Consider the following 57,671-nt stretch of genomic DNA (forward strand, 5'->3'; position numbering starts at 1 on the left):
CCGCGGTCGTCGAGGTGCCCGGACTTCCGCTGAGCGGCAACGGCAAGGTGGACCGCAAGGCGCTCCTCGGTCTGCTCGACACGCTGCGCGCCGCCGGGGAACCCGGGGCACCGGAGGCGGCGGGTGGGCGCGCACAGAGCCCCGCGTCGCCGGTCGAGGCCCGCCTGCTCGGCCTGTGGCAGGAGCTTCTGGGTCCGGCCGCGAGCGGCGTCACCGACGACTTCTTCGCGTTGGGCGGCAGCTCGCTGACCGCCGTACGGCTGTTCCGCGGGATCGAGGCGGCCTTCGGCCGGCGGCTTCCGCTGGCCTCGCTCTTCCAGAACCGGACCGTGCGCGCCCAGGCCGCGCTGCTCACCGCCTCGGACGGCGGAACGCGGGCCGACGACACGGGACCGCTGGTCGGCTTCGGCGGCAGCGGTGAGCAGCACGTGGTGTTCGTCCACCCGGTCGGTGGAGACGTCCTGTGCTACGAGGAGGCCGTGTCCGCCATGACGGCCGACCCGGACCTCGCCGCGCGGATCTCGCTGCACGGGCTGCGGGCCGCCGGGCTCCACGGCGCCGAGGAGCCTGCGGGCAGCCTCGACGCCATGGCGAAGCATTACGCGCAGACGCTCGTCGAGCGCCTTCCCGACGGTCCGCTGCACCTGGTGGGCTGGTCCCTGGGAGGCACCGTGGCCCTGCACACGGCGGTGCTCCTGGAGCAGGAGGGGCGGCCGGTGGCCTCCCTGACCACGATCGACTCCTTCGTCGGACGTCCGGACGGCTGCGCGCCCCCCGTCGAGGTGCGTCTGGCGGGGTTCTTCGGCGATCTGCTCGGCCGGAGCGACCTCGCCGCACACCTCCCTCGGACGGGCGCGGACATGTCCGACGAGGAGCGGCTGCTCGCGGCCCACGACTCCCTGTTCGCCCTCGGGCTGATCGAGCGCGCCCTCGAACCGGCCGAGCTGTCCCGGCTGTTCGCCGTGTACCGCAACAACTCGGAGATGCTGGAGCGCCATACGCCTGTCCCCTGGAACCCCGGCGCCACTGCCGGGGCACCGGCGGAGCCGTGGCTGTCGATCCGTGCCGGGCGGACCGCTCGCCACACCTTCCCGGGGCTGCTGCCTCTCGACGAGGTCGTGGCGGATCCCGGCCCCGTACACACCGTCGACGAGGACCACTTCTCGGTGGTACGCGGGCGGTCCGCTGCCCGGCTGGCCCGGCGGATGGGCGCGCTGTGCTCCGGGATCCCTGCCGCCGACCGCCCGAGAGGAGCCCGGGGATGAGGCCACTTTCCGTGGAGCGCACCCTGCTCGACGCCCACCTGCCCGGCTTCGACGAGTGGCTCGCCACTCTGGGGGTCCCCGGTGCCGAGGACCCGGACAGCGACGTGATCGGGGAGTTCCGCCGGGCCGGCGGCGGCAACCTGTTCGTCCCCCGGGACCTGGGGGGCGCCGGGCTCGGCTGCCGCGACGGCGTACGGCTCCAGCGTGCGATCGGCGCCCGGGCGCCGGCACTGGCCGTCGCGACGACCATGCACCACTACAAGGTCGCCTGGCTCGCCCGCTCGCTCGGCGCCGACGCCGACGGGGTGCTCCGGGAGATCGCGCGCGAGCGCCATCTCGTCGCGTCCTGCGGCGCCGAGGGACAGGTGGGCCGGAGCCTGTTCACGCCCGGCATCCAGGTCACCGCCGCCGACGGAGGGCTGACGGTGTCGGGCACCAAACGCCCGTGCTCCCTCACCCGCTCCATGGGCCTGCTCTCCATGACGGCGACCGCGCCGGCCGGTACCGGCCAGGAGGGCCGGCTGCTGGTGCTGGTCATCCCGGCGGACGGGCCCGGGATCACGCGTGAGCCGTTCTGGCGCAACCGTGTGCTGCGCGCCGCCCAGACCGACGCGGTGGTCCTCGACGGGGTGTACGTACCGGACTCGATGATCATCCCGGTCGGTGACCCAGCGCTCTCGCCCGGCCGCTTCACCTCCAACCTCCTCTGGTTCCAGCTGCTCGTCACCGCGTCCTACCTGGGCGTCGCCACCGGCCAGGTGGAGCGGCTGTACACCGCGAAGCGCGGCACCCCGGGCGACCGGGTGGCCGCTCTGGCCCCGTTGGAGACGGTGTGCGCCGCCCTGGAGGCGGTGGCCCGGGAGGTGGACGAGCAGCGGTGCGACGACGATCTGCTCGGCCGGGCCCTGCTCGTCCGCTACACCGCCCAGCGGGTCATCGCGGAGGCGACCGACCGGGCCCTGGAACTCGCGGGCGGTATGCCGTTCGTGACGAGTACGGAGGGTGTCGACACCCTGGCCGCGAGCCGGGGCCTCGCCTTCCACCCGCCGTCCGAGATCTCGGCGCGGGAGCCCCTGGACACCTGGCTCGGCGGCGGCGGCCTGAACCTGATGTGACCGCGCCCCCGGGCAACCCCACCTCGCAGACCGATCGACGCGCCCGTCGGGGCGCAGCACTTGGAGATTCGATGATCGTCCTAGGTCTTCACTTCGGCCACGACGCGGCCGTCTCCGTCCTCCGTGACGGGGCCGTCGTCTCCTACGTGCTGCGTGAGCGGCACACGCGGGTCAAGCACGCGGCCACCCTCGACGTGGCCACCGTGCGCCGCGCGCTCCACGACGCCGGGGTCCGGGCCGATGACCTGGACGCGGTCGCGGTCTGCTCCACCCAGGGGGTGGAGCTGATCGTCGACGACCCCACGGCGCTGTCCGTCACCTACGAGCCGAGCGACACGTTCGGCCGGCCGTGCACGCTGCTGGAGGAGGAGCCCGATGCGGCGGGACGGCGGGGCGGAGGAACCCTGCTCGACTTCCTCTACGACCCCGGTCTGTCGGCGACGTGGCTGGGCCGCTCCTACGCGCGCCTGTACCCCGAGCACGCGGCGCACGACCGGGCGGACGTGCCGGTCACGCCCTGGGTCGACGACTACGTGACCGTGCCGGAGTGGTCGGGTACCCGTGGTCTCACCGAGCTCGCGGCCACGCCCCTGACGCCCGAGGAGCGTCACCGGTACGGCTTCCACCTGCCGGTGCGGGTGACCATCGACGGGATCACGGTCCCCGGGTACGCGGTCCACCACCACCTCGCCCACGCGGGAAGCGTGTACTACGCCTCCGGCTTCTCGGAGGCCGCGGTGTTCACCCACGACGGCTACGCCGAGGGCGAGAGCTACCACAGCGGCATGTTCTATCTGGGCCAGGCGCAGGCGCTGTATCCGCTCGCCCCGCACCACCTGGGTCTGGGGGGCGTGTACGACAGGGTCGGCGCGGCACTGGGGCTGGGGCTGGTGGGACCGGCCGGGAAGCTGATGGGTCTGGCCGCCTACGGCCGCCCCCGCTTCTACTCGTCCCGCTTCCTGGGCAACCGCGCCGACCTGCGGGAGCGATTCCCGATGGACGTCACCACCGCCTGGCTGCGGCACTGCCGCCGGGAGGCGGAGCGCATGGGGTACGACCTCGCTCCGTACGGCGACCCGGAGCAGGCCACCGCCCCGGTGAACGCCGACATCGCGGCGAGCACCCAGAAGCTCTTCGAGGAGGTGCGGATGGAGGCGGTGCGTACGCTGCACGCCTCGTTGGGCGCGGCCGGGCTGACGGTGCCCGCGCTCTGCATGTCCGGCGGCACGGCGCTCAACTGCCCCTCGAACAGCCAGATCGCGAAGGACGGGCCTTTCCGGCGCGTCTTCGTCGAGCCGGCGTGTGACGACGGCGGCATCGCGATCGGCGCGGCACTCGCCGTCTACCACTCCATCCTCGACCACCCGGTCCCCGGCGCGGACGGTGAGGGGCGCTTCCCCACGCCGTACCTCGGCACGGCTCCCTCGGCGGACGACGTCGCGGCGGCGGTCGCCTCGGCGGGCGACCGGATCACGGTCGAGAGCCTCGGCAGCGGCGACGAGTTGGCGGAGCGTGTGGCGGACGACCTCGTCGCCAACCGCGTCGTGGCCTGGTTCGAGGGCGGCAGCGAGGCGGGTCCGCGGGCGCTCGGCCACCGATCGATCCTGGCCGATCCCCGTGACGCGGAGAACTGGCCGCGGGTGAACCGTGTCAAGAGCCGTGAGGGCTGGCGGCCGTTCGCACCCGCCGTGCTCGCCGAGCACGCGGCGGACTGGTTCGGGGACGTGCCGCTGCCCTCGCCGTACATGCTGTTCAACGCGACGGTCCGGCAGACGGGGATTCCCGCCGTGACCCATGTGGACGGCACCGCGCGGATCCAGACCGTGGACGCCTCGGCCGGCGGCTACCACGCGGCGATCTCCGCCTTCCACCGCCGGACAGGTGTGCCCGTGGTGATGAACACCTCCCTCAACGGCCCCGGTGAGCCGATCGTCGAGCGGCCCGAGGAGGCGTTGGACCTCTTCCTGAAGACCGAACTCGACGTGCTGTACCTGGCCGGACTCCGTATCACCCGCGCCTGAACTCCGACTTCGGGAGGAACGATGAAACTGACGATCTGCGATACCGCTCCGGCCGAATGGGCCGGCGAGGTGCTCGCCCTGGGCGTGTACGACGAAGGCGGGGCGCCGTCGGCCCAGCCGTGGCTGAGCGGTGTCGACGCCGCGCTCGGCGGCGCCGTCGCGCGGCTGCTCGCGCACGACTCCTTCGGCGCGTCCCTCGACGAACTGGTCACGGGGCCCGGTGTACCGGGCCGGTGCGAGCGGCTGGTGCTGGTCGGTCTGGGCCGCCCCGGCGAGGTGACGCCCCACACCGCACGGCGTGCGGGCGCCGCCCTGGCCCGGACCCTGACGACGGGCCCCAACCGGCGCGTGGCCGTGGCGCTCCCGTCCTGGCACGCCGGAGGGGAGGAGATCGTCGAGCACGTGGTGGAGGGCCTGAGTCTGGCCGTCCACTGCGGCCGGTGGAACGTGCTGACCGACCGGTTCCGGGCGGACTACGGCTCCGACCTGCCGAGGGAGCCCGAGAGCGTCGAACTGCTCGGCTGCGCGGCGCCGGAGCGGCTCCTGCGCCGCGCGGGGGTGTTCACGGACGCCGTCGTCCTGGCCCGGGAGCTGGTGGCCGCGCCGGCCAATCTGATCACCCCGGAACGGCTCGCCCGTGAGGCGGCGGCGCTCGCGGCCGCCGACGGCCGCTTCGACCTCGAGGTGTGGGACGAGGAGCAGTGTGCAGAGCAGGGGCTGACCGGCTTCGCCGCCGCGGCGGCGGGTGGCGCGGACCCGGCGCGTCTCATCCGGCTCAGCTACCGGCCCGCGGACCCGGCCGGTCCGCCCGTCGCCCTGATCGGTCTGGGCCTCACCCACGACGACCGGGGGGTGCTCAGGTCCGGCGGTGCGGTCCAGGGCGCGAAGAAGTACATGGCGGGGGCGGGAGCGGTGCTCGGCGCCGCGGCGGCGCTGTCCGCGCTCGGCGGCCGGACGGAGGTCCATCTACTGATCCCGGCCGTGGCGAAGGCCGCGGGGCCGGGCGCGATGCGGGTGGGAGACCTGGTGACGACGGCCTCCGGCGCCACGGTCGAGGTCAACCACGAGGACGCGCACGGCCGTCTCATGCTGGCGGACTCCCTGCACCTGGCGGCACGGCTGGGGGCGGCCCGTACCGTCAGCGTCTCCGCGCTCGGCCTGCCCGTCGCCGCGGCGCTCGGCCCGAAGGCGGCCGGCCTGTGGAGCACGCACGAGGAGCTCGCGGCGGACCTCGTCTCGGCCGGGCGCGCCGCCGGGGAACTGCTCTGGCGGCTCCCGCTCGTCGACGAGTACGACGACGAACTGTGGGCGCCCTTCGCCAACATGAGGTCCGCCGGGCCGGAGAGCGGCGACGCCGCCACGGCCGCCGCCTTCCTGCGCCGGTTCGCCCCGGCGGGCGGCTGGGCCCATCTGGAGATCACGGAACCGGCGTGGTCCCCCAGGATCGACGGCTACTACAACGCGGGTGCCACCGGGTACGGCTCCGGCACCCTGGCCCGCTGGCTCTGCCCCCGCTGAGCCGGTCCCATCGTCCGAGGATCACTCATGTACGCACCCCCGCTGTACCGTTCCGAGGAACTCGCCCAGCAGCACGCGCTGATCGAGGCCCACTCCTTCGGCATGCTCACCGCGACGGTGGACGGCCGGCCGCACGGCACCCACATCCCCTTCGTCCTCGACAAGGGCCCCGGGCACGGGCCCCACGGCCGGCTCCGTGCCCACCTGGCCGCGGCCAATCCGGTGGTGGCGGTCCTCGCGGAGGGGGCCGAGGTGATGGCCGCCTTCCTGGGCCCGCACGCGTACATCTGCCCGGACGACTACGCGACCGAGACGCACTTCCCCACGTGGAACTACGCGGCGGTGCACGTCTACGGACGGCCTCGCCTGATGGACGCGGAGGAGGAGCTGCGGCAGCTCGACGACCTGATCGCGGCGGAGGAGGCCCGGCGGCTGCCCAAGAAGCCCTGGACCCTCGACCGGGTGCCGCGGGAACTGGTCGAGCAGTTCCGCACGCGGATCGTCGCCTTCGAACTGCCCATCGACCGGATCGACGGCATCTTCAAGTTCGGCCAGAACAAGAAGGAGGAGGACGTCGCCGCGCAGATCGCCTCCTTCCGCGACCGCCCCTCCGACTCCTCGGCACGTGTCGCGGACCAGTTGTACGCGCACAACGCCGAACGGCTCGGGTGAGCCCGGCGCACCGGCACGGCCCGGGCGGCACGGCCCTCCCCCAGGTGGGCCGGCTACAGACGTGACGTGGCACAGGACGACAGACGTGAACAGAAAGGCTCTTCGATGACCGCAGCGCATCCCCTTCCGCCCCTCTCCGCCGGGACGCCTCACGAGGAGGTCCGCGAACGGATCTCGACGGTGTGGCGAGATCTCTTCGCGGAGCCCGGCCTGCGGATCGGGGACGAGGACAACTTCTTCGCCCTGGGCGCCTCGTCGCTTCTGGCCATGCGGATGGTCACGACCCTCTCGGAGGAGCTGGGCGTTCCCCTCTCCGTGCTCGCGGTGGTCGAGAACCCCACGCTCGGCGGCCTGACCCGCCATGTGCGGGAGCTCGCCGCGGCCGGCCAGGCCCGCGAGGTCGGCGAACTCTGACCCGTCTCCGCCGCGACTGACGGCCCGCATAGGTATGCGGGCCGTCAGAGCGATCGGGTCAGCCCCAGATCAGATCACCCAGGACGACGGGGCCTTCGGGCCCGCCCGTCACTGACGGAACCCGCACATCCCTGTCACGCCCCGTACACATATCCCTTTGCGAAGTACCCATTTGATCTCATTCCCCCACTTCATGGTCGGCACTCGAGCCCGACGCTTGCACGCCGAAGCAACGTGACGGTGAGTAGTCAACTCGCAACGCTGGTCGTCACGCCGGATTCATATTCAGCGATCCGTACATAATTCCGCAACAAAAAACGGCCTCGGCTCACATCGTGGACGGCACGGCAGGGGCCGGAGTGTCCGACTCCACGGCGGGCTGCTCCGTCGCGAACAGAGCCGGCTCGGCGGCCATGTACCGCTTGAGCCGCGTCATCAGCACCGTGAGCCCGGCGAACGCCGCTGCTCCCGCCACGGGGATGAGCACCACGAGCGGCACGGCGTGGCCCGCCACCGCCAGCAGCCCGCCGGCCAGGGGCAGCGACAGGAAGTTCAGCAGGGAGACCGCCGCGACCGTACGCCCGAACTCCTCGCTGGCCACGACCCGCAGCCGCAGCGTGCGGATGACGACGCTGAACACGCTGTCGCCCGCCATGAACACCGCGACCAGCGCGGCGAAGAAGAAGAACCCGGTGGTGGGGCCCAGCGCGATGAAGACGACACCCTGGACCACCGCGCTCGCGGCGGCCACCCCCAGGAAGCCGTAGCGGCGGATCAGCCGGGGCGCCGCGGTCAGCGTCACCATCGCCACCAGGCCGGCGACCGAGTACACCAGGCCCAGCGCGCCTTCGCTGCGGCCGTAGCGGTCTGCGAGGGCGGGAGCCGCACCCTGGATCAGGCCCAGCATGATGTTGATGCACATGGTGGCCAGGACGATGGTCCGGAGCACCGGGATGCGCACCACGTTGCGGACCCCGGTCACGGAGTCGCGCAGCAGCCGGCGTCCCGCGGACCCCCCGGACGCGGCCGGCCGGGGGCCGCCGGTGTGCGAACCCCGCGGCAGACTGAGGCTCAGCAGCAGGCTCACACCGAACAGGCCCGCGACCACCGCCACGATGGGCAGCGGGCCGGTCAGCAGCAGGGCCCCGCCGACGACGGGAGCGAGCAGCAGCGTCCCCTGCTCGATCCCGCTCAGCACGCTCTGCGCGCGGTGCATGTCCTTGGGTGCCACGAGTGTGCCCGCCAGCTTCTCGCCCGCCACGAGTACCTGCTCGCAGCAGATCCCGGCCAGCAGGGCGAAGACGATGACGACGGCGAAGGCCTGGCTCTCCAGGACCACGGCGAGCACGGTCGCGACGGCGCCGAGCGCCACCCTGACGAGGTCGTTGACCCAGTAGATGCGCTGCTCGGGAAAGCGGTCGGCGAGCAGGCCCGCGGCCGGCAGCGACAGCAGTCTGGGCACCCACTGGGCGGCGAGGACGATCCCGGACCAGGACAGCTCACCGGTGGCCTGGTAGGCGAGGACCGGGAGCAGGAACTGGATCAGCTGGTCGGTCATCCAGCCGACCGCGCGCAGGGCGTAGTAGCGGTGCACGGGGGTGAAGAGGCGTGAGGGGAGTGTGGTCATCGGGACTCCGTGAGGATGTGGATCTCGGAGAGGGGGAGGGACGGACATGTGTCCCTGCGGACGGGCACGATGCCCGCACCGGTCCGGTGTGGGCATCGTGAGGGGACAGGGCCGGAGCGGGGTGTCCGCCCGGCGGCGACTGCCTACGGGACGGGGACGACCGTCTCTCCGAGGCTCTGCCAGATCTCCCGGGCCTGCTCGGGTGAGTCGGCCGAGAACAGCGCGTACCCGATGCGGCCGCGGAAGTCGTGCAGGGGCGGGATCTCCTCCCCCGCGGCGATCACCAGCCCGGTCTCCGTCACCTCCGGGCGGGCGGCGATCTCGTCCCAGCCCTTCAGCTCGGAGTAGCTCGTCAGTCCCTCGGCCGTGAAGTAGCGGATCCCCGCGCACTTCGTCTGCCGCTCGCCGTCCGCCCGGAGTTCCTGCGGCGTCCTGCCCAGGTAGGCGGCGAGCATCACCCGGGACATCGAGGTCCCGGTGGCGAGCTGGACCAGCTCGGTGATCCGGTCGCCCGGCAGCCGGGCCGCTATCTCGATCAGTACGGGCTCGTCCTCGGGCAGCCGCAGCTCGCAGTGGAACGGGCCGGACGTGATGGACACGGCCTCGGTGACGCCACGCACGTACTCCGTCACGCGCTCCAGGACGTCCGCGGGGACGTCGGAGGGGACGATGTGCCCCAGTTCCACGAAGTACGGCTCGGGGCCGAGGAGTTTGCGGGTCACCGAGAGCACCACGACCTCACCGTCGTGGACGTAGCCGTCGGCACTGAACTCGGGCCCCGTCACGTACTCCTCGACGACCACCCGGGTGTCCATGGCGAAGCCCAGGTCCAGCCGGCGGTCGGCGGCCAGCTCCTCGAAGGCGGCGCGCAGTTCGCCGGCCGTGTCGGCCCGGCGGACGTGGATGCTGCCCGAGGACTCGACCGGCTTGATCACGCACGGAAAGCCGATGGTCTCGGCGGCACGTTCGATCTCCTCGGGCGTCCCCGCCCGGACGTGCCGCGGCACCCGCAGTCCGGCCGCGGCGGTCCGCTCCCGCATCAACGCCTTGTTGCGGACCGGGTCGATGGCTTCGAGCGGCAGACCGGGCAGCCCCAGGCGGTGCACCAGACGGGTCACCGCGGGTATGTAGAACTCCGCGCCCGGCACGATCGCGTCCACCGGGTGCTCCGCGTGGTACGCAAGGACCGCGTCCGCCAGCGCCTGCTCGTCGTTGGTGTCGACCGTGAGCAGGGTGCCCACGAACCCCGCTACGCCGGGCGGCAGAGTGCGGTCGTCCACCCCCGCGCTGGCGACGACCACTTCGAACCCGAGCAGGTACGCGTCCTCGACCGTTCTGGTGCCCGAGGAGACCGGCTCGACGATGAGGACCCTGGTGCGCCGTTCAGCGGAGCTGCGGAGGGAGTCTGGCATGTGACGTTCCTTCTCGTGTTGTGCCGTGGTCGGGTGGTGGCGGGGCGGAGCGGGTGGCCGGCCGGCCGGAGGCTTCCGGCCGGCCGGGGAGCGCGGTCAGACCAGGGCGCGGCCGTGGTCCGCGTAGCGGCGCCCCTCCGCCTTGCGCAGATCCGCCATCACGTTGATGCGGCGCAGCCAGCGGTCCGTCCCGTCGTAGCGGGCGGCGAACGGGCGGCGGCCGTGGACGGCCCGCTTGTTGTCGACGATCAGCATCTCGCCCGGGGCGAGCGCCACATCGCGCAGCTTCGCGTCGATGCCCTTGATGACCGCCTCCAGGGCGGCGGCGGCCTCCGGGTCGAGGTCACGCGGCATGAACGCGGGGTCGATGCAGATGAAGGGTGAGTCCGGGTTGCCGGAGAGCACCGAGGTGCGGCGGGGCTCCTCGTTCATCTCGGCGATCTTGCGGAATGCCTCCGTGACCCAGTCGCCCTCCTCGACACCGGTGGTGCCGGCGTTGAAGCCCGCGGTGTGCGACTCGTCCGGCAGGATCACGAACCGCTCCTGGAAGAGCACCTCGCGGGAGGCGTCGTCCAGTTCGACGTCCTGGATCGGCGCGAACGTCGTCGGGACCTTGTCGTGGTTACGCAGCCCGATCAGCATGATCCAGTCCGCGCGCAGCGGGTGGAACGCGTCCTCGTTGTGCCACTCCAGGTTGACCGTGGAGCTGGAGCCCAGCTGCTCGTTCTCGTGCCCGGCGATCGGGAAGAGGTCGAGGACCATGCGGCCACGCTGCTGGGTGAGGTAGGAGACCGGGTCCCCGAGGAGGGAGCCGAGGAGCAGCAGCGACGCGGCGGCCCGCCTGGCCTCCCGGCTGTCCGGGACGTCCGTGTAGCTGAGCGGGGTGGGGCCGGCCTCGGCCTCGTCGATCGGCAGGTTCGAGATCACGAATCCGCCGAACGGGCGGCCGGTGAGGCGGAACTGGCTGACGGTCGCCCGCAGCCGCGCCGGAAGCTCGTGCGAGAGGAGGGAGAGCTGACCGAGCCGCTGCTCCAGCGGCAGGTCGGTCTCGGTGTCCAGCACGTGGTCCGCGATGTCCTGCACGTGCGTCCGCTCGGTGTCCGTGAGCTCCAGGCACGGCACGTTGTCGGCGGCGCGCGGAGTCAGCTCGGGAGCCGTGGGCACGGTCAATTTCGGCACGGTGACGATCCTTGTCGTGAAGAGGTCTGAAGCGCTGGCGCGGACCGCTCCGTACGGCCGTGAGGGCCCGCGGCAGAGGCGAAGAGCGACGGCGGCGCGCCCCTGTCGGTCCGCGATGGGCAGGGGCGTCTCCCGCTCCCGTGCGGACGGTGCCCGGCACGGGACCCCGCCCTCGTATACGAGAGGACTCCCCTGCCCGGAAGTCTGGAGGACCCCGATCGGTCCAGTCCAACACTCTCCGTGTCCGTGTGCGGACAAGTCCGCACACGGACACCACCGGGCTACGGGCGGTGTTCGGCGATCGCCCGGGTCAGACGTGAGGCCGCTTCGGCGAGGTCCGCCGGGGAGAGGCCGGCATACCCGACGACGAGCCCTTCGGTGAGGCACGGGCCCTGCTGGAACGCGGACAACGGAGCGACTTCCACCCCGAGTTCGGCGGCCCGATGTGCCACGCGTACCCCGCTGATGCCGCCTTCCAGCAGCAGCACGGCGTGCAGTCCGGCCTCCAGACCGGTCAGCGTCACCACGTCGGAGACGGGCTCCAGCGCCTCCCGCAGCACGCTCCTGGCCCGTGCATAGTGCAGCCGGGTCCGGCGGATACGTCGCTCCAGCGCGCCGGATGAGAGCATCCGCAGCACGGTGTGCTGCACGGGCCAGCTGACCGGACCGTCCACGATGTCCTTCAACTCCGCTATGCGGCCGGGAAGTTCTCCCGGGGCCACCAGGTATCCGCAGCGCAGCGCCGGGGTGAGGACCTTCGAGAGGGTGCCGAGGTAGATGACCCGGTCCCGGTCGAGGCCGGCCAGCGCCGGAAGCGGCGGGCCGTTGTAGCGGTACTCGCTGTCGTAGTCGTCCTCCAGGATCCAGGAGTGGTGCTCCCGCGCCCACATGACGAGGTCGAGCCGCCTGCCGACGCTCATCCGCGAGCCGAGCGGGAACTGGTGGGAGGGTGTCACGTGCATCAGCCGGGGCGCCGGGTCGATGCCCGCGAGCACGTCGACCCGGGCGCCGTCGTCGTCGACCGGCACCGGCACCGCGTCGAGACCGTGCGTCCGGATCAGGGAACGGACCACCGGATGGCCCGGGTCCTCGCAGGCGACGGTGTCACCCGGGCGCAGAAGGGTGCGGAGCACCAGGTCCATGGACTGCGTCGTGCCGCTGGTCACCACGATGTCGTCCGGGGCGCAGACCAGGCCGCGGGCCCGGGCCAGGTAGGCCGCGATCTCGGCGCGCAGTCCGGGCAGCCCCGCCGACTCCTGGTAGCAGGTGGGGGCCGTCGTGCGGGCCGTCGCCCGCCAGGCCTGGGCCCATCCGTCGGTGCCCTCCTGCACCGGTCCGGTTCCGCCGGTGCGCAGACTGAGCGCGGGGCGCGCCGCCGACGCCGTACGGTCGGACACGGCGGGGAGGGCGGGAGCCGCGACCATCTGCCTGGCCGCCTCGTTGAGCGGTGCGACGTAGGTGCCGGAGCCGGAGCGGCTCTCCAGGAAGCCCTCGGCCTCCAGACGGACGTACGCCTCGGCGGTCACCGTGCGGGAGACGGTGAGGTCCTGCGCGAGCGTACGGGTCGACGGGAGCCGTTCACCGGGCGGCAACAGTCCCGAAAGCACGGCTTCACGCAGTGTCTCGACGAGCTGTACCACCAGGGGCCTGCCGTCCTCACGATCGAGCGCGACCGGCAGGGCCAGATGGGGTTTGGCCCTTGCCCTGTGCTCCGGCTCTTCCACAGGTGGCATCTTCGGTTCTCCTCCTATTGGCCATTGGACGAGGTCCGCGCCGAGGGTAGCTTCAACGCTCGGCGCTGCGAAGCGACGGCGTACCGAGCCGTGGAGGCGCCGGTCCTGGAAGGTGGGGTCACGGGATGACCAGCAGTGTGTCGCCGGCGGAGTACGGGGTCAGCGAGAGCAACGGCTTTCTGCCCGACGTCGCACCGTTGACACAGTTGCCCGGCCGCTTCGCCGAATGGGACGAGATCGGCGCGGTGCTGCCCAAGCACCTCGCCGCGGGCCGTGCCCGGGAACTGCTGAGCAGCGTCGCTCCGCTCGATCCCGGTGCGCTGACCGAACAGGCAGAACGCGAAAGGGCGATGCTCCTGCTGTCCTACTTCGGACACGCATACATCTTCGGCGGCGATGTACCGGCCAATGTCTGTCCGGCGAACATCGCGGTGCCCTGGCACAAGGCGGCCGGCCTGCTCGGCCGGCCGCCGGTTCTGTCCTACGCCACGCAGCAGTTGCACAACTGGGGCCGTCTCTCCGACGACCCCGCGATCGAACTCGGCAACATCCACCGGCTCCAGGGCTTCCTCGGGGGGATGGACGACGACTGGTTCGTCCTCGTCCATGTGGCGATCGAGGCGGCGGCCGCACCTGTGCTGTGCGCCGCGATCGCCGCGCAGGACGCCGTCCTCGACGGCGATGACGACGGGCTCGTCCACGCGCTGGGCGAGATGGCTGCGGGGCTCTCGGTGATGAGCGGCACGCTCGCGCGGATGCCGGAGCGGTGCGACCCGCACATCTATTACCACCGTGTACGGAGTTATCTCTTCGGCTGGAAGAACAATCCGGCGCTGCCGGAGGGAGTCGTCTACGAGGGGGTGGCCGCCTACGGCGGCAGACCGCAGCAGTTCGGCGGGGAGACCGGCGCGCAGAGCGCGATCATTCCCTTCCTGGACGAGGTCCTCGGTCTGTCCGGCGAGGACGACCCGCTCGCCGCGTACATGCACGCGCTGCGCACGTACATCCCGCCGGGGCACCGGGCGTTCATCGAGAAGGTGGGCCCCCGGGTCGACCTGCGGGGTTTTCTGCTGCACCACCGTCCGGCCGGGGCGGTCGCCGCCTACGACGCGTGCGTCACGGCCATGGCGGACTTCCGCGATCTGCACCTGCGGTACGCGGCGACGTACGTGCAGCGGCAGGCGCAGCGGTCCTCGGCCAACTCCAACGAGGTCGGCACCGGCGGCACGCCCTTCATGCGCTACCTCAAGGGCCACCTGGACACGGTGCGCGCCCACCGCATCGGCGCCCCGGGATGACCTCACCGGCCCGCCCGGGGGTCCACAAGCACCTCCACCCCGGCCTGGATTCCCGGATCTTCGCGCTGCGCGTACCGGACGAGGTCGACGGTTTCGTCGTACGCACGGAACGGTTCGTCGCTCTGGTCGACACGCTCAGCACACCGGAGCTGTGCGAGCAGGCGCTGGATCTGATCGCGGACGAGACCGCCGGGCGCCCGCTCCTCGTCATCAATACGCACGCCGACTGGGACCACGTGTGGGGCAACGCGGCTGTCGAGGGGCGGGCACCGGTCATCGGTCACCGGTCGGCCACGACCCGCGTCCGTTCGGCCAGGGCGCAGGACACGCTGCGCGCGAAGCGCGCGTCCGACGACCGGTTCGCACAAGTGCGTCTCATAGCCCCGACCGTCACCTTCGACACGTCGCTGTCCCTGGACGGCGGGGACCTGACGCTGGAGCTGCTGCACACTCCCGGCCACACCCCGGACCACATCGCCGTCTGGATTCCGGAACTGCGCGTGTGCCTGGCCGGGGACACCGCGGAGGACCCGCTTCCCGAGCTCTGGGAGGGCGACGCCGTCTCGCTGAAGCAGCTCACCGCCTCGCTTGACCTCCTGCGCTCCCTCGAACCGGACCATGTGCTCCCCAGCCACGGCGGCACGACGGACCCGGCTCTGCTCGACCGCAACCTCCGTCATCTGTCGGGCCTCACCGGACGGCACGCGGACGCCGTGCGCGCGGACGGCCTGCCGTTCGAGGCGGCCTTCCCCGACAGCACGCGACTGACCACCGGAGCACGGGCGTTCTACGAGACGTGCCACCACAAGGCGCTCCGGGCGGCCGCGGCCACCCTCGCCTCCTCCGCGCAGTAGCGCGGTCCTGCCCTCAGCGGCGAAGCCCGGACCGCGCCGTGAGCCGCAGCGTTCAGAGTTGCGCCGGGTCTGCCCGGGCGCGGCGTGCGGCCCTTGCCGGTGTGGCGCAAACCGGCTGTCCTGCGGAGGGCGGCGAGGGCCGCCGGGGCCACGCGTCCGTTCGCTACTCCCCCGTCTCACGTGCCGAACGGTCCGTGCCCGGAGGCTCGTTGCAGGTGATCACGACCGGTGCGTTCGCCTCCGCGCGTGCGCGGTCCGATGCCGCCGCGATCTCCTCGTAGGTCCACTCCTTGTACAGACGGCTCCCGTGGGCGTCGGTGATGTCGATGACCAGGCCGGTCCATTCCCCGGCAGGCTGTTCGGGGACGAGGCCCAGTTCGTACGTCGCGTCCTGGAGGAGGAATTCGGTGACGCGTATGCCGGTGAGCCTTTCGGCCAGAGCAAGGACCGCCGCCTTCCCGTCGACGACCGGGGCGCTCTCGTCGTGCTCCCCCTCGGGTGTCCCCCGTGCCGGCCGGTCCGCACGGCTGAAGCTCGGCCTCGCCGCTGCGCCCCGTCCGTGTCTGCAACATGATCGCGCGGAGCGGGGGTCGCGCGGGACCGTCCGACTGCGCTCAGTCGGTCTTCTCCCCGGGTCCTGCGCCGCGTGGCGCGGTCGACAGCCACAGGCACAGCAGGAGCGGGGGCAGGGCGGCCAACGTGCTGAGGATCTGCCAGCCCAGGGTGGTGAACAGGTACCCGGAGACGAAGGAGGAGGCGGTGAGGAAGACTCCGGTGCCGCCCTCCACCGCGGCCTGGACGCGACCGCCCGCGTGGGGCGGATAGCAGCGCACGACGAAGGTGCTGCCCGCCACGTACAGGAAGTTCCATCCCACACCGATCAGGCTCAGCGCGACGACGAACGCGGCGACGCCGGTGTGGACCGCGCCCACCAGCGCCCCGGTCGCCAGCAGGGCCGCGCCGAGAACGGCATTGCGGCGTGGGCCCAGGGCGGTGTTGAGCCAGCCGCTGAAGAGGGAGGGCGCGAACATGCCCACCATGTGGGCCTGGATGACGAAGGCCCCCACGCTGTCCGAGTGGCCCGCGTGCCGGCTGCCCAGCGGGCCCGCGGACATGAGCAGGGTCATCACGCAGCCTCCCACGGTGAGGGTGGCGAAGGCGGTGCGGAACTGGAGGGTGCGCGCCGCGGCCCGGATGCGCACGGGCGGGGGCGGGGGCTGCTGCTCCTCTTCCGCCGGTCCGGTCCGGACCGCGAGCACGGGCGGGATCACGGCAGCGGCGAGCACGGAGACCAGCAGATAGGACCCCGCGTACTCGGTGTCCAGCAGTCCGGCACAGGCTGTCGCCGCCCATGGTCCGAGGAAGGCCGCCAGCACCCCGCCGCACAGCAGGACGGAGACCGCCCGCTCCCGGCTCTCCCGGGGGACCGAATCAGCGGCGAGGTAGCGGAAATAGCCTCCGGTGGCCTTGTACAGACCCACCAGAGCGGTGCCCAGGCAGAGCACGGAGAAATCTCCGGAGCGGATCCCCGCCATGGACACCAGTCCGCCGGCCACCGCGGTGGCCGCGCCTCCGGCCGCCACCCTGCGGTGGCCGAACCGGTCGCTGAGCAGCCCGGCGGAGAAGTTGGCGATCATGGCGGCCGCGCCCATGAGGGTGATCGGCAGAGTGGCGAGCACCGGGGTCGGTGCCAGCCGCAGACCCACCACCGCGGTGAGGGTGAGGTCGATCCCCATCCCCATGTAGTAGAGGAACTGGCAGGTCGTCAGCAGAGTGAGGTTGCGCCGTCCGGCGGCGGCAGCCCGCGCGGACGGGTCCTTCACGGTGCCTGCCGAAGGGTCCTGCGGCATGGTTTCGCGGTCCACCGGACCTGGTTCTCCCGTCGGTGTGCGGTCAGGGCTGTGGCGCGGCGGACGGTCGGCGACGGCCCCAGTCCGCCGATTCCGGCCAGGTGCGCCGCACCCGGCCGACGCAATGGTCCCAGTAGGAACGCACCGCGAGGTCTCCGTAGATGAATTCGCGTTTCGCCAGCACATCGGCCGGGGTCGACGTGTGGTAGCCGCCCGGCACCCGTTCCGCCATCAGCTGGAGCCGGCAGGCACGCTCCAGGGTGTGGGCGTGCACGGTGGCGTGCCGGACGGATCTGCCGACGACGACGCCGCCGTGGTTACGCAGCAGGACGGCCGGGTCGCCGCCGAGTGCGTCGGCGACGCCCCGCGCGGTCGCCATGTCGAGGATGGTGTTGCTGGTCATCGTGAACCGGCCGATGCGCTGCTCGAAGTAGGCGCCCTCGTGGGAGACCGGGCGCAGCGGCAGGTCGGTCGCTCCGAAGACCAGGGTGTGCGGGGCGTGGCTGTGGACCACGCCGTGCACGTCCGGGCGTGCCGCGTAGACCGCCTGGTGCAGGGGGAGTTCGGGCGGTGCCAGCGGCGGGGCGGGGGCATCGGGGTCCAGCGGTGCGACGACCACGTCCTCGGGGGTGCATTCGTCGAAGCCCTTGAGGGCCCCCTTGATGAGCATGTAGTCGGCGCCGGGGACGCGTGCCGAGACCTGCCCCTGGTTGAAGTCGTCGTGTCCGCCGAGTGACAGCGAGCGGGAGGCGAGTGCCACCTGGACACGCAGTCCGAGGGCGACGGGCGGCAGCCGGGCTTCGTCGAGCCGTACGGTCATCGGCTGCCCTGGGCGGTCACGCCCTGCCCGTCGAGGTACTGGACCAGGCCGCCGACCGATCCGAGGAACGCGGTGTCCTCCTCCAGGTCGATGTAGACGCCGAACTCGTTCTCCAGGGCGTCGATCAGCCGCAGGTAGGACAGCGAAGTCAGGCCCAGCTCGGTGAGGGTGCGGCCGTCCGCGAGGGCCGTCTCCTGACTCACCGCGCCCTCGCTGGCCTCGGCGACGAGTTCGGCGATGCGCCGGAGAAGGTGCGGGGAAGGGGGCATCGGATCTCCTACAGGTGGTCGGGGCGGTGGTCGGGGTGCGGCGGCCGGGGCCGGCCCGGTGCCGGGGGGGGGCTCCGGGCTCAGGATGGCTCGGCGGGTGCGGGAGCCCTCCCTGCCGAGGGCTCGTCACGGGGTGCGCGCAGCAGGTCGCTGAGGAGTGCCTCGGCGGCGCCCAGTCGCGGTTTTCCAGCACCGCCGCGCGGCATCCTGGGCACGGCGAAGATCCGTTCGGGCACCTTGTACGGCGCGAGCAGGCCGAGGCAGCGGGCCCGCAGCTCCTCCTCGGTGACGTCGGCGGTGCCGGTGACCAGCGCTGCCAGCATCGGGTCCCCGTTCTTCTTGACCGTCGCCAGCACCAGGGCGTCGGACGCCCCGCAGCGGCCGAGGGCCTGCTGGACCTCGGCCGGGTCGATCTTCCGGCCGCCGATGTTGATGCCCTTGGCCGCCCGGCCGCGCAGCACCAGCCGGCCCTCCTCGATCAGGCCCTCGTCCCCGGTCAGGTAGAAGCCGTCCGCGTCCAGACGGCTCTCCAGCAGGCCTGGCGCGTTGAGGTAGCGCGACCCCATCGACCCGCTGCGGACCCGGAGCGCCGTGGCGCCGTGGTCATCGACCGCCGGGGCGCCGGGGTCGCGGACCGCCGGGGCGCCGTGGTCACGGACCGCCGTGGCGCCGTGGTCGGGAGCGCCGAACGCGAACTCGACCCCGGGCAGCGGGTATCCCAGGCCGCGTCCTGGGGCGGGAGCGGGGTCGTAGGTGAGGGGTCCCGCCTCGGCCACCCCGTAGTAGTCGTTGACGGCCAGGCCGTGGCGCCGGCGCAGTTCCGCCGCGGTCCCGGGGGAGAGCGGCGCCGCGGAGGAGAGCGCGGAGCGCAGCCCGGCCAGTTCGGGGACGGGCTGTTCGCGGCGCAGCAACGACTCGTACAGGGCGGGGAAGCCGGTCAGGCGGGTGGGTTCGACCTGCCGCAGGAAGCGTGCGACATGCCCGGAGCTGGGGAGTCCCGACGGCACCCACAGCGCCGCGCCCGCGAGGAAGGAGGCCAGCAGCGAGGTGTTGAAGGCCAGGCCGTTGAAGAGTCCGGCGAAGCACAGCACCCGCTCCCCCTCGCCCATCTCGGTGGCCTCCCGCCAGGCGCGGGCGGCCGCCAGTACCGCGCTGCCGGAGAACTCGATGCAGCGGGGGGAGCCGGTGGAGCCGGAGGTGAAGCGGCAGACCTCCGTGGTGTCGAGCAGGGCAGGGCGGTCGGGGACGGCGGGCAGGGCGGTCAGCCGCATGTCGCCGATCCGCGTGGTGGCGGTGGCGGGCAGTCCGGCCGGCAGCGGACGGTCGCTGACGAACAGGTCGATGCCGCAGTCGGCGGCGATGACGGCCAGTTCAGCCGCGCCGAGGGCCGGGTCGAGGAGCAGGGGCACCATGCCCGCTCGCAGCAGGCCGGCGTAAGCCACCACGTAGGCGACGGAGTTGGCCGCGTGGATGCCTGCCCGGACCCTGCCGTCGGCCGGCGCCCCCGGGCCGCGGGGGATGCCCGAGCGCCACCACGTGTCGGCCGCCGTGCCGAAGTCGGCCGCTGCGTCGTGGAGTTCGCGGTAGGTGAGGACTCCGCCCGCGTCGCCGACCGCGGGGGCGTCGGCGTGCTGGGCCGTGAGTTCGGTGAGGACGTCGTTCAGCAACCGCATCAGGTGGTCCGCCTCCCCTGGGTACCGTGCCGAGCGGGCTCATTCTCCGTGCGCATGCGCGACCGCCAATCGGTCGATCTTGTTCCCGGTCCCCGCAGCGGCACCCAGCGCCATGAGGTAGACCACTTCCTCGTCGTCCCCGAGGGCTGCCACGGTCCGCAGCGCGCCGGCGTCGAACCCGCCGATCGCCGTCACCGCGACGTCGTTGCGGGCAGCGCCCAGATAGATCAGGTGAGCGGCGGCCGAGGCACGGAAGAGGGCGTCACGGACCTCCTGCGGCCGCCCGGCGCTCAGCAGCCGGCCGGTGCGCAGGTGGAACGCGACGAGGGCCTGCGCCCCCGCGATGTGCCGCTGGCCGCGGCAGAGCCGGGTGATCACGGCCGGGTCGTCGATCGTGTCGCCGACGGTGAACCGTACGTCGCCGCCCGGCAGGCGCCGGGCGCAGGCGTCGGCGATCGGCCCAGGCCCGGTCAGGACGCTGACCCCGACACCTCCCTGCCGCCCGCCGGCCGCGTCGGGCAGGTCGGTGGGGAGGGCGGTGAGCAGGGCCTCGACGGCTGCGGCGACCGCGTCGGCAGGCTGCTCCTGCCGCTCGAACCGCTTGCACGAGTGGCGCAGCCGGGTCAGCAGCCGCCATTCGTGGCGCCCGATCCGGCCCAGGCCGCCGGGTCCGTCGCCGACCGCCACCACGGGGGCGCAGGTGACGGGCAGGGGCAGGTCGCCTCCGCTTCGCAGGGCCCCGGGTATCTGCGACCAACAGAACCGCTCCATCGAGGCGGATGCGTCGCGTCTCGGCGGTGGTGCGAGGTTCACGGTGGTGTCCTGCGTCGCGTGGTCCCGTCGGGCCGGCCCGACGGACACCACGGAGTGCACCTCCCGGTAGGGCAGCAGGGGATCCAGAAGGGCGCTGATCCGGCGTCGCGGGACTCGCAGGCGGAGCACGGCGGGTCCCTGCCCGAGCGCCGTGCCCAGCAGGCTGGTGGCGGCGTGCCCGGCGTCGAGCTGGGTGTAGAGGTGCCCGCGGGGGCCGTACTTGCGCATGGACAGCCAGGGCCGGGCGAGCATCACGATGTGGTCGGCGCCGTCGATGTCGCAGCCCTCGTCGAGCGCGGCCCTCAATGCGCGGGCCGCGGGCACGGGCAGGGGGAGCTCCGTGCAGCCGTCGCGGCCGAGGTCGGCCTTGAGGAGCCGGGGTTCCGGGCCGGACCCGCCCACGACCACGACGTCGTAGGGGTAGAGGGCTCCCGCTGAGGGGACGGTGCGTCCTCCGTCGTCGCCGGGGCCGCACAGGGCGTCCCGCACGAGTCCGAGGACGCGTGCCGCGCGGGCGTCCCGCAAGGGGGCCAGGCGTTCCTGCGGCGCCGGATCGAGGGTGATCATCCTCAGCCAGTCGGCGCCGAACGTGTCGTCCGCCCGGCCGGAGGGGCGCGGGCCGGTGCCTCGGGGCACCCGTTCCCGTGTGGTCACCACGTGTCCCCTCGCCGCCGCGTGCGGTTCACGGCTGCCAACGTAGTCACCTGTCGCACGGGGCGGCGGCAGATGCGGGGGCAGATACGGCGCGCCCGGCGGGGTGACGGTGCGTTCCTGACCGGGGGCGGCGGTGCCGTGTCCGTCACAGCCCCTCCCCCAGCGCGCCGATCCGGATCGATCCGCCCTTGTCGTGCGCCCGGCGTAGCACGGCGTCGATGCCCGGCAGCAGCCGGGCCGTGAGCTCCGGTGACACGTACCGGGTGTCGGCGCGCAGCGCGAACTGCAGCACGCGCGCTCCGCCCACCACGGCGATCGCGCAGCGTCCGCCCTGGTAGGGCCAGTGGGGCAGGTCGTGCAGGCAGTGGTCACGGCCCGGGTCCGGCACGGCCGGATGGTCGAGGACCGGGGGGAAGTCGGCCGCCCGGATGTCGTTGAAGGTGTAGGTGGTGCCGAGCACCTCGTCCAGCGACCGTCCGGTGGCGGTCAGCGCCTGTGCCAGGCCGGCGGGCGCCCACAGGGCGCTGTTGTAGGCGCTCATGGCGCGGCGCGCGAGGTGCCGCACGGTGTCGTCGAAGCTGCTGTCGGGATCGAGCCGTGCGGTGAGAGGGCCGAACTGGGCGAGTACGCCCACGTAGTCGCGGGCGTGGGCCCGGTGCCGGTTGGAGGTCACCACCTGCAACGGCAGGCGGTCCAGCGCGAGCGGCGCGGCGAGCGCGACGGCGGTGGCTGCCAGCAGGACGGCGGAGGCGTCGGCGCCGAGTCCGGCGGACATCTCCTTCAGCCGGACCGCCGCCGGGGCCGAGGTGAGCGCCGTCTGCACGACGTGGCTCCGGACCGCTCCGGTGCGCGGAACCGCGAACGGGAAGGCGGTGTCCCCCGCTTCCCTGGCCCAGGTGGCGGCGGCGCGTTGTCCGGTGCGGGCCAGTTCCCCCGCTTCACGGGCCGCCTGTTCGCGGGGCTGGGGCGCCGGCTCCGAGGCGGGCCGGGCCAGTCCGTCCAGGACGGTCCGGACGCTGGACGCGTCGACGACCAGGTGGGAGAAGGCCAGGACGAGAGCGCGGGGGCGGCCGGCCGTCTCGGCGACGGAGGCGGCGAACGGCGGGAGGCCACCGGTGCCCAGGGGCAGGGCACGCAGCCTTGCGGCCTCACGGGCGGCGTCGGCGGGTTCCGCCCCGTCGATCCGGCCGACCGCCAGAGTTCCCGCTCCGCTCACCCGCTGCCGAAGACCGTCGGGGCTTTCGTACACCTCGGTGCGCAGGCCTTCGTGGCGGGAGGTGATACGGGCCAGCAGCTCCAGGGCGCCGGGCAGGGAGGTGCCGTCCGGCAGGGGGGCCACCACGGCGACGTTACGGTTCCAGCCGGCGTCGGCGTAGCGCGACAGGCCGTCCCGGAAGGCCTGTTGGCCCCAGGTGGCGGGAGCGTCGGACGCCTGGCCCGAGAAGCGCGCTTCGTACGGGAGCAGCTCGTTCATGCGGCCGTTCCTTCGTGGCGGGGGCGGGGTGTGCCGGGCATCAGAGGCTCTGGGCGATGGTCGCGCGCTGGATCTGGTTGGTGCCCTCGATGATCTGGAGGAGCTTCGCCTCCCGCATCCAGCGCTCCGTGGGGTGGTCCCGCACATATCCGGAGCCGCCGAGGATCTGCACGGCGTCCGTCGTGACGCGCATGGCGGTGTCGGTGGCGAAGAGTTTGCACTTGGCGGCCTCGGCGGAGACCGGCCGGCCCTCGTCCATCAGCCGTGCGGTGGTGAGCAGCAGGGCGCGGGCCGCGGCGATCTGGGTGGCCATGTCGGCGAGCAGGAAGGCGACGCCCTGGAAGGAGGCGATGGGGCTGCCGAACTGCTCGCGCTGCTTGGCGTAGTCGCTCGCGTGGTCGAGGGCGGCCTGCGCAAGGCCGACGGCACAGGCCGCGATGCCCAGGCGTCCGTGGTCGAAGACCGAGGCGGCCACGAGCATGCCACGGTTGCGTCCGCCGACCATCCGCGATGCCGGGACGCGCACGCCGTCGAAGGCGACGGGGGCGGTGGGCAGGGCGCAGACGCCCATCTTGGCGAACGGGGGGTGGACCTGGACGCCCTCCTGGGCCGCTTCGACGAGGAAGCAGGAGATGCCGCCGGGTCCGGCCGCGCCCGTGCGGCAGTACACCAGGTAGACGTCCGCGGACCCGGCATGGCTGACCCAGGTCTTGAGTCCGGAGATCTGGTAGCCGCCGTCGACGGGACTCGCGGCGGTGGTCATGGCCCCGAGGTCGGAGCCGGCCTCCGCCTCCGACATGCAGTTCGCGCCCAGCAGCCTGCCCTCCAGCATGGCCGGCAGGTACGCGTCGCGCAGCTCGTCCTTGCCGTGCCGGGCCAGTCCCCGGCAGGTGAGGGCCTGGAGGTGCACGGACTCGGCTACGGCAAGCCAGCCGCGCGCCAGCTCTTCCACGACCTGGAGGAAGAACGCGACGGACTGGCCGCCTCCGCCCCAGCGCTCCGGGAACGCCAGGCCGATGACGCCGAGTTCACCGAGCCGGGTCACCAGGTGGCGGGGGAACTCGGCGCGCGCCTCGTGGTCGGCGGCGACCGGGGCGAGCTCCTTCTCACTGATCCTCGTCACCAGGGTGAACAGCTCGGCCTGCTCCGCCGAGTCGAAGTGCCTGTGGATGGTCACGTTCTCCTCCGTCGGCCCGGTGGCCGCTGTGTTCGCACGGGACGGGGTGTGGGCAGGACACGGCGCTCACCGCGCGGAACCACTCCCGCGCGGTCCCGCCGAGCTGTCCGGGAGGAGGATCTCGTCGAAGAGTTCCGTGCCCGTCCAGAGCCGGGGGGCGCCCTGGTGGATCCAGGTGGCGGCGGTGAGGGCGCCGAGAGCGGCCGGTCCGAGGTCGCGGACGTCGTGGGTGATCGTCAGCGTCTCGTGGGCGAAGCCGAGGGCGAACCGGTGCTCGCTGACGGGCAGGCCCGCCCGGTACGAGGCGATCTCGTGGGTGAGGCCCGCACCGGCCGCCTGCCAGGCACCGGCGAGGGAACGCGCCGTGGCGCTGGGGCGGTCGCGTTTGGCGGTCGTGTGCCGTTCCAGGACGCTCGTGTCCGGGGCTTCGGGCAGGCGGGTGGAGAGTGCCGCCGCCGTGCGGACCAGCTGGTGCTGGAGCCAGTTGACGATCGACAGGTTGGCCGCGAGGACGACGGGTACCTCGGCGGCCAGGTCCGCCGCCGCCCGCCGTTGTGCCGGACCGATGTCGGAAGCGCACACCAGCAGGGCCGCGCCGACGGAGCGGCAGTAGTCGGCGGTGCGTGGCAGGACGTCGCCGCGGCTCGCGTCGACGACGACGGTGGGCGCGGCGTCCCCGTCCTGCCGTGCGGGCCAGGACGTGCGCGTGGCCGTCCACACGACGGCGAGGCCGTGCCGGTCGCACTCCTGGACCACCCTGCTGCCGAGCCGTCCCGCGGCTCCGACGACACCGAGCCGCGGCGGACCGCCGCTCCTGTGATCCCGTTGGGTGAGCGTCACCATGGGCGACGACGCTAGCGGCGGGAACCCGCGTCGAGCGGCATCTTCGGAGGCAGATGACGCGCCCGTCCGCCGCTCGGGGAATCACCCCCGCCGCGCGCAACTGCCGCCGGGGCTGCCGCCTCCGCCGCACGCGCGCCGATAGCTTGACGGGCGTTCGGCGGCCGGGCGCTGCGGTGGACGCGGGCCGCCGGCGCGACGGACGCGTATCGGCGTACGGGGAGGCGATGGTCGGTGCAGACGTCGGGGCCGCTCACCTTCGGTCAGTTGTCCGTGATGCGGGCGGTGCAGGACCTTCCCGTCGCACAGTGGCACGAGTCGAACCTGCGCACCTTGTGGACACTTCCGGAGCCGGTGCCGCCCGCCCGTGCGGTGGCCGCACTCCACGCGCTGCGCGCCCGGCACGTCTCGCTGCGTACGGTGTACGACCTCGGTGACCCGGCGGTGCCGCGCCAGTCGGTGCGTGACGACGTGGACCCCTCGATCGAGGTGTTGGCGGCCGACGGCACGGACGAGGCGGAGATGCGGACGATGCTGGCCGCCTCGGCAGCGCGGCCGTTCTGTCTGTGGTCCGAGTGCGCGTGGCGCGCGGTCGTCCTGACCCGTGACGGTCTGGCCGAGCGCATCGCGCTGGTCAACCACCACATCGTCGCCGACGGGTCCGCCAAGCAGATCCTGTGGCAGGACCTGCTGGCGGCGTTGCGCGAGCCCGGTCCGGCCGCCGCCGTGCAGCAGCCGGACCTGCTGACCGCCATGGCCCGGGAGCAGCGCTCGGAGGGTTTCCGGGCCCGGCTGCGGTCGGCGGAGCGGCACTGGGAGAAAACGCTCGCCGCGTCGGTGGCGGGCGGGCCTCCGCCCCGTCCGTCCGGGAACGCGCCGCCGGAGGAGGTCTTCGTGGCCCGGCTCCTCTCCCGCCGGTCCCGTGCGGCCGCGGAACGCGTGGCAGGGCACGGCGGGGTCTCGGTCTTCGCCGTGCTGCTCGCCGCATACGCCACGGCGGTCGCCGAGGTGCAGGGCGTGCGCTCGATCCCGATGCGGATGGTCTCCTCCAACCGGCACGGCAACCCGTGGACCGGGCACGTCACGTCGATGAACCAGTGGGTGCCGGTCCACGTCGACGTGCCCGCCGGAGACACCGTGGCGGAGCTGGCGCGGCGACTGGGCCTGAAGAGTCTCCAGGCGTTCCGCAACGGCGTCTTCGACCTCGACGCGGTCACCCGGCTGTGCGCGCGCCATCCGGCCGCCGTCGCCTCGCACGACGAGGTCTGGTCGTTCAACCTCATCGTCCAAGGCGTCTCCGGCGACCCGGGCTCCTTCGAACCGTTCGAGGTGACCGAGGAGGAGGACGGCCGTGTGGCCTACGAACCCGCCTTCCTGACGTTGGGTCCCCGCTTCTACCTCCGCGTCATGGACGACGGGAAGGGCGCGTGGGCGTTGCGGCTGCGGGCCCGGGGGGTGCCGCACGACACGGCCGGGGCCGTCCTGCGGACCGTGCACGAGACGCTGCTCGCCGAGGGGCGTGTACCGGAGTCACCCGGTAGGTCCGGGTGAGGGCGCTCACGCACCGGGCTCGCCTGCCGCCCGGTGCGTCCCCCCTCGGCCCTCGCCCGGTGCCGGGACCCGGCCTCCCCCGACCTTCGACCACGACCACGTGAACCAGGAGTCAGCCCCATGGACAGCACGTTCCCGACCGGTTGGACCGACCCCCTCGCGCTCAAGGCCGCCTACGCGGCGGACGGCTGGTGCCGCCTGCCCTTCCGGCTCGACGCGCCGACCGTGGTGCGGGTCCGCGACCGGGTCGACGCCATCAGCGCGACGCGTCGCCCGGAGGTGGTCCACGAGAAGGACGGCGACACGGTGCGCGCGATCCACGGCTGCCACGCCTTCGACGACCTCTGCGCCGCTCTGGTGCGGCACCCCGCGCTGGTGGGTGCGGCGCAAGCGCTGATCGGCGGGCCCGTCTACGTCTATCAGTTCAAGGTCAACCTCAAGCAGGCGCACGAGGGTGCCGCCTGGCCCTGGCACCAGGACTTCTCGTTCTGGAACCAGCAGGACGGCATGCGGCGGCCCGACGCCGTCAACCTGGCGATCGCCCTGGATCCGATACACGAGGGCAACGGCCCCTTGACGGTTGTCCCCGGTTCGCACCGCGGGGGCCTTCTGGACCTGCCGGACCCGGCCGACACGAGCGGTGACTGGCGCCGGCACGTGTCGGCGGACCTGGCGTACACCGTGCGGGAGGAGACCGTCGAGAAGCTCGCGCAGGAGCGCGGTACGGCGCTCATCACGGGAGACGCGGGCGAGGTGCACGCCTTCCATCCCAGCATCGTGCACTCCTCCACCAACAACAGCTCCCCCGACCGGCGGGCCCTGCTGCTCATCACGTACAACGCGGTCGGCAACGTACCCGAGGCGCCGACCCGGCCTGAGTTCCTCGTCAGTCGCGACGCGACACCGGTGACGGCGGCCTCCGACACCCGCATCGGCACGCTGGGAGCCGCCCTGGTCTGACGGTGAGGTCCACGGTCCGGCCGTCGTGGCGCGAGACGGCGGGCGCCCACGGGGCGCTCGGCGCGTCGGCATGCCCGCGGCGCCGCCCGGCCGGCTGCGCGTACCCCGCCGGCCGGCTGCGCGTACCCCGCCGGCCGGCTGCGCGTACCCCGCCGGGCGGCGGGGTGGCCTCACCGGGGGCGGGCCGCCCAGAGCACCGACCAGTCCAGCGTGGAGTCCGCGGACCGGGTCGCCACGAAGACGATCTCGTCGCGGTCGTCCGCGGCCTCCTCGCCCGCCGCCAGTCTGCGCCGCTCGGTGATGAGCAGTTCGGCCAGGGCGTAGACGTCGGTGTCCGGCCCCTCCCGCCCCTCGGTGATCCGTGTCCGCCCGGGGGCCCCTTCGCGGGGCAGGTGCGGCGTCGGCTGCTCCTCCCATGTGAGCCGGGCCGCCGCCGTCGTGAGGAAGACCGCGCGGCGGCCGTCCCGCAGCCGCAGCGCGTCGGCCAGCAGACGGACCGTCTCCTTCCGGGGCCGGCTCACCCGTCCGCGTTCGAGGTCGCGTACCGCCCGGACGCTCAGTCCGGCCAGGTCGGCCAGTTCCTTCTGCGTCAGCCCGATCCGGCCGCGCAACTCCCGCAGCAGCACGCCGAACTTCTCCGAGGCTCTCACCACCGGGTCCTCCTTCCGTGACGACCGCCGTCCGCGTCATCGCGTCCGCCTCCCCCGCCGGGCCCGGTCCGCGCGGTGCAGGAACCGGTGCTCGCGCCGGCGTCCACCGGCGGGGTGGCGCCTCGCCTGACAGTGCCGCGGGCCCGCGGCGTCGGCTCGCTCATGGCCGGGCCTCCCTTCTCCGCTTCATGCCGGCGTCGGAGACGTCCGGGTGGGTGACGGAGTGCCGCCCTCGGGCCACGGGCCGAGGCGGGGCGGCGCCGTGCTCCGCGAGCCCGGGCGCGTTCGGCCGGGAGCCGTCGCGTGCCGCGGCGGCCCGGCGGACCGCCGCCGCCCAGTACCTCAGGGCGGGCGGCATCCCCGGTACGTCGGTGGTGAGTTCGAGCCGCTCCCAGATCCCCGCCTCGCACAGTTGCCGGAAGCGGCGGTGCGCCGTCTGCCACGAAGTGCCGAAGGTGTCCGGCACCGCGCGCCAGGGCGACTCACTGACGAGCACGTAGAGGATGCAGGCGAACACGGCCTCGTCGTCGAGCCGTCGGGTGCCGCCGCCCTGCGGCCGTACCGAGGCCACCGGCATGATCCGCCGCGCCAGCGGCCACAGCACCATGGGGGCCAGCCAGTCGTACTCCCGGGAGATCCCCCGTGCGCCGATGGTCCTCACGCCCGCTCGCCCTCCCGGCCGTGGACGGTCCGGCCTGCCGGTAGCCGGGCGGCGGGGCAGCGGACCGCGCGGCTCCCCGGGGCGCGCCGGACGGCACCGGGCAGCGCGGTACGGGCGTCACCGTCCGAGGGGACGGGTGCGTGGTGCGGTCCGGGGCCGGTAGCGCGGTCCGGCGCTCCGCAGGCGTGTACGAGCGATGTCGTCGGCGGGGCGCCGGACGGGCCGGCAGCGGTGGTGCGGCCGGATGCGTGCCGATGTGCCGGTGAGGCGTCCACTCGACTCCCCCTCCAGAGAAGGTCATAGGTGATCGGACACGGCTGAGGGCGCCCGAAGGCCGTGCCACGGCCTGGGCGGAGCCGCACCCTGCGGCAGGACTCCGCCGCGGGTCGGTGTGCGCCCGCGCATCTCACCGGCATCGCGCGGTGACGGTACGGGCGGACGGACGGTGCTCCGCGCCCCGGGTTCGGGCGCGCGCTCCGGCGCGGGAGGTACGGGCCCGCCGTTCAGCCCCGGGCGTGCCGTGATCCGCGAGCGGGGAGCCGGTGGTGTCCTGTCATCCGCCGCAGAGCCGCCGGTTCTCACCCGGCGGGGCCAGGGGACAGCCGGCGGCGGCCGCGGGCCCGGGGGCCGGACGCGCCCTGGCCGTCACCACGTGAGACATGTTCTCGCTTCCTGCGAAGGGGGGCGTCTAGGGTGGCCCGGCAGAGCCCGCCGGTGGACGAAGCCCCTTCGACGCACCCGGAAAGGACCGACTGTGGACCGAATGCGGTTCGGTTGCTTCATATCTCCTCTGCACCCTCCGGGGGAGGACCCCAATCTCCTGCTCCGCCGGGACATCGCTCTCGCGGAACTGGCCGACGACCTCAATTTCGACGAATTCTGGGTGGGTGAGCACCACTCGGCGGGCTGGGGCACCATCACCAGTCCGGAGCTGTTCATCGCAGCCGCCGCCGAACGTACCCGCCGGATCGTCTTCGCGACCGGTGTGATGACGCTGCCGTACCACCATCCCTTCATGGCGGCCGAGCGGGCGGCACAGCTGGACCATCTCACCCGGGGGCGCTTCATCCTGGGGGTGGGAGCGGGCTCCGTCCCCTCGGACATGCACATGCTGGGCATTCCGGTGGCGGACACCCGGCGCAGGACGGCCGAGTCGCTGGAGGCGGTCCTGCCCCTGTTGCGCGGTGAGGTCGTCAGCACCACCCGCGACTGGTTCGAACTCCACGACGCCCGGATCCAGTTGGGGTCGTTCGCCGCCCAGGGTGTGGAAGTGGCGGTGGCCAGCGCGCAGTCTCCCTTCGGTATGCGGCTCGCGGGAACCCACGGGGTCAGCCCGCTGTCGTACGTGGCTCCGCCCTGGGGCGCGCCGCGCGCCGGGCACGGACTCGCCCTGGACCGGCTCGGCGAACAGTGGCGGCACTACGAGGACGCCGCGGCCTCCGCCGGGCGGAAGGCCGACCGCGCCGACTGGCGGCTGCTGCTGCCCGTCCACGTCTCCACCAGCCGCGAGCAGGCCCTGGAGGAGCTGTACGAGGGGTGGCTGTACCAGCGGGAGCACCTGTGGGCGCGCACCATGGGTGTGCCGCTGACGACCAGTGGGGTGGGCGCGCGCAAGGCGTTCGAGTACACCGTCGAGGCGGGTGGCATCATCGCCGGCTCCCCCGCGGACTGCATCGCCGCCATCCGCGTCCTCCAGGAGCGCAGCGAGGGGTTCGGCTGCCTTCTGCTGTCGCTGATGGACTGGGCCACCCCCGAGCGGGTTCGCCGCAGTCTCGATCTGTTCGCCCGTCATGTCGCACCCGCCTTCCGTCACTCGGCCGCCGGCACCACCGCGTCCAACGCCTGGGCCGCGGCGCACAAGGACGCCTTCCAGCAGGCGAACTCCCAGGCCCGGGACGCCGCCGTGCGTGAGGCGGCTGCGGCACCCCCGCACTGAACGGGCCCGCACCCCGGGGCCCGGGTCCGAGAACCCTCCCCGGCCCTGTGTCCCGGGGAGGCCGACGGCCCCTCGCGGGAGGCGGCCGGCCGTCGTTCGCCGTTCCGCGAGCTGCCGGTCCCCCGGCACCGCGGCCGGCCACGGCTCGTGCCGTCTCCGGTCAGCGGGGGGCGGCAACGGCGCCCCGGTCCCGTCGCGTGATCGCCGGAAACAGCTCCTCACGCACGTACGCGTGGTCCTCCGGGAAGTCGCACTCGGAGAACAGCAGGTCCTTGGAGACCTGGGAGACCTGGAGCCGGCCGAGGGTGAAGAGGTACTGCCACATCTCCTCGTGCTCCGAGAGGCGCCCGCCGTACCCGTACGGACGCTGTCGTGGCGGGTCTCCGACGGCCCAGCGCGTCAGCTCGGTCACCGACATGGTCTCGGCGGCGTCGAGGAGGATGAGGCCGAGGCTTTCGCCGAGCAGTTCCAGCCCGCTGGTCATGCCGCTCGCGAGACCCTTGCCGATGAGCACCGGCTGTGCCGGGGACCTGCCGTAGACCCGGACCTCCTCGGTGTCGCCGTTGGTCCGTTCGATGGTGAACAGCCGCGATCCGCGGGTGGCCGACACGTGGTCGAGCAGCGCCTGCTCGTACACGATGTCGGCGTCGCTGATCACGGTGCGGCAGCCGTGCGGCCTCCAGGCCAGCAGGGCCCGCAGACCGGCCAGCATGCTGACGCTGGATCCGGTGCGTTCGCGGCCGTCGCCGCACACCACGAGTTCCACAACGTCGTCGGCGAACGGCTCGAACGCGGCGCGGTTGGCCGGGCTGACGACGAGGAAGACACGTTCGGCTCCTGCACGGCGCAGCAGGCCCAGGTGCCGGCTGAGGAACGTGGGCCCGGCGGAGTCGTCGCTGCCGAGCGGCAGCAACGACTTCGGTGCCGACGAGTTGCCCATGCGCCGGTTCTCCCCGGCCGCGAGGACGACTGCGCTTTCCAGCATGACGGTTTCCTCCACTCCCTCGCGCGGCCCGGGCGGGCCGGACGCGGTCGGCGTACGGATCAGTGCGGTTGCGGGCGTGCCGCACGGGCGCGGACCGCCCCGCGCGGAGGTGCCCCGTGGGCGGGGGTCACCCGGTCGCGCCCGCGCTGATGATGGTCGAGGTGATGGCCGAGGCGGAGCCCACGCAGATGCGCGACATGCGGTCCTTGTGGTCGCGGTACTTGCGCTCCCACGCCTCCGGGTCGCGTTGGTAGATCGCCTTGTTGTAGCGCTCGAGGAAGCCGCTGACCAGCTCTTCCAGCCGCTCGGCCGCGATGTTGCTGAGCCGGAGTGTGGAGCGGGCGGTGTCGATGTGCAGTGCCCCCTCGTAGGTGATCGCGCCGTTGCTGACAGCCTGCTCGAACAGCTCGGAGCCGGGGATCGCGGCGGCGATGAACACGTTGATCGAGTGGAAGGGGAGTTGCTCGACGAAGGCGAAGCCCTCCTTGATCTGCTCCTCGGTCTCCCCCGGCATGCCGACGACGAGGGTGCCGTGCATGAGCACGCCCAGGTCGTACAGGTAGGCCATCAGGTCGGGGACCTTGGTCAGGTCGACCGGCTTGCGGTGCTGCTCCTTGAGCGTCTCCGCGCTGCCGCTGTCGAGCGAGAGGGTGATCTGGTAGAGGCCGGAATCGACCATGCGGTCCACGAGCGGGGCGCTGAGGGTGTTCACCATGATGCCGTTGGGCGTGCACCAGGGCAGCCCCAAGGGCACCATCTTCTCGAACAGTTCGGTGGCACGCTTGCGGTCGAAGGTGAGGTTGTCGTCGGCGAACTGGACCTCGTCCACGCCGAAGGCGTCCTTGTAGTGCTGGATCTCGGCGATCACGTTGTCCACGGAGCGCGCGATGTACTGCTTGGAGAAGTTCGTGCTGGCGCAGAAGGTGCACCCCACGGGGCAGCCGCGTGAGGTGTAGAGGGGCAGGACGCGCTTGCCGCGCGGGTAGGGCGAGAACGGCACGTTGTGGGCGAAGTACTTCTCCACCGGCACCTTGTGGTAGGCGGGGAAGGGCAGCGCGTCCAGGTCCGTGACCCGGGCGAACTGCGGATTGGCGAAGACCTTTCCCTCGTGCCGGCCCGCCAGCCCGTCGGCGCTCAGGTCGACGCGGCCGTCGGCGAGGTTGCGCAGGAAGTCCCCGAGCCGGATCTCGCCCTCGCCGCGCAGGACGTAGTCGATGAAGGGCGCGCCGTCGGCCACCGCGTCCTGGAGGAAGCGGCGAGCGTAGATGCTCGCGTGCAGGCCGCCGGCGATCACGGTGGTCTCGGGCCGGACCTCCTTGACGAGCTGGGCGTAGCGGTAGAGGTTCTGGAGGTCGGAGGAGTAGATCATGGTGAATCCGACGACGTCGAACTCGTTCTCGGCGATGTAGGCCCGGAACCGGTCCTCCGACATCCCCATGTTCCAGACGCCCTTGCCGACCGGCACCTCCTCGTCGATCCCCTCGACGATGCAGTCCAGGACGGAGACGTCGATGCCCTCCTTCTCCAGTGCCCCGGCGATGTAGCAGAGTCCGATCGGGGGGACGACGCGCTTGACCGCGCCCTCGTACATGCACATGGGCGGCATCACCAGCAGGGTGCGGGGGATGCGGCCCAGCGGTTCCCGCACCTGGACGAGCCTGGATTCGGGCCGGGGCTTGCGCACCCGGGCCGTCTCGTCCTTCTCCGCCAGATAGAGGCGCAGCGGGCTGTCCTGCGGGAGCTGCGCGTCGAGCTTGTTCTGCTTGACCCGCAGGTCCTGGTCCGGCGTCGTCTCGGGCACGGCCTCTCCTGTCAGTTGGTGTTCCCTGGATACGGGCGGGACCGGGCCACGGCCGCCGTCGGCGGAGGACGGGGGCGTCACCGGGCGTGGTCCGGGCCCGCGACGGTGGCCGCGAATCTGGCCGCGGCCTGTGGCGGAGCGAGCGCGGGCCGGCCGAGAGAGGGGTCGGACCCCGGACGGATGCGGGCGCGGACGAGATGCGGACCGGGTGCCGCGCGCGCCCGCTCGCTCGCCGCGCGCAGGCCGGCGGTGTCGGCGACCTCGGCCGCGGTGGCGTAGCCGCAGGCCAGGGCCACCGCGCAGAAGTCGACGTCCGCCGAGAAGGTGGCCTGTCCGCCTGTCGACTCGTAACTCTCGTTGTCGAGGACGATGTGGAGCAGGCGTTCGGGAGCCTGCCGCCCGATGGTCGCCATGGCCTCCAGCCGCATGAGGGCCGCGCCGTCGCCGTCGAGGACGACGACGTCCCGCTCGGGCGCGCCCAGTGCCACGCCGAGGCCGATGCTCGACGCGCACCCCATGGAGCCGACCACGTAGAGGTTGGCGGCGCGGTCCCGGTCACGCTCCAGTTCGCGTGCGGTCTTGCCGGTGGTCGCCACCACCAGGGTGTCCGGCGCCGCCGTGTCGACGACGGTCCTGATCGCCTCCGCCCGGAGCATCGCCGCCGCGGCCGGGGTTTCGCGCGGGGTTCGTGCGTACGGCGCGAGGGCGCCCTTGTGCACGAGGAAGGCGTACGGCAGGCCGGTGCGGTCCATGTGGAGGATCGCCCTGGCGAGCGCCGGACCCACCTCGGTGGCCGTGGCGGGGAACTCCTCGTGGCTGATCCGCATCGAGGTCAGCAGTTCCGGGGTAATGGCCCCCATCAGCTGGTGCTGGGGCTCGTCCTGGTGCCCGGGCTCGCCCCGCCAGGTGATCAGGAGCAGGACGGGCAGACGAAGCGTGTAGCAGAGCGAGGTCAGCGGGTTGACCGCGTTGCCGAGGCCCGAGTTCTGGAGGATGACGACGGGGCGGCGGCCGGTCAGCCGGGAGCCCGCCGCGATCGCCACGGCCTCTCCTTCGTTGGCCGCGGCCAGGTAGGCGGCCGGGTGCTCCGCTTCGAGGGCGCTGATGAGCGGCCCGAGGAAGGAGCAGGGCACACCGGTGAAGGGCCCGAAGCCGGCCTGGACGAAGAGATCGGCCACCGCGGAGGCCTCGAGCGCCCCGGCGGGGGGTCCCGGGTGGGTGGCCACCGGCCCCCGGCGGTCCGCGCCACCCGCGTCGTCGATGGCCGGTGGGATCCCGGTCGCGGCATCCGGTGGGGCCGTGCGGGCGGAGGGCTCCACGGTCGGTTCCTTTCTCTGGAGCCCGCGATCGCGGGGTGCGGGAGGGGAGCGGCCTGTCGGGCCGCACGGGCGGGCCTGTACGCGGGAGGGCCTCGGGGTGTCAGGGCCTCAGGGACGGGAGGCCGGGACGGCCGGGAATCCGGGACCGGGCCCGCGGTCGGGAAGGCGCCCGGGTTCAGGCGTGCGGCACGTTGGACGGCGCGCTGTCCCGCCCGCGCCCGGTGTCGAAGAGCCGGTCGAGGAAGGGCAGCGACCAGCGGGCGGTCTGCCCGTCGAGAGTGCCGTACTGGTCGAGGTAGCCGGTGTCCTCGGGCCGCAGGGAGTCGAGCACCCGGGCCGGAATCGACCCGGGGTAGAGGAGTTCGGTGTGATGGAGGGCGTAGTAGGCGATCTCCGCGGCGTCGTATTGCTTGGTGCGGTCGGCGAAGTCGTCCCATTCGCTGTCGCCGAAGCCCGCCGCGAAGAGGCTGACGTCGAGGAACTTGCTGATCTGGAGGTCCACGCTGTCTTCGATGAACCGCAGGCTGGTGGCTTCCTTGTGCAGGTGGGAGCAGAGGTCGAGGAGCGCGTCGACCGGTTCCGCGACCCAGGTGCGGGTGCCGCACAGGACGACCGGGACCCGGCGCCGCAGCAGTTCCGCGGCGCTCGCGCTGCTTCCGGACTTGCGCTGGAAGATGTCGTGGCAGAGGTCCACGTTGTACTCGGACACGTCGGGCCGGTTGCCCGCCTTGAGGTACGGCAGCTGGTTGCTCAGGTTCAGCCGCCAGAAGAGCTGGGTCTCCCGTTTGAAGGGTTCGATCCGGTCGCCGTCGGCAGCGAGGTTCCCCTGGAGGTAGCCCAGGCGGACCAGGACCTCGTGGGCGAGCGGGGCGTCGGACCGGTCGACGAGCAGGTCGAGGTCGCTGATCCGCCGGACCGAGACGTCGTGGTAGAGCCCCTCGGCCAGCGAGAAGCCCTTGCGGACCGCGTACGGGACGCCCGCGTCCCCCAGCTCCTTGAGCACCAGGCCGAACTCGTCGGAGAGGGCCTGGTTGCGCTGCCGGTTGCCGAGGTGGGCCGAAGCGAAGAGCCAGGGGTAGGGAAAGCCCTTGGCGTCCCCGGCCGGGCGTCCCAGGCGGTACGTGTGCACATGGCGGCCGACCAGCGGGAGCAGCTTGTGCCGGGCGGCCGCGTCGAGGAACGCACCCCAGTCCAGGTCGTCGCGGCCCGCGAGGGAACGCGCGAGTGCCACCTGACCGGCGTCCGGACCGAGCCGGGCCAGGACCAGGAGCAGCCGGGCGTACGGCGGCAGCCCCGCCGCCTCCGGCGGTATCGGGAGGCCGCTCGTCGTGTTCGGCACTGCTTCCTGCGTCATCGCTGCCTCTCCTCGCCCGCCCGGCCGGCGGGTGTCGCCGGGCCCGTCCGGGGCTCCTCGTCGGTGTCTGATGCGGTGAGGCTGTAGGTGGCCGCCACCCAGTCGTCGTCGTACAGCGTGTCCAGGTAGCGGTCACCCAGGTCGGGGGCGATCGCCACGGCGGTGAGCGGCCGTCCGGCCTCCTGCCGGGCGAACCATTGCTCCACCCCGCTCACCACGGTGCCGGTGGAACCGCCCGCGAGCACACCGTTGCGGGCGAGCCGCCGGCACATGCGGATCGTCTCCGTCTCGGGAACACGCACCACTTCGTGGGCGAGCCCGTCGACGACGAAGGGCATGGCCTCGCTGGCTCCCAGACCGGGGATGTACCGGGGCCCCGAGGGCATCCCGAAGTTGACCGAGCCGACGCTGTCGACCGCGACGATCCGCACATGCCGGAAGTTCTCCCGGAAGAACCGCGCGCAGCCGGCGAGGGTCCCGCCGGTGCCGGCGCCGACGAACAGAACGTCCAGGTCCGGGAACTGCTTGGCGATCAGCGGCGCGGTGATCTCGTAGTGCGCCAGCCAGTTCGCCGGGTTCTCGTACTGGTCGAGGCAGACGTAGTCGTCGTGCCGCTCACAGAGTTCGCGCACCCGGCGCTTGCGTGCCGCGAGGTAGCTGCCGCTCGGGTCCGGGCCGTCGACCACCTGCACCTCGCTGCCGAGGGCTTTCATGAGCTTCATGGTGGTGGGGCTGCACTTGGGGTCGGTGACGCAGACGAAGCGCAGCGACCGGGCCGCCGCCACGACGCTGAGCGCCACGCCGAGATTGCCCGACGACGACTCCACCAGGGTGGTGGTGTCCGTGATGACCCCGCTGCGGATGCCCTCGGTGACCATGGAGACCGCGGTACGCAGTTTGACCGATCCCGCGAAGTTGAACCCTTCGCACTTGAGCATCACGTCGATACCGACCACGTTGCCGAGGTCGAGGTAGATGTCGGTGTCGAGCAGTTCGTCGGCTGCGGAGATTATGGTCAATTTTGGCCTCTCATCGCCTGGCCGTCCCCCGGGATGCGATCGGTTTCATGCGTCGAGCTCGCACCAGGCGTCGAAACGCTGGAGGGCGAAGATGTCCTGGACGGATGCGATGGAGTCCTCCACCGCCGTGGTGTCGCCGTTCGCGTACACCGAGCGATAGGTGGTGCGGAGCGCGCTGACGGTGGCACGCAGTCCGTGATTCGCGTAGATGACGGCCGATACGCCGGCCTTCTGTATGTCGTCGATGTGCCAGTCCGGATAGGTGGTGGGCACGATGACGACCGGGCAGCGGAAATCCCACCCGTCGAGGAATCCGACGATCTGGTCGCGGGTCTTCTGCTTGGAGTGCACGAGGACGGCATCCGCTCCGGCGTCCGCGTACCGGCGGCAGCGTTCCAGCGCGGCGTCCACGCCGAGGCCGCTGATCATGGCCTCGGTGCGGGCGATGACGAACATGTCCGGCGTGGACTGGGCCCGCTTCGCGGTGGCGATCTTCCGGGCGAACTCCTCGGCACTCTCCAGGTGCTGGCCGCCGGCGGCGAAGCTGTTCCGCTTGGGGAAGAGCTTGTCCTCGATGCACACGGCGGTGAGGCCGGCCGCCTCGAACTCGTGGATCATGTGGGCCGCGTTGAGAATGCCCCCGTACCCCGTGTCGCAGTCGGTGACGACCGGGATGTTGAGCGCGCTCTGCGTATGGGCAGCCGCCTGGAGGTACTCGGACATGCTCAGGAGACTGGCGTCCGGCAGGCCGCGTGACGAGGACACCTCCAAGGAGGAGGACCAGACCGCCTGAAATCCGGCTTCCTGTGCCAGCAGCCCTCCCAGCGCGCTGTGCGCGCCGGCCACACGGATCACGCCGTCCTTTGCGCCGGTGAGTACGGATCGAAATGACGGAAAACTGGTGCGCTGCATTGTGAATACCCTTCGACATTGCTGAAGAACCGGGCGCAAACACACGTACGGAACCGCCTGCAGCGGCAGAGAATTCAAGTGCGTGTGGACGGAAATGAACTTCGCCACATTTCTTGATCGCGCCAACAGTAGACGTTCAACTTTCGTACAGCAAGAGAAGGTAACAACTGACCGGATTCCTTCTACGGCCCTCTCGGCCTCCGCAGTGGAATACCCTAGAAAATGACACCAAAACGGGCAGTAAGGTGCTCGCGAGCGGCCGATACCGCGGCATCCAAGGCCAGAGAATAACGCAATAACGGACATACCCTGCGGCGCTTTCCGGCCGACATCGATGTGCGCCGTTGATGTTGGAGCGTTGGACGCCTTACGATCCCGTCAGTCCTCGAACAGCTCAAACGCACAGCGCGGCGGGGCTCTGGGGGGAGTCATCCGGTTCCGAGGGGCGAGGTGTCCGCAAAGTGGGCGAAAGCACTGCACCCGCAATTCAGATAGACGAACTGTCGCGCACTTTCAAGGGTCCACAGGGACGCGTCAAACACGCCCTGGATAAACTCTCTTTGTACGTCGGGCGCGGCGAGCTGGTAGGTCTTCTCGGGCCGAATGGGGCGGGAAAAACCAGCACGGCGAAGATACTGATGACCGTCCTGCTGCCCACGTCGGGGCAGGCGCGCATCCTCGGACACGACGTCGTGCGCGAGGCCCAGGCCGCGCGGCGGGTGACAGGTGTCATCCTCGGCGGCGACGCCGGCCTGTACGCGCGGCTGTCAGCCGTCGACAATCTGCTGCTCTTCGCCGACCTGTACGGAATCCCCTACCGGGAGCAGAAGCCCAGGATCCGTGACCTGCTGGACATGGTGGGGCTGCTGGGAAACGAACGGAAGCGGGTGGAGTCGTTCTCGCGCGGCATGAAGCAGCGGCTGCACATCGCCCGCGGCCTGCTGCACGACCCGGACGTCGTCATCCTGGACGAGCCCAGCAACGGCATCGACCCGGTCGGCGCCCGGGAGTTGCGCGCGCTCATCCGCGAGCAGGTGCGCGGCGGCCGGAGTGTCCTGCTGACGACGCACTACATGTTCGAGGCCGACGAACTCTGCGACCGGGTCGCGGTGATGCGCGACGGGGTCAAGATCGCCGAGGGGACCCCGGAGTCGCTGAAGAAGCAGACGGACGGTCAGGTCGTCCTCACCGTCCAGGTCAGCGGGGCCGGCGACGGGGACGTGGCACGGCTGCGCGCGCTTCCCGGTGTCCGCTCGGTCGGCCTGGCCGAGCGCGACGGCAGCCAGATCCTGGACGTGCACAGCGGCCAGGAGACCGACGTCACGGCCGCGGTCCTGGCCGGACTCGGTGGCCTGCCCGTCCTCCAGGTCTCCAAGCGCGAGCCGACCCTGGAGGACGCGTACGTCTCCCTGATCTCGCAGGAGCGCCCGTGACGGCGGCGCGGCCGGCCCGGCTCCGGACCAGCGCCGGCTTCCTGGCGCGTGCGTGGCGGTACGAACTCCGCCAGCTCGTCCGCACCCGGCTGTACGTGTTCCTCGCCGTCCTGCTTCCCCTGATCCTCGCCTCGATGGCCTTCTACATGTTCCGCGGCTCCGGCAAGCAGGACCCCCCGATGGCGGTGGCCCTGAGTGCGGCACTGATGGGCATGTGGTCCTCCACGCTGCTGGGTTCGGGCAACGCCATCACCCGGCTGCGGCTGATGCAGCTGCTGGAACCCCTGGTCGCCAGTCCTCGCTCCACCTTCCTGGTGACGCTGCCCTTCGCACTGGCGACGTCGTCGCTGGGGATCTACGGACTGCTCATCACGCTCCTCTGGAGCGCGCTCCTGTTCGACATGCCGCTCCACCTGGAGCACCCGGTGCTCTTCCTGACCGCCGTACCGGTGACGGTGGTGGCGCTCGGCATGCTGGGCCTGCTGATGGCCTCCGCCTTCATCCTGTATCCGACGGCGCAGTCGCTGGCCAACTTCTTCGAGTTCCCGGTGTGGATGCTCAGCGGCATGCTCGTCCCCGTCTCCTCGCTCCCGGACCCGGTGCAGAACGTGTCGTACCTGCTGGCCCCCACCTGGGGCGTCAAGGCGCTCACCGGGGCGGCGGTGGGCGGCGGCGACCCGTTGACGGCGATCGGCATGTGTCTCCTGCTCACCTGTTTCTATCTCGCCGTCACCCTGCTGCTGCAGAGGAGGTTCGAATGGCTGGCACGCTCCAGTGGGACGCTCGCTCTTCAGTGACCTGGCGGCTGTTCTTCGTGGCGGGCTGGCGTTCCTACCTCGCCCTGTTCCGCTGGCTGCGGCCCTCGGCGTTCATCCCGACGGTCATCGGCGTACCCGTCGTCCAGCTGATCTGGGCGGTGCACCTGGGCCGCTACCTCGGCGCCTATCCGTCCGACTACTACGTGGTGGGCAACGCGCTGCACGCCTGCGCGATGGCCGGCCTGTTCGCCCCCGCTCACTCGATCCAGGGCGAGCGGTACGGCGGCACGCTCACGGCGCTGCTCGCCACCCCGGCCAACCGCGCCGTGATGTTCGGCGGCCGGGTCCTGCCGGCCGTCCTGACCGGCGCCTTCACCTCCGCGGTCATGCTCGCCCTCGGCTCGGCGCTGGGATGGGTGCACATCGCCCCCGGCGCACTGCCCCTGCTGGCCCTCACCCTGGTGGTCACCGCCCTGTCGTGCAGCGCCTGCGGACTGGTCGTGGGGGCGATCGGGCTGCGCACCCGGGAAGCGACGTTCCTGGCCAACGTGGTGCTCTACTCGATGATGCTGCTGTGCGGCGTGAACATCCCCTTCTCCTGGCTGCCCGGCTGGCTCGCCGCCCTCGGGCACGCGATGCCGATGTCACAGGGGATCGAAGCCGCCCGCCGGGTGCTGTCCGGGGCCGAAGGGGTGCCGGGGCTGCTGGGCTGGGAACTGCTCAAGGCGGCCGTGCTGGTGGGTCTGGCCCTGTACCTGCTGCGGGTCCTGGAGCGCGGCAGCCGTGCGAACGCGTCCCTCGACGATGTGTGAGAGAGCGGAGAACACCATGACGGCGGACAGTGTCCCCCTGACGTTCGGTCAGCTCTCGGTGTGGCGGGTGATGGCCGACTGGCCGCACTCCCGGTGGCCGGAGACGTACCTGACCGGAGCGGTCGAGCTGCCGCCCGGCTGCGGCGAGGACCGGGTCGTGTCCGCCTTCGGTGCGCTCCGCAGGCGCCACGAGTCACTGCGCACGCGATTCACGGACACCGCGGACGGGCCGGTGCAACGGGTGGACGACGCGGCCGGCGACCCGGTCGTGGGCCACGTCGAACGGCAGGTGACCACCGTCGAGGAGGCCGCTGCGGCAGGACGGGAACTGGCCCAAGACCGCATCGACCGCGCCCGGGAGCACGCGTACCGCTTCGCCGTGGTGACCAGCGGCGGACGGTCGACGCACGCGGTGATCACCACCGACCACATCGTCGCCGACGGGTTCTCGATGGGGCGGCTGCGCGCCGAACTGACGGCGCTGACCGGCGGGGACAGTCCGGAGGGCAGCCGCTGGCTGGAGGAGGAGCCGCCGCAGCCCCGGGCGCTCGCGCTGGCGCAGCGGTCCGCCGCCGGCCGGGCCCGCGGTGACGGTGTGCTGCGCCACTGGCGGGACCTGCTGGCCACGCTGCCCCCGGACGCCTTCCCGGTGCCCGACGACGCGGGTGGCAGCCCCGGACGCATCGAGGCGGTCCTGCGGTCGCCCCGCGCCCGCGCCGCGCTGGCCGTGGTCGCCCGGGAACGCGGGCTGGCACCCCACGACGTCCTGCTGGCCCTCACCTCCCTGGCCCTCGCCGTGCTGGAGGAGAGCGCGCGGGTCGTCATGACGCTCCAGTCCAGCAACCGGTTCGGCCCGCCCTGGCACACCGTGGTCAGCTCCATGAACCAGTACGCGCCGATGGTGCTCGACACCGGCACCGCGGCCGGCACCTTCGACGAGTGGGTCCGCCGCGTGCAGCGCACCGCGCTCAAGGCGTACCGCTTCGGCTCGTACGACATCGACGCGGTCGATGCCCTCGTGCGCGGCGACCGCGGCCGGGCGCCGGGGTACGACAACTTCTACAACTTCCTCGCCCACGACGTCGCGCAGTCCGCGCCGGTCCCCGGCGCGGTCCGGGCGGGCCGCGTCGAACGGACCCGCCCCCACCGCCAGATCGGCCCCCGGTTCGACGTCAAGGTGCTCGGCGGGCCCGACATGCCGGTCGTGGTGCGGGCCGACCCCGCCCTGGTGCCCGCCGACCGGCTCGACGCCCTGCTGACCTGGTTCGACGAGGAGGCGCACCGGCTGGCGGCGGAGCCGGCGGGCAGCACGGCCGCGCTGGTCCGGCGGTGCCGCGCGGCCCTGGAGGGCCCGTCCGCGGTCCGACCCCCCGAGCACGCCGAGCACGCCGAGCACGCAGTGGAACGCCCCGTACGTCTCTGATGCGCCCCGCTGATCAGGAGGCCAGTGTGCTGCCCCTCTCCTTCGCCCAACGACGGCTGTGGTTCCTCGAACGAGTCGAGGGAGCCGGGGCGACGTATCTTCTGCCCCTCGCCCTGCGGCTGCGCGGGCCGCTGCGCGTCACGGCGCTGCGGAGCGCGCTGGGCGACGTCGTGGCGCGGCACGAACCGCTGCGGACCGTCTTCCGCGAGGCGGACGACGAGCCGTACCAGGATGTCCTCGACGCCGCTGCCGGCCATCCGGGGATGACGGTCGTCGCGTGCGGCCCCGACCGTCTGGACGAGGAGCTGGCGGCGGCCGCCGCCGTGCCGATCGCGATCTGCGAGGCCGAACTCCCGCTGCGTGCGACCCTGTTCGAGACCGGTCCCGAGGACCACGTCCTGCTGATGGTCGTCCACCACACCGCGGCCGACGGCTGGTCGGTGGACGCCCTGCTGCGCGACCTGTCCGCGGCCTACCGGTCCCGGGCCGAGCGAGGCGTCGCACCGCCCTGGGAGCAACTACCGGTCCAGTACGCGGACTTCACCCTGTGGCAGCGCGAACTGCTGGGCGATCCGCAGGATCCCGGCAGTACGCACGCCGTGCAGAGCGCCTTCTGGAGCCGGACCCTGTCCGGTCTGTCCGGACCGCTGTCGCTGCCCGTGGACCGGCCCCGCCGGACGGTGGCCGGCCACCGGGGTGCCTCCGTCCCCTTCCACTGCGACACCAAGCTGCACCACGGGGTGACGGAGCTGGCCCGCACGCACCGGTGCACCTCGTTCATGGTGGTGCAGGCCGCCCTGTGCGTGCTGTTGTCGCGGCTGGGGGCGGGCACCGACATCGCGGTCGGCTCCGCCGTCTCGGGGCGGGTGGAGGAGACGCTGGACGACCTCGTCGGCTTCTTCGTCAACACGGTGGTGCTGCGCACCGATCTCTCGGGCGATCCGGACTTCGCCGAGGTGCTGCGGCGCGTACGGGAGGCCGACCTGGACGCCTTCGCCCACCAGGACCTGCCGTTCGACCTGGTGGTCGAGGCGGTCAACCCGGTCCGCTCACTCGCGCACAACCCGCTGTTCCAGGTGATGGTGAGCTTCGAGAGCGACGCGCCCGCAGAGCCGGACTTCGGCGAGGTGAGGGCGACGGTGCGTCCGCTGGACCCGCTGCCGACCGCGAAGACGGACCTGACCTTCCAGCTGGTGGAGCATCTGCGAGGCGGTCCGCAGGGCATCGACGGCCACCTGGAATACTCCTGCGACCTCTTCGACGCCGCCACCGCCGAATCGGTCGTGGCGCGGCTGCTCACCGTCCTGGAGGCGGTCACGGCGGACCCGTCGCTGCGGGTGAGCGAGATCGGCCTGCTCACCGATGCGGAGTACCGCCTGGTGGTGACGGAGTGGAACGCGACGGAGCGCGCTCTGCCGGTGACGGCCCTGCCCGAGGCGCTCGCGGCGCAGGCCGCCCGCACCCCGGACGCGCCGGCGGTCGTCGACGGTCCGCGCACCCTCACCTACGCCGAACTCCACGACCGGGCGGACCGGCTGGCCGCTCACCTCGACCGCTTCGGGGCGGGGCCCGGCACGGTGGTGGCACTGGCACTGCCGCGGTCGGCCGAGTTCGTCGTCGCGGTGCTGGCCGTGCTCAGGACGGGGAGCGCCTACCTCCCGCTGGACCCCGAGCACCCCGCGGAGCGCCTGGCCCACATGATGCGTGACGCGGCGTCGCCCTGCGTGCTGACCGACCGCGCGACCCGGGCCGCGCTGCCGGGCGGCGGGCCGCCCGCCGTGTTCGTCGACGAGCCGCTGCCCGCGCCGCCGGAGGTGCCGGGAGCGTGGCGGCGGGCCGGCCCCGGCGATCCCGCGTACGTGATCTACACCTCCGGCTCCACCGGGCTACCGAAGGGCGTCGTCGTGCCGCACGCGGCCATCGACAACCGGCTGCGCTGGATGCAGGACGCCTTCCCCCTCACAGCCGCGGACCGCGTGCTGCACAAGACCTCCTGCGGCTTCGACGTGTCCGTGTGGGAGCTGCTGTGGCCCCTGCGGGAGGGCGCCGTGCTGGTGGTGGCCGCGCCGGGCGAACAACGGGACCCCGCATGCCTGATCGCCACGGTGCGGAGCACCGGCGTCACCGTCGCGCACTTCGTTCCCTCGATGCTGGACCACTTCCTCGCCGAACCGGAGGCGGCGTCCTGCGCCGGGCTGCGCCGCGTCTTCTGCAGTGGCGAGGCACTCCCACGGGAGACCGCGGACACCTTCCACCGGCTGCTGCCGGGCACGGCCCTGGAGAACCTCTACGGGCCGACCGAGGCCGCCGTCGACGTGACGTGGCATCCGTGCCGGGCGGGCGAGAGCGGCCCGGTCCCGATCGGCAAGCCCGTGTACAACACGCGGACCTACGTCCTGGACGAGACGCTGCGGCCGTGTCCCCCGGGTCTGCCGGGCGAGCTGTACCTCGCGGGCGTCCAGCTGGCAAAGGGCTACCTGGGCCGCGGAGCGCTGACCGCATCCCGGTTCGTCGCGGACCCGTTCGGTCCGCCCGGCTCCCGTATGTACCGCACCGGCGATGTCGCCCGCTGGCGCGCGGACGGCTCCCTGGAGTATCTGGGGCGCGAGGACACCCAGGTCAAACTGCACGGCCAGCGCCTGGAACTCGGCGAGGTGGAGAGCGTGCTGGCCGCGGGGACGGCGGTCGGCTCCGCCTGCGCCCTGGTGCGCTCCGACAACGGCGAGCAGCGGCTGGTCGCCTACGTGACCCCGGCGCGCGGGGCCGCGGGCGCCGGGGCGACGCCGGGCGGCCCGCAGCCGGACCGTCTGCGCGAGCACCTCGCGGAGCGGCTGCCTGCGTACATGCTGCCCTCGGACATCGTGGTCGTGGACCGCTTCCCGCTCACCGCCAACGGCAAGCTCGACCGGGGTGCCCTGCCGCCGCCCGCGCCGCGCACCGGCCGGGGCCGCGCTCCGGGCACCGCCCTGGAACAGGGGGTCCTGGAGGTCTTCCGGGAACTGCTGGGCACCGACGGCATCGGTGTGGACGACGACTTCTTCCGCGCGGGCGGCACATCGATGCTCGCCATCCGGCTGGCCCGGCGGCTTCGTCCGCTCCTCGGTACGGAGCTCCCGGTCCAGGCCGTCTTCCGGCATCCGACGGCAGCCGCGCTGGCCCGCCGGGCGGGCCTCGAGGCCGGCACCCCGGACGGTTCGGCCGCGCTGCTGCCGCTGCGTCCGCACGGCACCGGTCTGCCGCTGTTCCTGCTGCACCCGGGGACCGGGTTCGGCTGGTGCTACTTCCGGCTGCTGGAGCACCTGGACACCGACCGGCCCGTGTACGCCCTCCAGGCCAGAGGGCTGGGCGGGGAGGACGGAGCCACCGGGCTGCCCGCGAGCGTCGGAGAGATGGCCGACGACTACGTGCGGCAGATCCGGCAGATCCAGCCGTCGGGCCCCTACCACCTGTTCGGCTGGTCCTTCGGCGGGCTGGTGGCGCACGCCGTCGCCACCGCACTGCGGGCCGCGGACGAGGCGGTGGACCTGCTGGTGGTGCTGGACGGCCGCCCCGTGACCGAGGAGGAGGCCGGCCGGGTCCACGCCTCTGCCGAGGAGCCCGATGCGGGGGCGCGGGCGGAGGCACTGGCGGAGGCTCTGCGCGGCTTCTTCGACGGCGCTCCCCCGCTGTCCGCCGCGCAGGACGGCGTCGACGACGCGCTCGTCGCGCAGCTGCGCGAGAGCTTCCCGCCGCTCAGCCACGCCGGTCCGCGCGAGGTGCGCGCGGCGGTGGAGGTGGCGGTCAACAACATCCGCCTCATGAACGACTTCGTGCCCGGCCGGTTCGACGGCGATCTCGTCCTGGTGGCCGCCACCGACGACGGCACGCCCCGGGACACGGGTCCGGGCCTCGGCTGGGATCCGTACGTCGGCGGGCGGATCACGGTCCTGGACGCCGGCTGCGGCCACTACGAAATGCTCGGCAGGGCGGTCGCCGACGTCGGCCGGCTGCTGTCGCGGATTCTCACGGCACCCGGCTCCGCACGGATATGACCACAGGAGGAACTTCCATGGGCAACCCCTTCGACGATTCCGGCGCTCCGTTCCACGTCCTCGTCAACGACGAGGGCCAGCACTCACTGTGGCCGGCCTCCGCGGCCGTGCCGGAGGGCTGGAACGCCGTGCTGAGCGACGCCACGCACGAGGAGTGTGTGGCCTGGGTGGACACGCACTGGACGGACATGCGGCCGAGGAGCCTGGCCTCGGCCATGGACGCGAACGGTCCGCGGGGCGAGGCGTGAACCCGTCCGCCGACCGCGAGGCGGTCACCCCCGGCGAGCTGTTCACGCGGCGGGCGCGGCTGTGGCCGGACGCGGTCGCGGTGGAGTGCGCGGGCGAGCGGATGACGTACGCGCGGCTCGACACGGAGTCGGACCGTCTCGCGCAGCTGCTGCTGGCGCGCGGCGCGGCACCCGAACGCCCGGTGGCCGTCGGGCTGCGGCGCTCGCCCCTGCTGGTGGTCGCGCTGCTCGCCGCGCTGAAGGCGGGGGTGCCGTACGTCCCCGTGGACCCCGCGCACCCCGCCCGGCGCAACGCCATGATCCTGCGCGACGCCGCGCCCGCCCTGCTGCTGGCGTCCTCCGACACGGCCGTTGCGGGTGCCGAGGGCGAGCGGGGCCCGGAAGTCGTGCTGCTCGACGAGTTCCACGGCGGCGAGCCGCCGGAGCAGGAGACCTCCCGGCACCTGCCGCGGACCCGTCCCCCGCATCCGCTGGACGTGGCCTACACGCTGTACACCTCGGGCTCGACGGGGAAGCCCAAGGGCGTCGCGGTGACCTACGGCAACCTGCTCAACCTGCTCGGCTCCTTCGGGAACCGGCTGGGGCTCGTGCCACGGGACCGCTTCCTCGCCGTCACCACCGTCGGATTCGACATCGCCGCGCTGGAGCTGTTCGTCCCGCTGCTCAGCGGTGCCCGTCTGATGCTCGCCACGGAGGAGGAGCGGGAGCCCGCCCGGCTCGCCCGGCTGCTGGGACAGCGGGGCGTGACCGCGATGCAGGCGACGCCCGCGCTGTGGCAGGCGCTCGTGGAGGAGACGGTCGACCTGTCAGGGGTGCGCGTCCTGGTCGGGGGCGAGGCCCTGCCGTCCGGGCTCGCCGCCGAGCTGTGCGACCGGGCCGCGGAGGTCACCAACGTCTACGGCCCCACCGAGACCACCGTCTGGTCGACCGCGGTGACACTGGAGCCCGGCACGCTCACGGACAACCCGCCGATCGGGGTGCCCGTCGACCGGACCCGGACCCATGTGCTGGACCACGCGCTGCGGCCGGTGGCCGCCGGTGAGGAGGGTGAGCTGTACATCGGGGGCGCCGGGGTGGCCCGGGGTTATGTGAACCGTCCCGGTCTCACCGCGCAACGCTTCGTCGCCGACCCCTACGGACCACCCGGCACCCGCATGTACCGCACCGGCGACCTCGTACGCCAACACCCCGACGGCAACCTCGAATTCCTCGGCCGCACCGACTTCCAGGTCAAACTCCGCGGCTTCCGCATCGAACTCGGCGAAATCGAAACCGTCATCGCCCGCACCCCCGGCGTCGCCCAAGCCGTCGCCCTCGTCCGCGAAGACCGCCCCGGCGACAAACGCCTCGTCGCCTACACCGTCCCCCGCACCGGACACCACCTCGACCCCACCACCATCCGACACCACACCACCCAAACCCTCCCCGACTACATGGTCCCCGCCCACATCGTCATCCTCGACACCCTCCCCCTCACCACCAACGGCAAAATCGACCGCCGCGCACTCCCCGCACCCCACCACAACCCCACCACCACCGACACACCCACCACCCCCCGACAAAAAACCCTCTGCCACCTCTTCGCCGACACCCTCGGCCTCCCCCACATCGGCACCCACGACAACTTCTTCGACCACGGCGGCCACTCCCTCCTCGCAACCCGCCTCATCAGCCGCATCCGCACCCAACTCGGCCACCACCTCACCATCCGCGACCTCTTCGAACACCCCACCGTCCACGACATCGACAACCACCTCACCACCACCCCCACCACCACACGCCCCGCACTGCTGGCGGCGCCACGTCCCGCGCGGGTGCCCTTGTCGTACGGTCAGCGGCGGCTGTGGTTCCTCGACCGGCTGGAGGAGACGGGCGCGGCGTACCACATGCCGTTGGTGCTGAGGCTGCGCGGACCGCTGGACCAGGACCGGCTGCGGGCCGCCCTGGCAGATGTCGTGGCCCGCCACGAGAGTCTGCGCACGGTCTTCCGCGAGGCGGACGGGGAGCCCTGGCAGGAGGTCCTGCCCGTCGAGGGCACGGCGCCCGCGCTGAGCGTGGTGGAGGCCGGCGCCGCCGGCAGCCTGGAGGCACAGGTGCGGGAGTTCCTGTGCCGGGCCTTCGATCTCGCCGGGGAACCGCCGCTGCGCGCGGGGCTGTTCAGGACGCAGCCGCAGGAGCACCTGCTGGCCGTCGTCGTGCACCACATCGCGTGCGACGGATGGTCGATGGCTCCGCTCGCCCGCGATCTGCAGAACGCCTACGAGGCGTCCGGACGCGGCGTGGGGCGCGACGCGGACGGAGCGCTGCCCGTGCAGTACGCGGACTACACGCGGTGGCAGCGCGAGCTGCTGGGCGACCCGGACGCCCCGGAGAGCCTGGCCGCGCGGCAACTGGCCTACTGGGAGCAGGAGCTGAGGGGCCTGCCGGAGGAACTCCGGCTGCCGTACGACCGGCCGAGGCCGGCCCGGCCCTCGTACGCGGGCGGATCGGTGGTGGTGCGGGTCGACGCGACGGAGCACCAGGAGCTCCAGCGGCTGGCGCGCGCCTCGGGTGCGACGGTGTTCATGGCGGTCCAGTCCCTGATCGCCGTCCTGCTGACCCGGCTGGGCGCAGGCACGGACATCCCGATCGGCACGCCGGTCGCGGGGCGCTCCGACGAGGCGCTGGAGGACCTGGTCGGCTTCTTCGTCAACACGCTGGTGCTGCGCACCGACACGTCCGGCGATCCCGGCTTCGCCGACCTGCTGGAGCGGGTGCGCGACCGGGACCTCGACGCCCTGGGCCGCCAGGACCTGCCGTTCGAGACGCTGGTCGAGCGGCTGCGCCCGGCACGCTCGCTGGCCAGGCACCCCTTCTTCCAGGTGCTCCTGGTGGCGCAGAACAACGAACGGCTGCCCTTCCGGCTCCCGGGCCTGGAGGTGGACGAGCGCCCCGCCGCCCTGGGCACCGCCCAGTTCGACCTGTCGTACAGCCTGGTGGAGAAGACCGCCACCGACGGCCGCGGCGACGGGATCGAGATCACCGTGGAGTACGCGGCCGACCTGTTCGACGCGGCGACGGTGGAACGGATGAACGACTGTCTGCTGAGGCTGGTGCACGGGGTGCTGCGCGCCCCGGATGCGCCCGTCAGCACCCTGCCGCTGCTCTCGGCGGCGGAGCGCCGCCGGCTGATCGTGGACTGCAACGCGACGGACCACGAGGTGCCGGGCCTCTCCCTGCCCGGGATGATCGAGGCCCAGGTGGCGCGCACCCCCGGGGCGACGGCCGTCGTGCACGAGGACCAGCGGCTGACCTACGCGGAACTCAACGCCCGGGCCAACCGGTTCGCCCGTCTTCTGATGAGCCGGGGGGCGGGCCCCGAACGGACGGTGGCACTGTTCGCACCGCGCTCGGCCGAGCTGGTGGTGGCCCTGCTCGCGGTGGTGAAGACGGGCGCCGCCTATCTGCCCGTGGACACCGCGCACCCGGCGGACCGGATCGCCTACCTGCTGGAGGACGCCGGTCCCGTCTGCGTGGTGACCACCGCCGCACTGAGCGAGCACGTCCCCGACGGCACGGCGACGGTGGTGCTGGACTCGGACGCCACCGCCCGCGAGGCCGCCGCCCTGCCGGACACGGACGTGACCGACGGGGAACGCACGACCCCGCTGCTGCCCGCGCATCCGGTGTACGTGATCTACACCTCCGGCTCGACGGGGCGCCCGAAGGGGGTGGTGCTGCCCTCGGGCGCCCTGGTCAATCTCATGGCCTGGCACCACCGGGCGATGGGGGGCGGGCCGGGCACGGTCACGGCCCAGTTCGCGTCGCTGAGCTTCGACGCCGCGGCCCACGAGCTCTTCTCGGCCTTCACCATGGGCAAGACGCTGGCCGTCCCCCTGGACGACACCCGGAAGGACACCGAGGAACTGGTCAGGTGGCTGGACCGGCACCGCGTCAACGAGCTGTTCGCCCCCACACCGGTGGTCGACGCGGTGGCCGAGGCCGCGGGCCGGCTGGGGCTGGCCCTGCCCCATCTGGTGGACATCGCGCAGGCGGGCGAGGCCCTGACGCTCCACTCGGCGCTGGGCGGTTTCTGTGCCCCGGGGTCAGGGCGCAGGCTGCACAACTACTACGGACCGACCGAGACCCATGTGGTCACGGCGTGGACGGTGCCCGACGCCGCGTTCGGCTCCCCGGCCGCACCTCCCATCGGGCCGCCCATCTGGAACACCCGCGCGTATGTGCTGGACGAGGGGCTGAAACCGGTGCCCGTGGGTGTGCCGGGCGAGCTGTACCTGGCCGGTGACCAGGTGGCCCGGGGTTATGTGAACCGTCCCGGTCTCACCGCGCAACGCTTCGTCGCCGACCCCTACGGACCACCCGGCACCCGCATGTACCGCACCGGCGACCTCGTACGCCAACACCCCGACGGCAACCTCGAATTCCTCGGCCGCACCGACTTCCAGGTCAAACTCCGCGGCTTCCGCATCGAACTCGGCGAAATCGAAACCGTCATCGCCCGCACCCCCGGCGTCGCCCAAGCCGTCGCCCTCGTCCGCGAAGACCGCCCCGGCGACAAACGCCTCGTCGCCTACACCGTCCCCCGCACCGGACACCACCTCGACCCCACCACCATCCGACACCACACCACCCAAACCCTCCCCGACTACATGGTCCCCGCCCACATCGTCATCCTCGACACCCTCCCCCTCACCACCAACGGCAAAATCGACCGCCGCGCACTCCCCGCACCCCACCACAACCCCACCACCACCGACACACCCACCACCCCCCGACAAAAAACCCTCTGCCACCTCTTCGCCGACACCCTCGGCCTCCCCCACATCGGCACCCACGACAACTTCTTCGACCACGGCGGCCACTCCCTCCTCGCAACCCGCCTCATCAGCCGCATCCGCACCCAACTCGGCCACCACCTCACCATCCGCGACCTCTTCGAACACCCCACCGTCCACGACATCGACAACCACCTCACCACCACCCCCACCACCACACGCCCCGCACTGCGTCCGATGCGTCCGGCTCCCGCCGGCCGGGACGCCCGGTGACGGCGGCCTCATCCCCTGGAGCAACCGTGACGGAACAACAGGTCGGGATCCCGGCGTTCTCGGTCGTCCCCGGAGCTACGGTGCACCGGTGCCTGGCGGGCCGGCAGCACGAGGTCATGGACATCGTCGAGCAGGCGTACCGCCTGCACGGGGCAGAGCGAACGGTCAACCCGCCGTCGTACTTCCTGCGCTTCCCCGACCGGCCCACCGCGCGCATCATCGCGTTGCCCGCCTCGCTGGGCGGCGAGTTCGGTGTGGACGGGCTGAAGTGGATATCGAGCTTCCCGGAGAACCTCTCGCACGGCATTCCGCGCGCCTCCGCGGTCCTCATCCTCAACGACGCCCGGACCGGGTACCCGTACGCCTGTCTGGAGAGCTCCATCATCAGCGCGGTGCGCACCGCCGCCTCGGCGGCGGTGGCCGCGCGGGAGCTGACCCGTGACCGGCCGGCACCGCGCCGGATCGGCTTCGTGGGGACCGGTCTCATCGCCCGGTACCTGAACGACTACCTCTCGGTGCTCGGCTGGGACCTGGCCGAACTCGGGGTGTACGACCTGTCCCCCGAGTACGCCAAGAGCTTCGCCGGCCATCTCGCCGACCGGTCACCGCAGGTTCCGGTGCGGGTGCACGGATCGGCGGAGGAACTGGTGCGCGCCAGCGACGTCGTGGTCTTCGCCACCACGGCCGCCACGCCGCACATCACCGACCCGGACTGGTTCGAGCACCATCCGGTGGTCCTGCACGTCTCGCTGCGCGACCTGGGCCACCAGGTCGTCGAGGCGGCCTGCAACATCGTCGACGACGTCGAGCACGTCCTGAAGGCCGACACCTCGGTACACCTCGTGGAACAGCGCACCGGCTCGCGGGACTTCATCGACGGCACCCTGTACGACGTCCTCACCGGCCAGGTCGTGGTGCCCGCCGACCGCACAGTCGTCTTCTCTCCCTTCGGGCTGGGTGTACTGGACCTCGCGGTCGGCCACTTCGCCCATGACCGGGCCGCGCGGACGGGCGAACTGATGCGGGTCGACGGCTTCTTCCACGACGTCGACCGTCATCACGGCCCCGCACCGCTGGGCGCGCCTGCCGGGAGCGGCCGATGAGCGGCGTGACCTCCCTCGGTGACCTCCGCCTCCTGCCCGGCGCGGCCGAGGCGGCGCGGGCCGGCGCGCTGCGCAACCCGCTGCCGGTGGACACGGCGAGCGCGGTCCTCGACCATGTCGCCCGGCACGCCGGGACGGACGGGGACAGGGCCGCCGTGGTCCACGGCGACACCGTCGTGACCTACCGGGGCCTGCTGGAGCGGGTCGGGGCGATCCGCGCCGGCCTGCTGGGCAAGGGGTGCGGCCCGGGCGACGTCGTCGCGGTGACCGGACTGCGCTGTCCGGACATCATCGCGGTGCTGCTGGCCACGGAGAGCCTCGCCGCCGTCTACCTGCCCGTCGATCCCGGCTGGCCGCCCGCGCGGGTCTCGGACGTCCTGACGCGTGGTGCGGCGCGCTGGCTGGTGGACTGCACCCCCTCCGCCACTGGTCCGGTCCGGGAGGCGGCGGCGCGGGCCGGCGTCGAGCCGGTGCCGCTCCCCGGCCGCACCGCGGCGAGCGGTGGTCCTCCCGCGGCCGCGGCGGGCGACCGCTCGCGGGAGCCCCGGTACGCCATCTTCACGTCGGGGACGACGGGCCGCCCCAAGGGGGCGCTGGTCGAGCACCAGGGCATGATGAACCACCTGTGGGCGAAGGTGCTCGACCTGTCCCTGGACCACGACGACACCGTGGCGTTCAGCGCGCCGCTGGTCTTCGACATCGCGGTGTGGCAGATGCTGGCGCCGCTGCTCGCCGGAGGCACGGTCGCCGTCATCGACGACGCCGACCTGGCCTTCCCCCGGCGGCTGACGCGCGCCCTCTCCCGGTCCCGGGTGAGCGTGGTGGAGTTGGTGCCCACCGTTCTGGGCTGGCTGGTGGACCAGGTGGCCCGGACGGGTCCCGACGCCCTGGCGGGGCTGCGCTGGGTCATCTCCACCGGTGAGGAACTGCGGCCCGCCCTGGCGCGGCGGGTGGTGGCGGGGCTGCCCCGGGCCCGGCTCCTGAACGCCTACGGGCCCACGGAGTGTTCCGACGACGTGACCCACCAGGTGGTGGGGGCGCCGGAGGCGGCGCTGGAGCGCCTGCCGGTCGGTAGCCCGGTCGTCAACGCCGTCCTGCACGTGCTGGCCGGGGAGGGCGACGGCCGGTGGCGGGCGGCCGCGGAGGGCGAGCCGGGCGAGCTGTTCGTGGGCGGCCTGCCGGTCGGGCTGGGATATCTCAACGACGAGGCCACGACGCGCGCCGCGTTCTTCCGGGACGTCATAGATCCCGGATCGCCGACCGGACGGCTGTACCGGACGGGCGACCTCGCCCGCGTGGCGGACGGCAGGGTGCACTACCTGGGCCGGGCGGACCGTCAGGTCAAGGTGTCCGGCGTGCGCATGGAACTGGACGAGGTCGAGGTCGTACTCAGCCGCCATCCCGCCGTCGGCAGTTGCGCCGTCGTCGTCAGCGGGACGGACGGATCCGCGGAGCTGACCGCGCACTACAGCCCGCGAGGGCCGGTCTCGGACGACGAACTCAAGGAGCATCTCCGCAGCCGGCTGCCCGCGGCGATGGTGCCCGGGCGGTGGCGGTCCTGGGAGGCGCTCCCTCTCACCCGTAACGGGAAGACCGACCATCGCGCCCTGCGGGACGCCGACGCGGCGGCCGATGCCGGGCAGGGCGCGGCCCCGTGACCCTCCGGCCCGGACGGGACCCCGGCGGACCTGTGCACACAGGTCCGCCGACCGGCCCGCGCACACCCGAACCACCCACCGATGACATGCGGAGCACAGCCATGAATGAACCCTGGGACGACCGCTTCAGAACCCTGCTGGCCTCGCAGCTCGGTGACGCCGTGGCAGCCCGGCTCACCGCCGACGACGACCTCTTCGACAAGGGCCTGAACTCGCTGGGCGTCGTCGCTCTGGTGGTCGCCGTCGAGGAGTGCTACGCGATCGAGTTCCCTGACGAGGCGCTGGACCGCGAGACGTTCCGGACCCCCGGGAGGCTCTGGACCACCGTCGCGGGTCTGCTGCCCCGAGTGCACGACGGGGGTGACCGATGATCGTCTCCGTCGCCGGGACGGACGGGGCCGGCAAGTCCACCGTCACCCGGCTGGCCACCGAGCGTCTCGCCGGCGCGGGCACCGCCGTCGAACGCGTCGAGCGGTGGGACATCGTCGGCAATCCCCGGTATCCGGCGGCGGACCTGCTGCGCCGTGATGTCCCGGCCGCGCGGACCTGCGTGGCGGACATGCCGCCCGGCCCGCGTTTCCTGTTCCTGATGTGGTCCATCGACCTGGCACTGCGCGGCCGGGCGCCGGGCGGCCCGGAAGCGGCGGTGACCTTGCTGGACGGCTACTGGATGAAGCACGCGGCGAGCGAGATCGCCTACGGGCTGGACCGCACGTGGGTGGAGTCGGTGGCGGCCGGGCTCCCGCCCTCCTCCGAGGTGGTCTATCTCCGGCTCGATCCGGAGCAGGCGTGGGAGCGCAAGGTCGGCCGGGACCTCGTGCCGTACGAGTGCGGGATGGATCCGGCGTGCTCCCGGGAGAGCTTCCTGACGCACCAGCGGCGCGTGCTCGACGTGCTGGACGGCTGGGCGGGGCGCTTCGGCTGGCGGGAGATCGACGCCGCGCAGCCCGTGGAGACCCTGGTGGACGCGGTCGTCACCGGCACGGTGGGGCGGCTGACGAGCGGTGCGCACCGTGCGCCGGCGAATGCGGAGGCACGATGAGGAGCGGCAGCGCGGGCGGTCACGGGGCGCCCCGGACCGTCGTGGTCAAGGTCGGCGGCAGCCTCGTGTCGGACAAGCGCACCGACCACGACATCGACGAGGCCGCCGTGCGGGACTACGCGGAGCTGGTGGCGGACCTGGTGCGGAGCCATCCCGGCCGGGTGGTCTTCGTGGCGGGGGGCGGTGCCCTCGGCCACTCCTCGGTACGCCGTAAGGAACACGACGGACGACTGGCCCTGCTGCCCCTGACCCGGGCGACGTTCGACGTGAAGTGGGTGTGGACCGAGGCGTTCCGCGCCGTCGGGCTGCCCGCCGCGCCGCTCCAGGCGATGGCGATGTACGCGGAGGGTGCGGACGGCCCGGTCTTCCAGACCGGGGTGGTGTCCCGGCTGCTGACGGCAGGTGTGCTGCCGGTTCTCTCCGGGGACTGCGTGCTGACCGCCGACGGCGGACTGCGCATCCTGGGCAGCGACCACGTGCCCGGAATCCTCCTGGACGGCTCGTTCGGGCAGGTCCGGGTGGTCGCCCTCACCGACGTGCCAGGCATCCACACCGGTCCCGGCGGCGACAGTCCGGTCGTGCCGTACCTGGACGCGGCGGACCCCGAACGGGCTTACGCGTACCTCTGGCCGACCGCCGAATGGGACACCAGCGGGGCGATGCACGGGAAGGTCGAGGCGTTCATCTCGCACGCCGGCCGCGGCGCCGAGTGCGTCATCGCCCGGGGCGACCGCAAGGCCGCCGGGCTGCGCCATCTGATGGCCCCGATGCCCGAATGGCCGCAGGACCTTCCACGCACCCTCATCTCCCGCAGCCGCCCCGTCTAGGCCCTGCCCGGCAGGGCCGGTCCACCCGGCACCGGGCGCCCGTGGCGCCCGGCCATCAGTGTCCACACCTTCGATCCCGGTGGAGTCCCCATGTCCCCTTCTCCCGCCCCGCCCGAGCCCCGGCCGCAGGACCGTGTGGTCCTGATGAATCCAGGACCGGTGAACGTGTCCGAGGAAGTCCGGGCCGCGCTCACCCTGCCCGATCTGTGCCACCGCGAACCGGAGGCGCTCGCGCTGATGCAACGGATCAGGAGGAAGACCACCCGCGTCTGCGGCGGTGACGACCGGCACGCCGCGGTCCTGCTGGCGGGTTCGGGGACCACGGCACTGGAGGCGGCCTTCTCCTCCGTGGTGCCCGCGGACGGCCGCGTCCTCGTGATCGACAACGGCCACTACGGGGAGCGGCTGGCCCGGATCCTGTCGGTGCACGGCATCGCCGTCGAGCACCTGACGTTCGGCTGGGGCCGCCCGGTCGACCCGGCGGTGGTCGAGCGGTCCCTGGCCGGGGACCCGTCCCTCACGCACGTCGCCCTCGTGCATCACGAGACGAGCACGGGGATGCTCAACCCGTTGCGGGAGATCGGCGCGGTCACCGCCCGGCACGGCCGGTCCCTGGCCGTGGACGCGATCAGCAGCCTGGGCGCCGAGGAGTTCGACCTGGTCGCCGACGGCGTCGACTGGTGCGTCGGCACCGCGAACAAGTGCCTGGAGGGATTCCCCGGGGTGAGCTTCGTCGTCGGCGCGCGGGAGCGGCTGGCCGCGCTGGAGGCGGTCCCGGCGCGGACCTTCTCCCTGGACCTGCACCGCCACTTCGTCGCCCAGGAACACGACGGGGTTCCCCTGTTCACCCTGCCGCTTCAGATCATGGCGGCGTTCGACACCGCACTCGACCTGGCCCTGCGCGAAGGCGCCTCGCAGCGCCACGCACGGTACACGGCCCTCGCCGAGCGGCTGCGCGACGGACTCGCCGAGCGCGGCCTCGCGCTCCGGCTGCCCCCCGAGCAGCGCGCGAGCTCGCTGACGGCCTTCGCGCTTCCCGACGGGATGACGTACGAGGAGCTGCACGACGGTCTCAAGGCCGAGGGGTTCGTCGTGTACTCGACCCAGGCGCGCGGGGAGCGGGAGTTCCGGCTCTCCACCATGGGCCACATCACCGGCGAGGACATCACCCGCTTCCTGTCCGCCTACGACCGGGTCGTCACCCAGTACGCCGGAGCCGCCCTATGACCGACACCGTGTTCTCCGCTCCGTCCGCCGCCCTGCGCCCAGGCCCGTCGCAGAAGGACTCCACGAGCACGGCGCGGGTGACCCTCGCGATCGTCGGGGGCGGGCCCAGCTGCACCTATGTCCTGGACCGGCTGGCATCCGCGACCCGGGACGCGGCGGGCCCGTTCGACCTGGAGATCCACGTCTTCGACCGGACGGGGCAGTTCGGCGCAGGTCAGGTGCACAGTCCGGACCA

Annotated in this window: 45 protein-coding genes and 1 pseudogene (2 of these 46 running past the window's edge); 25 read left to right on the top strand and 21 right to left on the bottom strand. The window is 72.6% G+C overall.

Going from position 1 to position 57,671, the window contains the following annotated elements; translation table 11 throughout:
* The 6 genes from ACFYQ6_RS28650 to ACFYQ6_RS28675 all read left to right on the top strand — a co-directional run.
* On the top strand, positions 1-1,265 hold the end of the coding sequence (locus ACFYQ6_RS28650) for an amino acid adenylation domain-containing protein (protein WP_388765681.1). The gene continues 3,280 nt to the left of window position 1, outside the view; the window shows 1,265 of its 4,545 coding nt (coding positions 3,281-4,545); its start codon lies beyond the left edge, outside the window; the stop codon is at positions 1,263-1,265.
* Positions 1,262-2,380 carry an acyl-CoA dehydrogenase family protein gene (locus ACFYQ6_RS28655; RefSeq protein ID WP_361581741.1) on the top strand — a complete coding sequence of 373 codons (1,119 nt, stop codon included), beginning with the start codon at positions 1,262-1,264 and terminating at the stop codon, positions 2,378-2,380. Before ACFYQ6_RS28650 ends, ACFYQ6_RS28655 begins: the two co-directional genes overlap by 4 nt.
* A gap of 71 nt (positions 2,381-2,451) precedes the next feature.
* Entirely contained in the window at positions 2,452-4,401 is a 1,950-nt protein-coding gene (locus tag ACFYQ6_RS28660; RefSeq protein ID WP_361581744.1) for a carbamoyltransferase C-terminal domain-containing protein, read from the top strand.
* A gap of 21 nt (positions 4,402-4,422) precedes the next feature.
* A complete protein-coding gene (locus tag ACFYQ6_RS28665; protein WP_361581747.1) occupies positions 4,423-5,919 on the top strand; it encodes a M17 family peptidase N-terminal domain-containing protein in 1,497 nt (498 codons plus the stop codon).
* 27 nt (positions 5,920-5,946) lie between these two features.
* Positions 5,947-6,591, top strand: coding sequence for an FMN-binding negative transcriptional regulator (locus ACFYQ6_RS28670; RefSeq protein WP_361581750.1), 645 nt, complete (start codon positions 5,947-5,949; stop codon positions 6,589-6,591).
* A 105-nt stretch (positions 6,592-6,696) separates the two neighbouring features.
* A complete protein-coding gene (locus ACFYQ6_RS28675; RefSeq protein ID WP_361581753.1) occupies positions 6,697-7,005 on the top strand; it encodes an acyl carrier protein in 309 nt (102 codons plus the stop codon).
* Positions 7,006-7,333: 328 nt separating this feature from the next.
* Here ACFYQ6_RS28675 and ACFYQ6_RS28680 read toward each other — a convergent pair whose 3' ends face one another.
* The 4 genes from ACFYQ6_RS28680 to ACFYQ6_RS28695 all read right to left on the bottom strand — a co-directional run bounded on the left by ACFYQ6_RS28680 (position 7,334) and on the right by ACFYQ6_RS28695 (position 12,956).
* Positions 7,334-8,632 carry an MFS transporter gene (locus ACFYQ6_RS28680; RefSeq protein ID WP_388765684.1) on the bottom strand — a complete coding sequence of 433 codons (1,299 nt, stop codon included), beginning with the start codon at positions 8,630-8,632 and terminating at the stop codon, positions 7,334-7,336.
* Between the two features lie 143 nt (positions 8,633-8,775).
* Positions 8,776-10,044: an ATP-grasp domain-containing protein gene (locus ACFYQ6_RS28685; protein WP_361581759.1), complete on the bottom strand. Its 1,269-nt coding sequence runs from the start codon at positions 10,042-10,044 to the stop codon at positions 8,776-8,778.
* Positions 10,045-10,140: 96 nt separating this feature from the next.
* Positions 10,141-11,223 (bottom strand): guanitoxin biosynthesis L-enduracididine beta-hydroxylase GntD, encoded by a 1,083-nt coding sequence (gene gntD / locus ACFYQ6_RS28690; RefSeq protein ID WP_388765686.1) that lies wholly within the window; start codon positions 11,221-11,223, stop codon positions 10,141-10,143.
* 281 nt (positions 11,224-11,504) lie between these two features.
* Entirely contained in the window at positions 11,505-12,956 is a 1,452-nt protein-coding gene (locus ACFYQ6_RS28695) for a PLP-dependent aminotransferase family protein (RefSeq protein ID WP_388765688.1), read from the bottom strand.
* A gap of 125 nt (positions 12,957-13,081) precedes the next feature.
* Here ACFYQ6_RS28695 and ACFYQ6_RS28700 point away from each other — a divergent pair, with 125 nt between their 5' ends.
* Positions 13,082-14,254, top strand: a complete 1,173-nt coding sequence (locus tag ACFYQ6_RS28700) for a hypothetical protein (protein WP_361581768.1) — start codon at positions 13,082-13,084, stop codon at positions 14,252-14,254.
* Positions 14,251-15,108, top strand: coding sequence for an MBL fold metallo-hydrolase (locus ACFYQ6_RS28705; protein WP_361581771.1), 858 nt, complete (start codon positions 14,251-14,253; stop codon positions 15,106-15,108). Before ACFYQ6_RS28700 ends, ACFYQ6_RS28705 begins: the two co-directional genes overlap by 4 nt.
* Before the next feature lie 163 nt (positions 15,109-15,271).
* Here the strand turns inward: ACFYQ6_RS28705 and ACFYQ6_RS28710 are convergent.
* The 9 genes and pseudogenes from ACFYQ6_RS28710 to ACFYQ6_RS28750 all read right to left on the bottom strand — a co-directional run.
* Positions 15,272-15,610, bottom strand: a pseudogene (locus ACFYQ6_RS28710) (DUF6461 domain-containing protein); the annotation flags it as partial.
* Between the two features lie 112 nt (positions 15,611-15,722).
* Positions 15,723-16,973, bottom strand: a complete 1,251-nt coding sequence (locus tag ACFYQ6_RS28715) for an MFS transporter (protein WP_361581774.1) — start codon at positions 16,971-16,973, stop codon at positions 15,723-15,725.
* Positions 16,974-17,001: 28 nt separating this feature from the next.
* A complete protein-coding gene (locus ACFYQ6_RS28720) occupies positions 17,002-17,778 on the bottom strand; it encodes a class II aldolase/adducin family protein (RefSeq protein ID WP_388765690.1) in 777 nt (258 codons plus the stop codon).
* Positions 17,775-18,047, bottom strand: coding sequence for an acyl carrier protein (locus ACFYQ6_RS28725; RefSeq protein ID WP_361581780.1), 273 nt, complete (start codon positions 18,045-18,047; stop codon positions 17,775-17,777). The genes ACFYQ6_RS28720 and ACFYQ6_RS28725 overlap by 4 nt, the downstream gene beginning before the upstream one ends.
* Positions 18,048-18,127: 80 nt before the next feature.
* Positions 18,128-19,720 (bottom strand): class I adenylate-forming enzyme family protein, encoded by a 1,593-nt coding sequence (locus ACFYQ6_RS28730; RefSeq protein ID WP_388765692.1) that lies wholly within the window; start codon positions 19,718-19,720, stop codon positions 18,128-18,130.
* A gap of 39 nt (positions 19,721-19,759) precedes the next feature.
* Positions 19,760-21,187: a nitroreductase family protein gene (locus tag ACFYQ6_RS28735; RefSeq protein ID WP_361581786.1), complete on the bottom strand. Its 1,428-nt coding sequence runs from the start codon at positions 21,185-21,187 to the stop codon at positions 19,760-19,762.
* Positions 21,188-21,332: 145 nt separating this feature from the next.
* Complete coding sequence (locus ACFYQ6_RS28740; protein WP_388765695.1) at positions 21,333-22,661, bottom strand: hypothetical protein; 1,329 nt, start codon at positions 22,659-22,661, stop codon at positions 21,333-21,335.
* A gap of 40 nt (positions 22,662-22,701) precedes the next feature.
* Entirely contained in the window at positions 22,702-23,838 is a 1,137-nt protein-coding gene (locus ACFYQ6_RS28745) for an acyl-CoA dehydrogenase family protein (RefSeq protein ID WP_361581792.1), read from the bottom strand.
* A 66-nt stretch (positions 23,839-23,904) separates the two neighbouring features.
* Positions 23,905-24,681, bottom strand: a complete 777-nt coding sequence (locus ACFYQ6_RS28750; protein WP_361581795.1) for a dihydrodipicolinate reductase C-terminal domain-containing protein — start codon at positions 24,679-24,681, stop codon at positions 23,905-23,907.
* 231 nt (positions 24,682-24,912) lie between these two features.
* On the opposite strand from ACFYQ6_RS28750, the gene ACFYQ6_RS28755 reads away from it, so the two are divergent.
* Positions 24,913-26,229, top strand: a complete 1,317-nt coding sequence (locus ACFYQ6_RS28755) for a condensation domain-containing protein (RefSeq protein ID WP_388765698.1) — start codon at positions 24,913-24,915, stop codon at positions 26,227-26,229.
* Positions 26,230-26,349: 120 nt separating this feature from the next.
* Positions 26,350-27,189 (top strand): phytanoyl-CoA dioxygenase family protein, encoded by an 840-nt coding sequence (locus ACFYQ6_RS28760; protein ID WP_361581801.1) that lies wholly within the window; start codon positions 26,350-26,352, stop codon positions 27,187-27,189.
* Positions 27,190-27,359: 170 nt separating this feature from the next.
* Here ACFYQ6_RS28760 and ACFYQ6_RS28765 read toward each other — a convergent pair whose 3' ends face one another.
* A complete protein-coding gene (locus ACFYQ6_RS28765; protein ID WP_388765700.1) occupies positions 27,360-27,842 on the bottom strand; it encodes a helix-turn-helix domain-containing protein in 483 nt (160 codons plus the stop codon).
* Between the two features lie 157 nt (positions 27,843-27,999).
* Positions 28,000-28,500: a transposase gene (locus tag ACFYQ6_RS28770; protein WP_361581804.1), complete on the bottom strand. Its 501-nt coding sequence runs from the start codon at positions 28,498-28,500 to the stop codon at positions 28,000-28,002.
* Between the two features lie 763 nt (positions 28,501-29,263).
* Here ACFYQ6_RS28770 and ACFYQ6_RS28775 point away from each other — a divergent pair.
* Positions 29,264-30,436: an LLM class flavin-dependent oxidoreductase gene (locus ACFYQ6_RS28775; RefSeq protein WP_388765821.1), complete on the top strand. Its 1,173-nt coding sequence runs from the start codon at positions 29,264-29,266 to the stop codon at positions 30,434-30,436.
* Between the two features lie 160 nt (positions 30,437-30,596).
* Here the strand turns inward: ACFYQ6_RS28775 and ACFYQ6_RS28780 are convergent, their stop codons facing one another.
* The 6 genes from ACFYQ6_RS28780 to ACFYQ6_RS28805 form a co-directional block, all read right to left on the bottom strand.
* On the bottom strand, positions 30,597-31,421 hold the full coding sequence (locus ACFYQ6_RS28780) for an Sden_1164 family protein (RefSeq protein WP_361581807.1): 825 nt from the start codon (positions 31,419-31,421) through the stop codon (positions 30,597-30,599).
* 127 nt (positions 31,422-31,548) lie between these two features.
* The gene (locus tag ACFYQ6_RS28785) at positions 31,549-33,222 is read right to left on the bottom strand and encodes an Sden_1168 family B12-binding radical SAM P-methyltransferase (protein WP_361581810.1); all 1,674 of its coding nucleotides are present in this window, start codon (positions 33,220-33,222) and stop codon (positions 31,549-31,551) included.
* A 77-nt stretch (positions 33,223-33,299) separates the two neighbouring features.
* Entirely contained in the window at positions 33,300-34,541 is a 1,242-nt protein-coding gene (gene aepY, locus ACFYQ6_RS28790) for a phosphonopyruvate decarboxylase (protein ID WP_361581813.1), read from the bottom strand.
* A 175-nt stretch (positions 34,542-34,716) separates the two neighbouring features.
* A complete protein-coding gene (locus ACFYQ6_RS28795) occupies positions 34,717-35,895 on the bottom strand; it encodes a nucleotidyltransferase family protein (RefSeq protein WP_361581816.1) in 1,179 nt (392 codons plus the stop codon).
* The gene (sbnA, locus tag ACFYQ6_RS28800) at positions 35,892-36,914 is read right to left on the bottom strand and encodes a 2,3-diaminopropionate biosynthesis protein SbnA (protein ID WP_361581819.1); all 1,023 of its coding nucleotides are present in this window, start codon (positions 36,912-36,914) and stop codon (positions 35,892-35,894) included. The genes ACFYQ6_RS28795 and sbnA overlap by 4 nt, the downstream gene beginning before the upstream one ends.
* Positions 36,915-36,959: 45 nt before the next feature.
* Positions 36,960-37,769: an isocitrate lyase/phosphoenolpyruvate mutase family protein gene (locus tag ACFYQ6_RS28805; RefSeq protein ID WP_361581822.1), complete on the bottom strand. Its 810-nt coding sequence runs from the start codon at positions 37,767-37,769 to the stop codon at positions 36,960-36,962.
* Positions 37,770-38,287: 518 nt separating this feature from the next.
* Here ACFYQ6_RS28805 and ACFYQ6_RS28810 point away from each other — a divergent pair.
* The 14 genes from ACFYQ6_RS28810 to ACFYQ6_RS28875 all read left to right on the top strand — a co-directional run.
* Positions 38,288-39,259, top strand: a complete 972-nt coding sequence (locus tag ACFYQ6_RS28810; RefSeq protein WP_361581824.1) for an ABC transporter ATP-binding protein — start codon at positions 38,288-38,290, stop codon at positions 39,257-39,259.
* Complete coding sequence (locus ACFYQ6_RS28815; protein WP_361581827.1) at positions 39,256-40,056, top strand: ABC transporter permease; 801 nt, start codon at positions 39,256-39,258, stop codon at positions 40,054-40,056. The genes ACFYQ6_RS28810 and ACFYQ6_RS28815 overlap by 4 nt, the downstream gene beginning before the upstream one ends.
* Entirely contained in the window at positions 40,017-40,829 is an 813-nt protein-coding gene (locus ACFYQ6_RS28820; RefSeq protein WP_388765706.1) for an ABC transporter permease, read from the top strand. The genes ACFYQ6_RS28815 and ACFYQ6_RS28820 overlap by 40 nt, the downstream gene beginning before the upstream one ends.
* A gap of 16 nt (positions 40,830-40,845) precedes the next feature.
* Entirely contained in the window at positions 40,846-42,252 is a 1,407-nt protein-coding gene (locus ACFYQ6_RS28825; RefSeq protein WP_361581832.1) for a condensation domain-containing protein, read from the top strand.
* A 26-nt stretch (positions 42,253-42,278) separates the two neighbouring features.
* A complete protein-coding gene (locus ACFYQ6_RS28830) occupies positions 42,279-46,283 on the top strand; it encodes an amino acid adenylation domain-containing protein (protein ID WP_388765708.1) in 4,005 nt (1,334 codons plus the stop codon).
* A gap of 17 nt (positions 46,284-46,300) precedes the next feature.
* Positions 46,301-46,531: an MbtH family protein gene (locus ACFYQ6_RS28835; protein ID WP_361581838.1), complete on the top strand. Its 231-nt coding sequence runs from the start codon at positions 46,301-46,303 to the stop codon at positions 46,529-46,531.
* A complete protein-coding gene (locus tag ACFYQ6_RS28840) occupies positions 46,528-51,579 on the top strand; it encodes an amino acid adenylation domain-containing protein (RefSeq protein WP_388765711.1) in 5,052 nt (1,683 codons plus the stop codon). The genes ACFYQ6_RS28835 and ACFYQ6_RS28840 overlap by 4 nt, the downstream gene beginning before the upstream one ends.
* A gap of 26 nt (positions 51,580-51,605) precedes the next feature.
* Positions 51,606-52,682 carry a 2,3-diaminopropionate biosynthesis protein SbnB gene (gene sbnB, locus ACFYQ6_RS28845; RefSeq protein ID WP_388765713.1) on the top strand — a complete coding sequence of 359 codons (1,077 nt, stop codon included), beginning with the start codon at positions 51,606-51,608 and terminating at the stop codon, positions 52,680-52,682.
* Positions 52,679-54,340: an amino acid adenylation domain-containing protein gene (locus tag ACFYQ6_RS28850; protein ID WP_361586875.1), complete on the top strand. Its 1,662-nt coding sequence runs from the start codon at positions 52,679-52,681 to the stop codon at positions 54,338-54,340. The genes sbnB and ACFYQ6_RS28850 overlap by 4 nt, the downstream gene beginning before the upstream one ends.
* A 101-nt stretch (positions 54,341-54,441) precedes the next feature.
* Complete coding sequence (locus ACFYQ6_RS28855; RefSeq protein WP_361586872.1) at positions 54,442-54,711, top strand: phosphopantetheine-binding protein; 270 nt, start codon at positions 54,442-54,444, stop codon at positions 54,709-54,711.
* Complete coding sequence (locus ACFYQ6_RS28860) at positions 54,708-55,382, top strand: thymidylate kinase (RefSeq protein ID WP_361586869.1); 675 nt, start codon at positions 54,708-54,710, stop codon at positions 55,380-55,382. Before ACFYQ6_RS28855 ends, ACFYQ6_RS28860 begins: the two co-directional genes overlap by 4 nt.
* Positions 55,379-56,209, top strand: coding sequence for a hypothetical protein (locus ACFYQ6_RS28865; protein WP_361586866.1), 831 nt, complete (start codon positions 55,379-55,381; stop codon positions 56,207-56,209). Before ACFYQ6_RS28860 ends, ACFYQ6_RS28865 begins: the two co-directional genes overlap by 4 nt.
* Positions 56,210-56,299: 90 nt before the next feature.
* On the top strand, positions 56,300-57,436 hold the full coding sequence (locus ACFYQ6_RS28870) for an aminotransferase class V-fold PLP-dependent enzyme (RefSeq protein WP_361586863.1): 1,137 nt from the start codon (positions 56,300-56,302) through the stop codon (positions 57,434-57,436).
* A protein-coding gene (locus ACFYQ6_RS28875; protein ID WP_361586860.1) for an FAD/NAD(P)-binding protein crosses the window boundary here: on the top strand, positions 57,433-57,671 show its 5' end (the start). The gene runs 2,029 nt beyond the window's last position; 239 of the gene's 2,268 nt are visible here — the first part of the coding sequence; it begins with the start codon at positions 57,433-57,435; its stop codon lies off the right edge, out of view. Before ACFYQ6_RS28870 ends, ACFYQ6_RS28875 begins: the two co-directional genes overlap by 4 nt.

It is taken from the genome of Streptomyces sp. NPDC005494, assembly GCF_042872025.1.
GTDB lineage: Bacteria > Actinomycetota > Actinomycetes > Streptomycetales > Streptomycetaceae > Streptomyces.

Bases quoted from the DNA above. Each gene is read 5' to 3' on its own strand.
- ACFYQ6_RS28855 (WP_361586872.1), top strand. From the start codon at position 54,442: ATGAATGAACCCTGGGACGACCGCTTCAGAACCCTGCTGGCCTCGCAG.
- ACFYQ6_RS28850 (WP_361586875.1), top strand. From the start codon at position 52,679: ATGAGCGGCGTGACCTCCCTCGGTGACCTCCGCCTCCTGCCCGGCGCG.
- ACFYQ6_RS28825 (WP_361581832.1), top strand. From the start codon at position 40,846: ATGACGGCGGACAGTGTCCCCCTGACGTTCGGTCAGCTCTCGGTGTGG.
- ACFYQ6_RS28720 (WP_388765690.1), bottom strand. From the start codon at position 17,778: ATGACCGTACGGCTCGACGAAGCCCGGCTGCCGCCCGTCGCCCTCGGA.
- ACFYQ6_RS28675 (WP_361581753.1), top strand. From the start codon at position 6,697: ATGACCGCAGCGCATCCCCTTCCGCCCCTCTCCGCCGGGACGCCTCAC.
- ACFYQ6_RS28655 (WP_361581741.1), top strand. From the start codon at position 1,262: ATGAGGCCACTTTCCGTGGAGCGCACCCTGCTCGACGCCCACCTGCCC.
- ACFYQ6_RS28740 (WP_388765695.1), bottom strand. From the start codon at position 22,661: ATGAACGAGCTGCTCCCGTACGAAGCGCGCTTCTCGGGCCAGGCGTCC.
- ACFYQ6_RS28795 (WP_361581816.1), bottom strand. From the start codon at position 35,895: ATGACGCAGGAAGCAGTGCCGAACACGACGAGCGGCCTCCCGATACCG.
- ACFYQ6_RS28700 (WP_361581768.1), top strand. From the start codon at position 13,082: ATGACCAGCAGTGTGTCGCCGGCGGAGTACGGGGTCAGCGAGAGCAAC.
- ACFYQ6_RS28860 (WP_361586869.1), top strand. From the start codon at position 54,708: ATGATCGTCTCCGTCGCCGGGACGGACGGGGCCGGCAAGTCCACCGTC.
- ACFYQ6_RS28750 (WP_361581795.1), bottom strand. From the start codon at position 24,681: ATGGTGACGCTCACCCAACGGGATCACAGGAGCGGCGGTCCGCCGCGG.
- ACFYQ6_RS28695 (WP_388765688.1), bottom strand. From the start codon at position 12,956: ATGCCACCTGTGGAAGAGCCGGAGCACAGGGCAAGGGCCAAACCCCAT.
- ACFYQ6_RS28725 (WP_361581780.1), bottom strand. From the start codon at position 18,047: ATGCCCCCTTCCCCGCACCTTCTCCGGCGCATCGCCGAACTCGTCGCC.
- ACFYQ6_RS28775 (WP_388765821.1), top strand. From the start codon at position 29,264: ATGCGGTTCGGTTGCTTCATATCTCCTCTGCACCCTCCGGGGGAGGAC.
- ACFYQ6_RS28835 (WP_361581838.1), top strand. From the start codon at position 46,301: ATGGGCAACCCCTTCGACGATTCCGGCGCTCCGTTCCACGTCCTCGTC.
- ACFYQ6_RS28705 (WP_361581771.1), top strand. From the start codon at position 14,251: ATGACCTCACCGGCCCGCCCGGGGGTCCACAAGCACCTCCACCCCGGC.
- ACFYQ6_RS28680 (WP_388765684.1), bottom strand. From the start codon at position 8,632: ATGACCACACTCCCCTCACGCCTCTTCACCCCCGTGCACCGCTACTAC.
- ACFYQ6_RS28685 (WP_361581759.1), bottom strand. From the start codon at position 10,044: ATGCCAGACTCCCTCCGCAGCTCCGCTGAACGGCGCACCAGGGTCCTC.
- ACFYQ6_RS28670 (WP_361581750.1), top strand. From the start codon at position 5,947: ATGTACGCACCCCCGCTGTACCGTTCCGAGGAACTCGCCCAGCAGCAC.
- ACFYQ6_RS28665 (WP_361581747.1), top strand. From the start codon at position 4,423: ATGAAACTGACGATCTGCGATACCGCTCCGGCCGAATGGGCCGGCGAG.
- ACFYQ6_RS28820 (WP_388765706.1), top strand. From the start codon at position 40,017: ATGGCTGGCACGCTCCAGTGGGACGCTCGCTCTTCAGTGACCTGGCGG.
- ACFYQ6_RS28870 (WP_361586863.1), top strand. From the start codon at position 56,300: ATGTCCCCTTCTCCCGCCCCGCCCGAGCCCCGGCCGCAGGACCGTGTG.
- ACFYQ6_RS28780 (WP_361581807.1), bottom strand. From the start codon at position 31,421: ATGCTGGAAAGCGCAGTCGTCCTCGCGGCCGGGGAGAACCGGCGCATG.
- ACFYQ6_RS28730 (WP_388765692.1), bottom strand. From the start codon at position 19,720: ATGCGGTTGCTGAACGACGTCCTCACCGAACTCACGGCCCAGCACGCC.
- ACFYQ6_RS28760 (WP_361581801.1), top strand. From the start codon at position 26,350: ATGGACAGCACGTTCCCGACCGGTTGGACCGACCCCCTCGCGCTCAAG.
- ACFYQ6_RS28660 (WP_361581744.1), top strand. From the start codon at position 2,452: ATGATCGTCCTAGGTCTTCACTTCGGCCACGACGCGGCCGTCTCCGTC.
- ACFYQ6_RS28865 (WP_361586866.1), top strand. From the start codon at position 55,379: ATGAGGAGCGGCAGCGCGGGCGGTCACGGGGCGCCCCGGACCGTCGTG.